This window comes from Cobetia sp. Ld8, assembly GCF_045066615.1.
Classification (GTDB): domain Bacteria; phylum Pseudomonadota; class Gammaproteobacteria; order Pseudomonadales; family Halomonadaceae; genus Cobetia; species Cobetia amphilecti.
Window position 1 is genome coordinate 115,344 of sequence record NZ_JBISHF010000006.1, and the last position, 54,862, is coordinate 170,205.

Below are 54,862 nucleotides of genomic sequence, written 5' to 3' on the forward strand. Positions count from 1 at the left end.
GATCACCAGGTACTTCCAAAGCGGATAGCGGTTGAGCATGGCAGCCCTGTCCTTGGTGGAGCGGGAGAGAAAAGCATGCTGCCGGCACAGGGGCCGGCAGCAGGAGGGATCAGATGGACTTGATGGTGCCCTTCGGCAGGACTGCAGCCACGGCAGATTTCTGCACGTTGACTTCGTTGCCTTCGTTCAGCTCCATGGTGATGAACTGCTCGCTGACCTTGGTGATGCGGCCAACCAGGCCACCACCGATGACGACTTCGTCACCCTTGGCCAGATTGCCGATCAGGTTCTTGTGTTCCTTGGCGCGCTTGGACTGCGGACGCCAGAGCAGGAAATAGAAAATGACCACGAAGCCGACCAGCATGACGATCTGGCCGATGGCGCCGCCGCCGGCGACAGCCGCTTCGGCTTCCGCGTGTGCGGCAGGAATCAGGAATTCCAGCATGTGTATCTCCAGAGGTTACGAGTGAACTGTTGTTATGCAATGAGCGTGATTCAGGCTCTTCTTCACGTCTGGCTCGAGTCGAATATCAAGACGACCGGAGGATTTGGCCCCCGGTCGTCATTCGCCTCGATCAGTCGGCCAGCGGCGGCACCGGCAGGCCGCGCGCGGCATAGAACTGTTCCACGAAGTCCTGCAATGTACCCGCTTCAATTGCACCGCGCAAACCAGCCATCACGGTCTGGTAGTAGCGCAGATTGTGGATGGTGTTGAGCATCGAGCCGAGCATTTCTCCACAGCGATCAAGGTGATGCAGATAGCCGCGCGAGAAATTGGTGCAGGTGTAGCAATCGCAGTCCGGGTCCAGCGGTGAGGTGTCACGCTTGTGGACGGCGTTGCGGATCTTGACGGTGCCCGTCGGCGTGAACAGGTGGCCGTTGCGCGCGTTGCGGGTCGGCATCACGCAATCGAACATGTCGACGCCACGCCGCACGCCCTCGACGAGGTCTTCCGGCTTGCCGACGCCCATCAGATAGCGCGGCTTGTCGTCCGGCATCCACTCGGGGAGGTAGTCGAGAACCTTGATCATCTCGTCCTTGGGCTCGCCCACGGACAGGCCGCCGATGGCGTAGCCGTCGAAATCGATCTTCTTGAGGCCCTCGAGGGATTTCTCGCGCAGGTCCGGGTACATGCCGCCCTGGATGATGCCGAACAGCGCCGACGGCGAGTCGCCATGCGCGTCGTAGGAGCGCTGCGCCCAGCGCAGGGACATCTCCATCGACTTGCGCGCTTCATCATGGGTGGCCGGATACGGCGTGCACTCATCGAAGATCATCACGATGTCGGAGCCCAGCGAGCGCTGCACCGCCATCGATTCTTCCGGGCCCATGAAGACCTTGGAGCCATCGACCGGTGAGCGGAAGTGAACGCCCTGTTCGGTGATCTTGCGCGTCTTGCCCAGCGAGAAGACCTGGAAGCCGCCGGAATCGGTCAGGATCGGCTTGTCCCACTGCGCGAAGTCATGCAGATCGCCATGCGCTTCGATGACTTCCGTACCCGGGCGCAGCCACAGGTGGAAGGTGTTGCCGAGGATGATCTCGGCGCCGATGTCCTTGATGGACTCCGGCGTCATGCCCTTGACGGTGCCGTAGGTGCCCACCGGCATGAAGGCCGGGGTTTCCACGGTGCCGCGCGGGAAAGTCATGCGGCCACGACGTGCACGGCCATCGGTCGCGAGCTTTTCAAAGCTCATGAAGCATTCTTTACGCATGGTGCTCTCTTTGCTTGGCGGCGAAACAGGCCGCAGCTGGTGTGTCGATGCCACTATGCCGCAGCATAGCGCGGGGCGCGTTAACTGCGCATGACACGGCCCTCGGCGAATACCGGGGCCGTGTCAGAAGGAGGTGATTCAGGCGCGTTCCAGCAGCATGGCATCGCCATAGCTGAAGAACTGGTAGCGCTCTTCCACCGCCGCCTGATAGGCCGCCATGGTGTGCTCGTAGCCGGCGAAGGCCGAGACCAGCATCAGCAGGGTCGATTCCGGCAGATGGAAGTTGGTGATCAACAGATCCACTACCTGCCATTCGTAGCCCGGGTAGATGAAGATGTCGGTGTCGCCGGAGTAGGGGGCCAGCTCACCAGCGTGGGCCTTGGCGGCGCTCTCGAGACAGCGCACGCTGGTGGTGCCGACGGCGACCACGCGGCGACCGGCGGCGCGGGCACGGGCGATCTTGTCGCAGGCTTCCTGACCGACCTCGATCCACTCGCTGTGCATGTGGTGCTCGAGAATGCTGTCGACGCGCACCGGCTGGAAGGTGCCGGCGCCCACATGCAGGGTGACGAAGGCGGTCTCGATGCCTTTCTCGGCCATGGCGGCCATGATCGGCTCATCGAAGTGCAGGCCAGCCGTCGGGGCGGCCACGGCGCCATCGCGCTTGGCATAGACCGTCTGGTAGCGCTCGCGATCCGACAGCTCGTCATCCCGAGTGATATAAGGCGGCAGCGGCATGTGGCCGTGCTGGTTGAGTAGCTCGATCATCGGCGTCTCGCCGTGGAAGCGCAGCTCGAACAGCGCCTCCTGACGGCCTTCGACCACGGCCGTGATACCACCTTCGAAGATCAGCTCGGTACCCGGCTTGGGCGACTTGCTGGAGCGGATGTGCGCCAGGCCGCGATGGGCGTCCAGCGGACGCTCCAGCAGCATCTCGATCTTGCCGCCGGAGGCTTTCTGACCATGCAGGCGCGCGGGGATCACGCGGGTGTCGTTGAAGACCACGACATCGCCGGGTTCCAGCTGCTCGAGCAGGTCCGGGAAGCGGCGGTGCACGATCTCGCCGCTCTTTCCATCCAGATGCAGCAGCCGGCAATCGCTGCGCTGCTCTGACGGGTAGCGGGCAATCAGCTCATCCGGCAGGCTGAAATCGTAATCGCTGCGCTGCATCGGGCGCGCGTCGTTAGGTGTGGCAACGCCCGAGGCATCACCGGAATCGATACGTGACATGGCCAACCTGACACTCTGATAACACGAGGCGCGTGGTGCGCTCCGTGGCATGCGTACATGCACAATGGGGAGATGCCGCCCTGAGACACTGGCGCTCTCGTCGCGAGCGCATGACTCCCTTTCTGCGGGTGGGGCAGTCAGGTGCGACACTCTCGAGGCCTTGGCTGTCTGGGCAGACGAAAAAGGTCGCTCATGATACCCAATGCCATCGTCCACGCGAAGACCCGTTTGCGGGCGACACGCCTCAGTCCACTGCGGCGTGGGGTGTGAGGAAGCGCTCCATGTGTCTGATCTGACGCCAAAACTCGTTGACCTTGGCGCAATGTCCCGTATAATTTCGCTCCGTTGCCGGTGTGGCGGAATTGGTAGACGCAGCGGATTCAAAATCCGCCGCTTAATAGGCGTGTCGGTTCGAGTCCGACCACCGGCACCAGCTTTGAAAACAGTCGCTTACGAGCGGCTGTTTGCGTTTCTGGCTCCCTCCTTTTAGTGCTTGGTCGCAGTTTGGTCGCAGCCGGTCGCATTCAACCGCGGCAGCCGCGCTCCGATCTCATCAATGCCCTGTTCGAACATGTGAGAATAACGACTTGTGACGATCAGGCTGGAATGCCCCAGCAGGTCGCGCACCGTGGTCATGCTCTCGCCAGCCTGAGCCAGCATGCTTGCATAGCTATGGCGCAGATCATGAAAGCGCAGGTCCGGTCTGCCCAGCGCTTTGCGAGCGTCTTCCCACGTCTTTCTCAGCCGCGCGTAGGTGGTATCGAAGGGCAGGTCATGCAACCATGGCCGAGCATCTTCTGGAACAGGCACCACCCGGGCCTTGCCGGACTTGGTTTGATCTGGTCGCAGCAGGATGCGACCACCGTGGATGTTCGAAGGCTCAAGTGCGAGCAGTTCGCCCTGGCGCAGTCCCGTCAAGGCTGCCAGGGCGATCACCTTCTTATCCACAGCGCGTGCATCCGGTATCGCTTCCATCAGTAGCGTCAGCTCTGCCGCGTTCAGATAGATATGCCGTTCGTTCTTCGGCGTTTTCTTCCGGATCTTGTCGCCCAGCGGCTGGTTGATCCAACCCCACTCGATATACGCCAGATTGAGCACCCGCTTCACCACCTGCAGGTGGTTGTTGATTGTGCTCTGAGCGCGTCCTGCCTTCCTCAAGTGGCTGGCCATTTCTCTGGCCTTGTCCACTGTCTCTTGTCCGATCAGCACGTCCTCGCCCATGTAGGCTGCCACCGGCCGGATAGCCTTTGCCTGGCTGGCAACGTCGTACTCATCGACCCACCGCTTTACTCCCTCGAGAAACGTGCGCCTCCGCTCGCGGCCCATCCGCTGACCTTGAAACGCCGCTTCGTTTACTGCTGTTTCGCGTGCAGCGGCATACTCCCGCGCTTGCCTTTCGCCTTCTCGAGTCCCGTCAAACGTTGATTGATGTCGCTGACCCTGATGCGTTTCGGTAACGACCCATTTCCCGCGTGCTTCGCGGTATCTGACTGTGATTCCCATCGGTTGCCCTCATGCTCTGGGCTACGCTGGCAGGCACTAGCATATGCCGCCACCGCATCCGGCTCAAAGCGGATAGACTTTCCAAATTTCACGTAGCCAATCTGGTGCTTGTGGGTGTAGACCCAGCTCAGGCTCATGCTCAGTTGGCGGGCTACCGCCTCGGGGGTGAGAAGATTCACTGCCGTTGCCTCCATCAGTCACCTTGATACCGGCCCGAGCCATAGCCCATGGCCTCACGTTCTTGCTCTGCCTGTCGCGCCGCCTGGTATTGCTCCACGGCCTGACGCACGCCGGGCACCTTCATCAGTTGGGCATGTGCTTGTCGCCAGTGATCGCGGCGCCGACTGATCATCACGATCAGGTCTTCCAGTGGCAGCGCCTCACCATCTTCAGCGGCGTACCCGGTGCCATGGCAGTGAGCACAGGGCGAGCGATGGAAGACGCCATGGAATGTGCCGCTGCCACCACACTGCGGGCACGGGCCATGTGCTGGCGGCTCCCACGTTGATTGCGATACCTGACGCATCTGGCCTCCCTGCGGGCACAAAAAAGCCACCTCGTGGGTGGCGGTATAACTCGTGGCGATCTATCGGTTTATCGCTGGCGCTCAATCAGGTTCCAACCCAGCGGGAAGCCATCGTCTCGGGTGAGGTGAGCTGGCGGGTTATCCATCAGGCACTGAGGCGTGGTGGTTGGCCTTACCTGCCCCCAGCAAAGCGGGGTCGTGGCGATGAATCCGTGCTTGCACTTGCGGGCGCTTTCATCCCATCCGTCGCATACCTTATTCATCGCCGTTTCCCTCCGCTTGCTTGCGGTATCCGGCTGCAATCATGCGCTCAACGACCCCTCGCACGTTTGCGAAGTCCCCATCCTCTCCGTCAATGGCGTCCATAGCCTCCGTCGCCGCCTGCTCGCGGTACTCGGCGATCAGTTCGGCTATCCTTTCGCGGCAATGGCCGGCACCCATAGCTTTGTTACCGTAGTCAACACCTGGCCCCACGACCATCTCGTCGCCATCGCCATCTGTCTCTGTGTACTTGTAGGACATTTCCCGCTGGCCGCACTCAATACTCATGCAGACCGACCTAGCCTCTTCCAGCGCCTCGGCCTTCATGCGGGCGTCGCGGTGGGCGAGGGCGCCGCCTTCGTCATATACCAACCCCACTATCTTCTGCACGATTTCGTCTGCTTCACCTTCGTTCGAGGCGAAAGTCAGGCTGTCGGCCAGTGACGCCATCTCGGAGAACTGAGCCGCCAATTCATCACGCTCCGCCTCAACCTTCAGCGCGGCCTCACGAAAGGCGTTCTTCTGCTCCACTGAGATCATCGGCATGTCGCGTAGAGTGGTCATTGCAGCATCTCCCCAATGTGCTTCATCAGCCGCTGCCGCGCTTTCTCTACCTGAGACGGCGTGAGAATGTCAGCGAACATCAATCGCGTAATGGCGTCGGCCTGGTTGTCCCATGCTTCTGATCTGCTGGAGGCGATATCCACACCCTGATCAGCCAGCTGCTGCGTGATGCTTGGGGCCAGCGCGCCCATCTGGATTTCCACTTGCTTGCTCATGCGGCCTCCTTTTCTTCACGCTGGCGGTAATGCTTGATGCCCCAGACAATAGCGTGACAGCACCATAGGTAATGGAATTGGTAGCGGCTATCCGAATATTCCCAGAAGTCCTCTAGCAGTCCTGGTGCCTCGGGGCAGTCAAACTCGCGCACTGCCGCGATGGCCTCATACTCATCGCTACAATTGAGCAGGTTATCCCGTAGGTACTCTTTCACCTCTCCCGTGGTTTCAGGATCGGGCAAAGCGTTACCTTCGAGCCATTCCTTCCATTCCCGGACAACGTTACGATGGTGGGCTTCTGAGTCCCACTCCGTGGTGATCGCACGACTACCCTCAGATCCTGCGCCTGCCTGGATTTTCTCCTGCCAGTAACCAGGACTGATGCCGTGCTCCCCGTCACCAAAGAACTCGAACATGTCTCGGGTGCGGGAGAAAGTGAAGGTGCCCATGTCACCGGCAATGGCCAGATGGCCTGGCCAAGTGATCAGATCGAAGTAGCAATCTCGCGTCTCGGGACGCTGAAACCTGAGGTGTCGGTATAGCCCGTTATCGTTTTGGATCTCCATGACATGCCGAGCGATGTCGCGAGAAAAGCGTTCTGCGATCTCTTGTTCTCTGTTCATGTGTTATCCGTGTCGAATTGTGTCGAACAAGCACGAAAAAGCCCCCTGAGAGGGGGCTTGGACAGCGTGCTTTGATATTCCTGTTAGCTATATCCGCATATCAGCGGATAGCGATCAGTCATCACTTATGGTTGTCAGCCACGTCATAATGAGGGGAACACTAATAACAGTGACTGACATGAGGAGGGTGGCAAGTAGTTCCAATAGCTTACTGCTTTGTCTGTGGGGGGATTGTCGGAGCAATGATATCAGGTGTGGTTAATTACAACTTTTCTCTGATCGGCTAATTTTCAACGGCTGGTGCTTTAGTAACCAACGCCTCTTGCTTGAGCTTCTCGGGGTGGCGGCGCAAGTTTTAGTGTGTGAGGGAGTGGTTCATGACTTCACCTTCCGGTGGCCTGCATCGTAGAGCGCTCCCAACAGGTACTCCTCCGACAGTGCCCCATGCAGCTCGCGCTTATGAGCGTCAGCCGCGGCCTTGGTTATCTGCTTCATGTCCCCAATCGCCTTCTCTCGATCGGAGCGGATGGGGCGGAATTGAAGATCGTTGAACGCTGACACCCACCAGCCGCCATCTTTCGTTTCCCATAGTTCGCGGCAAATACACACGGCAAGCCCGCGATTGAGGTGGACAATCACCTCGACTGCCTTCCCGTCACGTCTGACGTCTTCCTCGCTCACCCGGTCATGAGTAGTTAGCACCAGCTTTACCACCGCACCCACCGGCGGCAGGCCCTCGCCATTCCAGTCGCCTGGATCGACTTCATCTGCTGAGGTGGTTGGAACCGCATCGCTGACTGGCCGCTCGAGATGTTGGACGTGTGCCTGCAACGCCTCTTCCCATTGTTCCCGGGTAATGACAATGCGGCGCTCATGGGCGCCTATCCATGCGTAATGCCATTCGTTGTTGGTCGGGCCCTTGATCCAACCCTCGAGATCACCGTGGCCGTTGTCGGTCGGCAGGTTGCAGTCCGTCTCGGGCCGCGGCCACGGGTGAGGGAGGTGCAGCAGGCTTTCCATCAGTTGATCGCGGGTCATGTCAGTCATCCTTGGTGAGCAGTGTGTCGAGCCAGCCACCGGCGAGCAGGTAAAAGAAAGCCGCCAGGCAAGTGGCGGCAATGAGTAGCGGGTGAATCATGGTGATGCCTGTTTGAGTGAGGCGTAATCGCCCAGTCGTTTGGCTGTTGCCAACAGGCCGGCAGGCCTTCGCCTTAGCGTTTTGACAGCCTCTGCCAAGCTTTGGGGCTTCGCCGGTTTGCGGGATTTGGTGACTGGCTCAAGCAGTAGTATCGGATCATGACGACCCAAGCGCGTCATGCGGGACAAGAGTGTCCCTTCCCCGATACCGAGCCGCTCGGCATGTTCCGCCATCGTCGCGGTGATGCCATCGACAGTGACCCGAGATCGAAGAAAGAGTGTCATGCTGGCCTCCACGAGTGGTTGAGCACACAGGTCAGCCACCAGAAGAGGCTGGCGTGTGAGCACAAAAAGGCCCGCCGGTTGGGGCGGGCAGGATGCGTCGAGAGACACGATGAAAAGGGGAGTACCAAAAGGCCCCATCAGGGACGTGACGGGGAAGCACAGGCACTACAGGGAAAGCATATCGGTAAGCCGTCGCGCTATGTGATGGCTTGCCAATGCACTCTCGGGTGGGCTCTGCCATTGGCAAAGCCCCATACCATTCCCAGTATTTCGACAGCCCTGGGCGGCGTACTCCCAGCGGCCTCTCACGTGTCTAGCGCTACGGGCGGGCTGGGCATGTCTGATTGTTAAAGAGCAGCCGCATTGCCCGGCGGTTCGGGACTCATCAGGCGATACCGGCAGTGCCGATGCCCTCTGATAAGCGCTGTCTCTCCAGCTGTCACACCACTTGCCCAGGTGTCGGGGGTAAGGCCGCTAGCGCAAGGGAGGAACCGGCGCCTTACCTGCGGGTGGTTATGCTCGTAATCCCACTGGCACCACCTGCTGGCCGTGGGGCGAGGTCCGATCAGCGACTGGCAAGCTGCTGACCATGCGTAATCTGAGGGGAGCAGAGGCTGGCGGCATTGCCGTGGAAGTCCGGCCAGCCGCGGCGCTGTGATTCGGCGAAACCGGCCTTGGCGTCTTCCTGCCACATGGCAGTCATCTCGCAGTATTCGGCTTCGCTGGCGGTCAGCTGGCGCGGGCCATCGGTCTGCTGGGTGAGGCTGGCGAGCGTGACCAGACCGCCGACGATGACGGCGAGGGTGATAGCTGAACGATGCTTGCGGGCTGTGTCGGTCATGGGCTGCTCTAATCCACTCAGTGACGATGGCGATGTGCCGTGTCGATGCGAATAATTATGGGTAAGCCCGTATTGATGGTCAAGGGTTTGCCCGTATTTTTTCAGGGAGGAGTATTCCTGCCCATGTCGGAGGCAATAAAAAACCCGCCACGATGGGCGGGTCAGATGGCCTGCGGGAGGTTTAGCGGTCTGCGTTCTCGATGCGGCGCTTGTACGCCTCGGCGGCCTGAGTGTCTGTGCCACCGTGTTCCGCGTAATCGAAGCTACCGGCTGGAATGGGGGCTGGCTCCCGCGTCTTTTGTGGCTGGGGAGGGGCTGGCGGTGGGGTGGAGGATTTCGCCCCGTGCGCGGGCTTGCTGGCGGTCAGAGCGCTATTGCGACCGCAGTGATGACAGATGGTGGCCTGCTTGGGAATCAGTGAGAGGCAGTGCGGGCATTCCTTGTCAGTGGACTTGGCGCCGCGCAGTCGGCGGCGCTTGAGTTTCACCGGGTCGCCCGGCATGGCGATGACGTAGAGCATGCCCATCAATGGCGTGCCGAAGAACCCCACGGCGCCCGACGATAGGACATCCACGCCCTTGTAGTACGCGGCATGCATTACGGCCAGCCAGGGCAACAGAAAGACGGAAAGTGTCAGGAAAACGATTAAGGCAGCAGACATGAGTTCGCCTCCTTGCGAGTCATGTGTAGTGATGATATTTGCTAATACTAGCACTGCTGGCAGACGCTGAAAGCAAAAAAAACCGCCACGATGGGCGGGTCAGATATTGCGTGAGGGGCTTAGTGGTCTACGTTCTCGATGCGGCGCTGAGTGCCTGCGCCGTCATGTTCGTCGTGATTGAAGCTTAGGCTCGGCATGATAGTACTTGAGCTACTTATCTATCCTTTGTTGTTGTATATCTAATAAGATTTTATCTTATGTTACAAGCTTCACCTAGTGTTACTCTCGTAAAGCTTGCGCCTGAGAAAGATATACAAAGAAAACTCAATCGCTATTTTTCATTATTGGTATCTAGCTTTTTTAGTAGTCTAGCTGCATTGTTTATATCGTCTGACCTGCGTTTTATTTTTGCCTCAAAATCGGAAACTTTGTTTATTTCATTAATTGAGTCCATTGTCTTAATGACGACATAGGAAATTAAAAAGCCGTTGATAAAGAATAGTGTAAAAATATAGTTTTGTAACTTAGGCAAGCTAGATGCAAAGAATATCATGGCGGCGGCGATAGCAATAAAAACATGTAGCCCACACCGATATCTTAGAATTGTTGTCTTTTGCTCAACAGCATCATTGACACGTCTAAACTCACTGCGACTCAAGCCACTCATTTTCCCGAGATCTTTAAGGCGATGCATTAACTGTATAGTAATAGTTAATGGGAACAAAAAAATTGCCATAAGTACAGTTGGTATAGCATGATTTTCTTCAGGCAATAAGTCACTTGCGTATCCTAAAGCTAGCGCTCCGAATACACATAAAGTCAGCTTCATTATATGTGCAAGCAGCCTTTTGGCTGAAGATTTTGTGCTCATTATAGTGTCTCGTCACCGGCCTCCAGTTCTTTTGAGCCAATTTTAGAAATTAGCCAGCTACGCATCTCATGAATCAACATGCTTTCATCAATAAGGCCCTTGTCTGAGAATTTTGCATTGATTTTTCCGCTTAATTTTAGCTCATCGCCTTTAATTTCACCACCACCTTTCAACAGGATCTTCACGTCAGACTCTGGGCTATGCCGCATGCTAGTTGCTATAGAGTCAATAACTTTTTGGCCGGATTTGTCAGTTTTATATTTGTATGTAATCTCTAATGCTACATGAATATTTGAGTCATCAAGTGTGTCATCCAGTTTTATTTCGCTCATGAATCCAGGTATCAGTGATTCAATAATCGATGCTGCTTTACCTGTAGGTGTAAACTTGACTTTATTGGCATGAGTTTCTTGGTTGAATGTATTCGTGGAGCTTATAGTGTTGTCTTCTGTTATGGATGTGAGAGGGGCTCCAATTTGGATTGATTTGGCAGGTGATTGTTCTAGTTTTTTAAATACACTTTCGGCAGGTTTATCTCTAAGTACTAACATTGTTGTAGTGGAAAATACTGATGTACATGTGCTTCCAAAAAGCCATGTGAGGTGTGCTTCAAACTCGCGGGAACTTAATGCTTTTGATTGAATTATTGTTACATGATTGTCTAAGATGCAAAAGTAAAGAATAGAGTCAAGAAATTCCCTTTTTCGTTTAATTTTATCTTCTTTTGACTCTTTGTCGGCAGACTCTCCATCAGGAATTTTTTCAGATGAAAGGGCTTCAATAGAATAAAAATCTTGATTATTGTCGATCGTTATATACGGTTGATTCTTACCAGACTCTAGATATACTAGCTGACCGAATGAAACGCCGTTTTGATTAATATATCTGTTTATGAAGATAGAGCTCTTCTCGTCTTCATCTATATTTTGCATTCGGTCTACAGGCTTTTTGGCCGTACCATTTTCTCCAATAGCTTTTTCAAGCAGAGTTTGGAGGTTAAGATTTCCTGTAATAAATGAGCTTTTATAATGTATGGTTTTTTGCTTAGTAGTTTTTGCCATTCTTTTGCTCCCTGCATTCAGTGCCTGTGGTTAATAGGCAAGTAGTAGCATTATCGCTATTATTAAATCCCATCGAGAGTAGTTGGCGTTACCTCTGCCTCTGCCTCTGCCTCTGCCTCTGCCTCTACACAACAAATTGACAGGGAGGGTCGCACCAGTGACACGGGGAGGGTCGCCCCAGTGCTACGGGGAGGGTCGCACCAGTGCTACCCCCAGAACCTACCTATTAGAACCACTCTCTCTGGTTACGCGTGCGCGTGGGGGCGTCAGGCAAAGGTTTCCCACCAGAAGACGCGACCGATGATCTTCGGGGCATCCGGATCTCCCAGGGTGTAGATCTCTTCTGGATACTCGATGTGGTTGTCACTGACCACCCGCATGCGCCCCGGCGGCAAGCGGTAGAGGCGCTTCACGCGTAGCATGCCGCAATGATCCAGCGCGTAGACCTTGCCATCCAGAATCTGTCGGCAGCCCTTGTCGATGCCGATGGGTGAGCCATCCACGATCACTGGCTCCATGGAGTCGCCAGAAACGGTCGCGCATGCCGCAAGTGATGGGTCTACACCAGCCTTCATCAAGCGCGGCAGGCTGAAGCGCATGTACGCCCCGTGGTTCTCGATGACTTGCGTTCGGCCATCGCCAGCCGCCATCTCAACCTCACGAAAATACGGAATCTCTACCTCGTCATCCCGGAGAGGCTCATCGCCGTCCACGATTTCCGTTTCATGGAGCACCAGCTCACTGGCATCGCTTCGGGGAGCGGTCTCTGAATCAAGCATCTCGCCTTTGCCAGTGGTGAGCCATCTCGCACTCACGCCAAGGGCATGAGCGATCTCAGCGGCGTACCCAGTCTTGCGGGACTTGCCCCGCTCTAGGTCGGAAACGCTGGTCTGATCTATGCCCACACGCTCAGCAAGCTGCACCTGGGTGAGCTTGGCGTGTTTTCGGGCGGCTTTAAGGCGGTCTTTGAATTCCATGGGGTGATTATCATGGGCGCGCCCATACCCTTGCAAATGGGTAGTCCCGTATTTATGATTACGGGTATTCCCGTATGGAGCGGCACGATGAAAAACATATTCGAGCGTTTGGTTGATCACTTTGGGACCCAAGCCAAGGCAGCTGATGCGCTTGGGGTCTACCAAGGAACAGTTTCTGGATGGGTTCGCGGAAAACATGGGATGTCTCCAGTTCTGGCGCTCCGTGCAGAGCGGTTGACGATGGGCAAGTTCAAGGCTGAGAAGCTGTGCCCGCCGCTGGTCCACGGATTGCGGAACGCCAACAAGAACACCGCCTGACACCAACAGCATAGCCAGCCGCCCATATCGGCTTAAACGGAACGAACACGGAGAGATTCACCATGGACAGCCATACAGCCCCCGAACGTGACATGGATACCTATCTGGATGCGGTGCATGACGTGGTTTTCGAGTGCTGCCCCAAGGTGCTGGCAAGCGATATCGGCATGTCGGTGAAGTCGCTTTACCGCCGGGTGGCCGAGGACGACCCCATGCCGATGCGACTGATCGACGTGGTGGGGATCTTCTGGAACGTGGATCGCGAGCACCAGTTGCGCCTGATCGCCCCGTTCCTCGATCACCTGGGCATGGTGGCGGTGCCGCGCTGCGAGAAGGGCGAGGTGAGCCGTGGTGACGTGTTCGCGTCAGTGCTGGATGCCCAGCAGGGGCAGGGCGCGATGGCAGCGCTGATTCAGGCGGCGATTGCGGATGGCGAGGTAGACGAGGAAGAGGCGGCGCAGCTTGAGGCACAGCACAAGGCCATTGAGCAGCAGATGAGCACTCTGATGGGCCAGCTGCAGGCGATGCGCAAACCGCTGAAGGTGGTGAGCCGGTAACCGGGCACCAGATACGAAAATCCCCCGAAGGCGTCGAAACCAATCCGGGGGAAGCATCTCACTATGCCAAGGGAGTATGGCATGACGATCAAGACGAGTGAAGCCAAGCAGATGTTGACCAGCTATCGGGGTTGGAGCTGTGAATCCCTCAAGGCCGAGACCTATCGGCTGGCGGTGATGATCGAGAAGCGTGAGCGAGTGGGTGGCGTGATTGATCTGCGTATGAGCATGCAGCACCACCTGGCTGTGGTGGCCCTGCTGGAATGCGGCAAGGGGCAGGGTGAGTCGGCTCAGGCAGATGCCCGCCGCACTCTGTCGATCGACCACCACATGAGCGAGGCAGGACGTTTCGAGCGCCTGTCACTGGGCGTGGCAGCCAAGGGCGATGAGGTATCGGCATGAGCATCACGGCACGAATGAGTTCGGCACGCCTTGAGACAGAGATGTCCCGTGCTGGCCGCAAGGTCGCCAAGCTGAAGGAGCTGCTGCCGGACCAGCCGCGCCTCTCCGGCGAATATCACTCGGCCTACGCCACCTGGCACCAGTGCAATGCGTTGCTGGCGGCCCGCCGCGGTGACAAGGACGGCGATCTGGGCAGCATGCAGTGGCATCAGGCCCGCGCTGCCAAGTATCTGACGCTGGCGGGAGGTGAGGCATGAGTCTGCATGCGATGAGTTGGGCGCGTGAGGTGATGCCCGAGATGCCGGAGTCGATCAAGGCGGGCCCGCGTCTGTTGTTGTTGCTGATGGCCGATTACGCGAACGAGCAGGGCGTGTGCTGGCCGTCCGTCCGTCGCTTGGCGGATGAGATGGCCTGCTCACGCAGCACGGTGCAGCGTTCGATTGAGGCGCTGGTGGTGCATGGATTGATGACGGTAGTGGCGCGCAAGACGCCGACCGGCCGCCAGACCTCGAACTTCTACCGCCTCGCCATGGGCGATGATCAGCAGCAACCGCAAGCCGCCGATGAGCCGTCAACGGAAGAGCTCGAGGCGCTGATGGCGGGTAGCGATGAGGGAGAAGTGCCTGCTGAGCCTGCCACCGCACCTGCCCAAGCCGAGCACCCCATCTTCGCCAACGCTGCCCAGCAGGCTGACAACGGCCAGCCGCAAGCGACTGCCGGCGCCCGTCAGGTGCCGATGACGCTGGACTGGCAGCCGGATGCCAGCCACTGGCAGACAGAGACGGTGCGCCGGGGCGATCCATCCCTGACGTGGGATCAGGGCGAGCTGGCGGACTTCACCGCGCACTTCGCGGATCAGCCGGGCCGGAGGCACTCGCATCATGCCTGGTGCGCCAAGTTCGCGGGCTGGGTGAGTGAGAACCGCAAGCGACAGTCGGCCCGCCAGGCCCGCATCAGTCAGAACACCAACACCTCATCGAACAACACTGCACGCAACGCTGGAGGCACCCATGGAAGCCGTCGCTCAACTGGTCCAATCCGTAACTCGAAACTCTCAGCCGCTGAAGGGCGTGCACTCATTGAGCAGCGCCGCCGTGAGCAAGCCGAAGGCCAGCCGCCGTCCGGCGACGTCATCGATGGCGAGTGGTTGTGATGACCTGCCACGGTTGAGCCAGAAGGCGGTGGATGCGCTGTTCGATCGCTTGGCTCAGTTGCATGGCGCTCATTGGCATCGCCGCTGCCGTGAGATGGGGTGGGGCACTGAAGAGAATGGCCAGTGGGTGAGCTGTGACGTGGAAGGTGAGTGGCTGGCGGCCCTGAGTCATCTGAGCGCCCAGCACCTGCGCTGTGGCTTGCAGGCCGAGAAGGCCCGCACGGCCAAGTCGCTCCAACAGCGTGGCAACGCCTTCCCGCCGGACAGCGCCATGCAGTTCGCCGAGCTATGCCAGATGACACCCGAGGGGCTGGGCCTGCCGGACTTCGATACCGCCTGGCAGGCATTGCAGGACCACGCCTTCACCGGCAAGCCGTACCCGCATGAGGCCATCGCCGCCGCGGGTGAGCACATGGACCTTCATGGCATGGCCTCTGCCAGCTATCAGCGCATGGACAAGCACGAACGGGCCTTCCGCGTGTACTACCAGCAGGTGGTGGAGCGATACGCCCGGGGTGATGACCTCAAGCCGCAAGCGGCCATTGGGCATGACGGCCAACTGTCACCGGCAGAACGTGCCGCCATGGCGGGGGAGGAGAAGGCCCGCAAGGCGGCGGGTGAACTGGCAGGCATCACACCTGCCCAGGCACTGAAGATGATGCGAGGAGGGTTGGCACATGGCGAATCATGAGAATCAGGCAATCACCACGGGTATTGGCAGCAAGCCTACTGGTGCGACTCGTCCGCGCCGCGCGTCGCTGGACAATCCAGCTTGCCAGCTAGGGCGGACGTATCTGGCACTCAGTGAATCGCGCTCGTGGCTGATGCTGCATGAGCTGGCTGCCGAGATCCGCAAGCGCTTCGATCGGTTGGATAGTGAGGCAGCCATCAGTGCCCGCCTGCGAGATCTGCGTCGCCAGCATGGGTTGATCGTGGAGAGCCGCCGGCGTGGAGACAGTGCTGCGCATGAATACCGCCTGATCCGCTTGGCGCCAGCAAGACGTCAGACGGATGTGTTGGGGATATTGCAGTGAGCTATCGCCCCGCCGGCAGCTTCAAGCGCCCGAATCGTTCAGCCCTGCGTCGCTGCTTTGCCTGCGGTAGGCGAGTGTCTGTCCATCAGCTGGCGGCGTGCCTGGGGACGTGTAAGCGCTGCATCGCCCTGGGCGCTCCCCGCTTCAATGCCAATGGTGAGCGACTGAGGGGGCAAGCGTGACAGAGACCACACCCAAGCCCGCTGGCGGTCCACTATCCCGCAAGGCCGCGATGCTATGCCAGGCCGAGGGGTTCCATCGCTATCTGGATCAGGCGCGCCGGGCTCGACACGGCATCGACACCAACGTGCTGCCGGATGGTACGCACAAGGAGGAAGACGCGGTGGACTTCATTCGCACGGCCTGCGGGGTGAAGAGTCGGGCCGAGATCGATCATGAGCCGAGGGCGGCGCACATGCTGCGCCGGATCATCACCAACTATCGCCGCTGGCAATCCAATCAGGTGAGGGCATCGTCATGAGCTGGGCAGCACATCCTTCCGCCAAGGTGGCGGCCCGCAAGTCGCCGAACCGTACCGCCGGCCAAGCCCGCAAGTCGGCGCCACGCATCGACCGTGAAGGGTTGGAGCAGAAGGTGCTGATTCGCTGGCTGTACGCACAGCAGCAGAATGGCATGCAGGTGGGGCAGTTGCTGGGCGGTGTGGTCTACCACGTCCCCAATGGCGGCCAGCGCAACAAGAAGACGGCGGCAGACCTGAAGATGCAAGGCGTACGGGCTGGGGTGAGCGATCTGGTGGTGGCCACGGCCCGCGGCGGTTATCACGGGCTCTACATCGAGTTCAAAGCGGCGCCACCTCACGATGCTGCCCTGGCGAAGTCTCAGCGTGAGTGGCTGGAGAAGATGGAGGCCAATGGCTATCTGGCAGTGCTGGCCAAAGGCGTGGATGAGGCCAAAGCGGTGCTGGTGGCCTATGTGAGCTGGCCCGAGACGGTGGTGGCCGGTGAGCCAGAAGTGATGCCGCATGGCAGTGAGTGGCGCAAGGCAACGGCATAGGGCTCACGGATCAGGAGGGCAGGACATGCAGCGGATCGAGGATATGGGGCTGGCGGAGACCTTCCGCTTGATCGAGAAGCTGCCGGAGGGCGTGAGGCGCCAGCAGGCGTTGGCGCATGCTCTGGATGAGCTGCTCGAGGAAGAGATCGAGTATCGCACCGGGCTGCGCCATCAGAATGCCGGATGGCATCAGGTGTCATCAGTGGGCGGTATGGGGGAAGGGCGTGGTGAGTGCACGGGCCTGGTGGATCACGTCGGCAAGGCGGCAGAGCGTTATCAGCAGGAAAGCCAGTGGCGGACGATGGCGGCAGCGCTGCTGTCACGCCTGAGTGATCGGCAGCGCATGGCGGTACTGCTGGCGGCCTATGCCATTCCGCCGGTGCAGCATTGCCAGTCGCCGCGCATGATGACCCAATCGCAGGCCGTGTCGGCGCAGGTGGCGATTCTGGCGCGGCTGGGGTGGGTGCCCGGGGCAGTGAAGGTGGCAGAGCCCTTCAGTACTGTGAAGTCGTTGCAAAGAGCGGCCACGAGAGCGCGTGAATCTCTACTGCATATGGTGCTTTCTCAGGCCGAGATGGCCGCCTGACTACCATATGTTGCACAAGCGGGGGTTTGAGGGTACGATTCAGCTACTGTGTGATTCTTGTGTCTCTGGATCACCACTCATTTCAAGGCCCTGCCATCTGGCGGGGCTTTTTGGTTTATATCTCGTTGATAGGTAACTTGGCTCTTCTCCCCGATATGGCTCACCCTCACTGATGGGGGCATTCTGAGCAGGGGATAACATGAATCACATAGACGCTGGACTCGTTGAAAGAGCTAAGGCTGACCCTTCGGAGCTTCTAGCTCTAGGGGCTTTGCTGAATAGAGAGCGAAACCGGGATGAGCTAACCTTCTCGGAGCTACTCGAACGCTATAGACACGTAGGACTGACGAGTGACATAGCAGATTCGGCCTGTCACGAGGAGGAGCTTGCGCGCAGGCTGGAGCAAGCGAGAGGTATCAATCGGACTTTTTCCTTTAAGGACGGCCATGCTCGATGACATCATTTGTGTGACTCATGTGGAGATGGCCAAAGGGGGCGATTTCAGGCCTCTTGGCGAGTCTCTATGCATTGTGTGTGACGACATGGGGATAGACTTGGATGTTGTCATTGAGGAATGTGAATTTACACGGCTCACTCACGAGGTTGCTTTGGCAGCGCTGAAGCACGGTCGTTCCCGCAGACAATATTCGTAGTGTGTTCCATGTGTTTTCCGAGCCCTGCCATCCGGCGGGGCTTTTTCGTATCTGCTTACCGGTGATGCCCATGCCTGCACATGCCCCCGCGCACTGGCTCGATGAGGTCGAGCTGGTGGGCTTCGATGCGCCTATTGATCCGGCGGCTGATGACGCCAGCAATCTGGCGGCCTTCCTGGACACCATTGCCTATGCCGAGGGCACGCCGCGCTTCAGCTCGATTGAGGGCTATGACGTGCTGGTGGGCGGCAAGACCTTCGATGGCTTCGGCGATCATCCCCGCCAGTCGGTGTGGCTGAAGTCGTACAACATCCACAGTACGGCGGCGGGCCGGTACCAGTTCCTGGTAGGGACGTGGGATGACCTGGCCAAGCGCTTCCACCTGCCTGACTTCTCGCCGGCCTCTCAGGATGAGGCGGCCAAGCAGTTGATCCGCCAGTGCCGGGCATTGGGGCTGGTGCATGACGGGCGCATCGCTGAGGCCATCCACGCCTGTCGGCGCATCTGGGCGAGTTTGCCGGGGGCAGGGTACGGGCAGCGTGAGCTTGATACCGATGAGCTGCTGGGCGTGTACGTGCGTGCTGGCGGCCACATCGCATAACGATAACGACGAACTACGCAGGGCCTACCGACTCAGGAGGCCATATGCATGACGACGACCACGAGCCCGCCGATATGCCACACCGCGATCCATCGACATGGCAGATGCTGCTGGAGTGGCTACAGCCGTATCAAGCCAACCTCTATGCAGCGGGTCTGTCATTCGTGATCGCACTGCTGCGCGGCCTGCATGCTGGTGGCCGCTTCTACAAGTCATTGCTCGAGGCGACCCTGGTGGGTGGCCTGACATTGGCGCTCAAGCCGCTGCTGGACTGGGGCGGCTTGGATCAGGACATGGCCGTGGCCATCGGGGCTGCGATCGCTTTCCTCGGTGTCGAGTGGCTGCGTGCCAAGTCTGACGCCATCTTCGATAAGGTGCTGGGACGATGGCTGCACTGATCACGACCGCGTGGGCATGGGGCCGCAAGCTGATATCAGGCGTGAAGATCGAGGTCATCCTGATGGCAGTGGTGCTGGGCTGGGGTGCGATGAAGACCTATGAGGCGACCAAGGCCGAGCAGCATGCCAATGATCTCAAGGCTGAGCTATCCACCGAGAAGGCGGTCAACCGCGGGCTCGAGATGATGGCGCTGCACTACGGCAATCAGATGAAGCGATTGTCCGTCGCATTGGAGGCACGCGAAGCCAGCCGCGTCCTGGATAACCGTTCAATCATGGCTGCCAGGGCAGCTGCACGCCGGATGGAGAGAGACGATGCGCCGACTGGGGATTGGGCTGACCGGCCTGTGCCTGACGCTGCTGCTGAGTGGCTGCAGCGCCTTCGAGAGCAAGCCAGTGGTGATGCCCACTGAGTGGCAGTGCACGCCCGAAGTGCCGAGCTACCTGCTCAATCCACTGCCTGCCCCTGATCGGCCAGTGACATCCAACCGCGATCTGCTCAGCCTGCTGGCCGACTATGAGTCACAGCGCCGTCGCTTCAATGCTGACCGCACGGCGACGGCCTCTATCCTCGAGCGCCTGGCCGATGGCCCTGATAGTGCCGAGCAGACGACTGCCGAGTAACACCGCAAGAATTGAAAAGCCCTGCCTTCCGGCGGGGCTTTTTTGTGGGCGCTTCACCCGCGCCCGGCACTTACCAGAGCCTTTCAGGATAGAGCCTGAGGAGCGCCGATGGCTTCATCGGGCCTCTCTGGGTTGGCGACTCCTGGGTGACAGGCTCTATCTCTAAAAGGCTTCTACCGATGACAAACGTTATCCCGTTCGATTACGAAGGACAGTTCATCCGCTTCAACACGGATGGCTGGATCAATGCCACCGACATTGCCAAGCGCTTTGGGAAGGAGCCGAATGATTGGCTGATGCAGCGTGACAGCATCAGGTATCTAGCCGCCCTTTCTAGAGCTCTTGGTAAAGGTGATCTTCTGCAGGAATTCAATATTATCAAGCAGTTAGATGGCATAAGGTCTGCCTCTAAGGCCAAGATGCTGAGGCTGGCAAAGAAGTCAGGTCTAGTGATCACAAAGGCCGGGAGTGAAGGTGGAACGTGGCTGCATCCTAAATTGGCCGTGGTCTTTGCTCGATGGTTGGATGTCGATTTCGCCGTTTGGTGTGACCTACGCATCGATGCGTTAATGCGCGGTGAGCTGAGCGCTATGCAAGAGTTCGAAAAGGCCTGCCGCGCACTGGATGACCAGAATGCCAAGGGGAGCCTTGCCGGTCGCGAGCTGGCCAGCCATCGATGGATTAAGCCGGCGCTGGAGTCTCGCGCTGACTACTGGCGGCAAGAGCTTCAGATGGCGCTGCCCATCGACCCCTGAGTTCTGGATTGCTTGACAAGGCTGACGAGCGGTCAAGGCACCCCCAGCTTGGGGGTTCCTTGGCGCCCAGAAAGACTCATATATCGCCCCGGTCACAGTACGCGATCTCGCCCAGTGCCCCCGTCGCGGATGATATAGAGCTTGTATCCCTTGATATGGGCGAGAGCCTCTGCGTACTCGCGGGCTTCGGCTTCCTGCTTGAATGTCTTGTGCGGCACATCCTCGAGCTCACGACGTACTGCCCAGCCGTCAGTGCAGCGGTAGAGATATAGCTCGAGCATCATGAATGCCTCCTTTGATCGATGCCCCTGCATGTTCGTGTATGCGCAACTCTCAAGGTAGTAGAGGAGAAGGTCTGTGCCTATCAAGCCGCCGCGACCCTGCAAGGCGCCCATGTGTGGTGGCAAGACGACGGCCTCTCACGGGTACTGTGAAGCGCATGCCGATCGTGCCATCAACTGGGGCAAGAGCAAGCGAGGTGGGCAAGGGCGAGGCGGTCGGCCATGGCGGCGACTGCGAAGCGCGATTCTCAAGCGCGATCGCTACCTCTGCCAGCCATGCGAGCGCATGAATCGCATCACGCCAGCCACCGAAGTCGATCACATCGTGGGTAAGGCTCAGGGCGGCACAGATGCTCCTGACAACCTCGAGGCGATCTGCAAGGTCTGCCACCAAGCCAAGACGGCAAGCGAGGCACTGGCGGCCAGATCAGGAGATTTAGGCAGGCCCTGAGAGGGGGGAGGGGGTGCAATCTCTACCACCTTTGGGGGCGGCCACCGTTCCGTTACGTTTCTTTCTCACACCCGCGAAATTGAAAAATCAACTTCGTACCGAGTGTGAGAAAGATCTTTGGTCGTGATTGCAGGAATTAATCAGCCTTTGGGTGGATATGGGTCGTTCCCATGGCTATCTCGATCTCTGATCTTTCCATCTTTCCCCTGTATCAGGAGCTCAACATGGTCCTTACGGGCTAAACCCCTCCCGTAGTCGATTGCGGCTTGTTGCGTTGTGAAAACTTTAGAGGCAGAGGCTGCTCCCTCCCGTTTCACAGCCCAGCCAGATCCATGGACTACAACCCAAACATTCGCAGGCATCTTTTTCCTCCTTGTGTAGTGATCCCTAATTCAACGTGGTTCAAAAGTTCATCAGATGCCAAAAATCTCGGGTCCTTACCACTATTGGATTAGCAACCACGGGGGCGCAGAGTCGCGGATCTCGGCATTTTTTCGGGTTTCTAGCGTCGGCAGCGGCACCGCGCGCAATCCCGCATAGCTATTGACTTTCGAGGTGCCGATGGTGCCGATGCTCCGGCAGTGACGTGATCAGCAGAGGGTGGCCAGCGCATGGCAGACATCAGCGCACTAAAAGAGGCGTACCACTGGAATATCACGCGCATTGCTGACGCCTTCGGATTACACCGCGACACCGTGCGCAAGCGGCTGCGCGCCGCTGGCGTAGTGCCGGCCGGCCAGCGTGGCAGCACAAGCGTCTATGCCCTGGCGGATGTCGGCCCCGCACTCTACTCCGACATGATCGGGGCCACCGGCGGCGATCCCGATGATCTGCCGCCCCAGGATCGCAAGGCGTGGTATCAGTCCGAAACCGAGCGCGTGAAGCTCGAGCAGCAGCTGCGCCTGCTGGTGCCGGTGGAGGATGCGCACCGCGAGATGAGCCGGCTAGCCAAGGCGGTGGCCAGTGGCCTGGATTCGCTGGCCGACATGCTGGAGCGCGACGCCGGCCTGGCTCCCGAGAGCATCCAGCTGGTGGAGCAGGTGACCGACGCGCTGCGCGAACAGATGTACCAGGCAATAATCGCGGATGATGGAGAGAGCGCCGATGACTAGCACCGCCAGTGCCGCCTCTATCCGGCGCGACGTGGCCGAGCTGATCCGGCCGCCTCGCCGCATCCAGCCCAGCGAGTCAGCGGCCGAGGTCATGAAGGTGGTCAGCGGTGATGGCACCGTGCGCGACTGGAGCGCAGACACCACCCCTTACATGCGCGAGCCGCTGGATTGCATGGGATCGCGGCTATATGACGCCGTGATCTTTGTCGGCCCCGCGCGTACCGGCAAGACTAATGCCCTGGTGGATGGTTATGTCGCGTACAAGATCGAGTGCGACCCAGGCGATGGCCTAATCGTGCAGATCAGTGAGGAGAAGGCCCGCGAGTTCAGCAAAAAACGCATCGACCGCATGCTGGTCAACTCGCCTCGCCTGGTCGGCCGCATGAGTCCGCGCGGCCACGACAACAACGTGCATGACAAAACCTTTCGCGCCGGCAACTACCTGGGCATCAAATGGCCGTCCAAAAACGTCCTTGCCTCGAGCGATTATCAGTTCGTACTGATCACCGATTTTGACCGCCTGCCCGATGACGTGGATGGCGAGGGTAGTGCGTTCCTGCTCGCCAGCAAACGCACCCAGACATTTGGCTCAACCGGCATGACGCTGGCCGAGTCCTCGCCAGGGCGCGAGATCACCGATCCCGACTGGCGGCGACCGGATGATGCCCCGCACATGGCACCGCCCACCACCGGCATTCTGGATCTGTTCAACGCCGGCGACCGGCGGCTCTGGTACTGGCAATGCCCCGAGGCGCACTGCCGGCAGTGGTTCCCGCCGGTGATGGACAATTTCTCGCGGCAGGCGGGGTGCGTGTTCTGCCCGCATTGCGGCACCGAGATCGACCCCGCGGCAAAGCGCCGGCTAAACCTGGCCGGCCGCTGGGTGCCCGAGGGTGCCAAGCTCAATGAAGCCGGCGAGATGATCGGCACCCCGCGGCGCTCGCGTATCGCGTCATTCTGGATGGAGGGGCCGGCCGCGGCCTTCCAGTCCTGGGCGTCGCTGAATGAAAAGCTCCGGCGTGCCGAGGAGACTTACCAGCAGACTGACAGCCAGGAAACGCTCAAAGCGGTGATCAACACCGATTGGGGCCGGCCGTATCTGCGCCGGCGCGCAGCCACGCAACGCTCGAGCGAGCGGCTGGCTGATCGCTCCGAGGATTACCAACGCCGCACCGTGCCCCAGGGCGTGCGCTTCCTGACCGCTGCCGTGGATGTGCAGGGCGGCAAGGATCGCCGCTTTGTCGTGCAAATCCAGGGCTGGGGCGCGCACCGCGAGTGCTGGGTGATCGACCGTTTCAACATCAAGGAGGACCGCGGCCCCGACAATGACCAGGAGCCGCGGCCCATCTCGCCGGCCACCCAGCCAGAGGACTGGGATTTGCTGACCCGTGACGTGCTGCTGCGCAGCTACAAGCTCGAGGACGGCAGCGGCCGCCGCATGCCGGTGGCATCCATCGCGGTGGATACCGGCGGCGAGGGCGAGGGCGAGGAGAGCGTGACCAGCCAGGCGTATGACTGGCACCGCCGGCTGCGCCGCGATGGCCTGCAGTCGCGCGCCTTCCTGGTCAAAGGGTCGAGCACGCGCGGCAGCTCGCGGGTGCGCAAAACATGGCCGGACAACACCGGCCGCAAGTCGCGCCAATCCACTGCGCGCGGTGACGTGCCGCTCTACCTGCTGGGCACCGATCTGCTGAAAGACGCCGTTGCCGCGATGATGGACCGCGATAACGCCGGCGCGGGCTACCTGCACACACCCAGCTGGCTGGGGCGCTGGTGGTATGACGAATTGACGTATGAGATCCGCGACCCCGCGAGCGGCAAATGGCGCAAGCCAGGCAAGCGACCCAATGAGGCGTTTGATCTGTGCGTGTACAACCTGGCGCTGTTCATCCTGATGAAAGGCGAGCGCATCGACTGGAGCGCGCCGCCGCCCTGGGCGGCCGCCTGGGATGACAACGCGCTGATCTCGCAGTCGCCAGCTGCCGCACCCGCTGCCACTCAACCCAAGCCACCGGCCGCGCGCAAGCGCCGGCGGGTGGTCAAGTCGCGCCTATAGGGCGTGGCCGGCAACCTTTGGAGCCTACCCCATGGCATATACCGCTGATGATCTCGCCCGCGTTCGCCAGGCGGTGCTCGACCTGGCCACCGGCCAGCGGGTGACATCGTTTCGCACGGCCAACGGCAAAACGCTGAGCTATGCAGATGCCGACATCGACAAGCTGCGCGAGCTGGAGCGCACCATCGCGGCAGACGTGGCCAGTGCCTCGCATATCGGCCGCCGGCTGAGATCCCGCACCCGCTACACCACGACATCTAAGGGGCTGTGATATGGGCGTGATCAGCACCCTCTCGCGGGGCATGCGCCGCGCCGCCTCGCGGCTGGGGATCAAGGCGAGCGCCTATGAAGGGGCCAGCCAGGGACGGCGTATGGCAGGGCGGGGTGTGACCACCACCGGCCCCAATGCCGCCATTGCTCACTCGCTGCCGCTGCTCAAGTCGCGCTCGCGCCATGCGGTACGCAACAACGCATACGCCAGCGGCGCGCGCGAGAGCTACGTGGCCAACCTGGTGGGCACCGGCATCAGACCCCAGTGGTCAGATCCTGAGATCCAGGCGTTATGGGATCGCTGGGCCGGCGAGGCTGACGCCGATGGCCTGGATAGTTTCTATGGCCTGCAGGCGCTGGCGATTGGCAGCCAGTTCGAGGCCGGCGAGGTGCTGGGGCGTTTCCGCTATCGCCGCATCAGCGATGGCCTGAGCGTCCCGCTGCAGATCCAGGTGATCGAGGCTGACCATCTGGACGCCAGCCACTCCACCACCCTCAGCGGCCGCGTGATCAAAATGGGCATCGAGATGGACGGCATCGGCCAGCGCCGCGCCTACCATCTCTGGCGCTACCACCCTGCCGAGAAGCTGACCGCGCAGATCAATACTCGCGTTCCGGTGCCGGCCGATCAGGTGCTGCACCTGTTCCGGCGCACCCGCCCTGGCCAGCTGCGCGGCGTGCCTGAGCTGACCAGCGTGATCGTGCGGCTTTATGAAATCGACGCCATGCAGGATGCCACCCTCGCGCGCCAGAAACTGGCGCAGCTGTTCGGGGCATTCGTCAAGCGCAAGGCCGATGCCGACCCCGAGGATGAAGGGCCATTCTTTGGCACCCATGGCAGCCATGTCGAGGATGGCGAGGGCGGCGAGGGCATAGACGCCTTCGAGCCTGGCGGCATCCACTACCTCGAGGATGGCGAGGAGGTGACATTCTCCGACCCGCCCGACATTGGCAGCAGCTACACCAACTGGCTGCGCACCGAGATGCACGCGGTGGCGCGCGGTGCCGGCCTGACGCATGAGCAGCTGACCGGCGATCTTCAGGGCGTCAACTATTCCTCGATCCGCGCGGGGCTGCTGGAGTTCCGCCGGCGGGCTGAGATGCTGCAGGCCGATCTGGTGATCCACAAGTGGTGCCGGCCTATCGCGGCCAAGTGGCTCGATACCGCCGTCAGCAGCGGGGCGCTGGTCATTCCCGACTACGCACGCCGCCGCGCGGATCTGCTGGCCATCGACTGGATCGCGCCCAAATGGCAGTGGGTGGACCCCGTGAAGGAGGTCACCGCCGATCTGATGGAGGTGCGCGCCGGCTTCAAGCCTCGCGGCGAGGCGGCAGCAGAGCGCGGCTGGTCGCTCGATCAGCTCGACAAAGAGATCGCGCGCGGCAACGTGAGCGCAGATGACCAGGGGCTGGTGCTCGATTCCGACCCGCGGCGCGTGGCAAAGAACGGCACCGCGCAGGCGAACGACCCAGACCCTGACGCCGACCCCGACCAATGAGGAATCACCATGAAATGGTTTGAAGTACAGGCGGCCGCCGATGGCCGCCACGCTGACGTGTGGATCAATGACCAGATCGGTATCGACTGGTGGAGCGGTGACGGCACCACGGCCAGCGCGTTTATCAACGCCATCGCGTCGCTGGGCGATGTCGAGGCACTGACCGTGCATATCAACTCGCCTGGCGGCGACGTGGCCGATGGCATCGCTATCGCCAACTATCTGCGCGGCCATAAGGCCCAGGTGACCACCCGCGTGGAGGGCATCGCCGCCTCTATCGCCGCGACCATCGCCATGGGCGGGGATCGCCGCGAGATGGCCACCGGCTCGCTGCTGATGATCCACGACCCGTGGACCGTCGCCATGGGCAACGCCACCGAGATGCGCAAGCTCGCGGATGATCTCGACACTATCCGCAATGGCATCGTCGAGCTATTCGTCGCGCGTGCCGGCGAGGCGCGCCGCGTCGAGATTCAGGAGGCGATGCGCGCAGAAACCTGGATGACTGGCGAGGACGCCATGGCGCTGGGGCTGATCGACGCCGTGGAGGCTGACATTAAGGCGGCCGCCTCGATTGGCGATTATTCCCGCGCCCTGGCCGCTGCCGGCCGATCTGCCCAGCATCACCTCGAGCAGCAGCGCGCACCGGCGCAGCCGGCACCGGCACCCAGCGCCATGAGCGCCGCCGATGCCCTGGCGCTGGCCTTCGACATCGAGCCGGCCCAGGCCGAGGCCCGCGCCGCTGAGCTGGGCGATCAGATCCTCGCCTGGCGCGACAAGCCGGCCACCTCGCCGGCACCTGACGCCGCTGCCCTGCAGCGCGAGGCTGTCGCGGCTGAGCGCGAGCGCGTGGTCGCCATCATCGACACCTGCACCACCACCGGCCAGCACCAGCTGATGGCCAAGCTGGTCGCCAGCGACATGCAGACCGACACCGCCCGCGAATACGTTTTCGACGTGGCCGCTGCCTCGAGCACCGGCGTGCATTCCAGCCACTCGCCCGAGGGTGGCCAGCGTGCCGGCATCGACACCCAGGGCATCTATGCCCGCCGCCGCGCTCGCAGCGCATCCTAACCGCACCACCTGGAGAGCATCATGACCCCGATTCAACACACCGAGCCGGCCCGTACCGGCGAGCACGTACTGTCCGAGGCTGCCGGCTCTCGCTCGCGCGAGTCCATTGTGGTCGCGTCAGGCATCCATGCGGCCGGCACCGTGCTGGCCATGACCACTGACGGCACTTTTGTGGCGCATGACCCGACTGCCAGCGATGGCACCGAGATCGCTGCTGGCATCCTCTATGGACCGGCAGATGCCCGCGAGGGGCCGGTGCCGGCCGTCGCGCATGTGCGCGATTGCGAGGTGAATGGCACCGGCGTCACCTGGGCGGCCGACATGACCGATGACCAGCTGGGCGCGATGAATGCCGCGCTCATGGAGTCCGGCATCATCCTGCGCGGTGTCGATATGCCGGCGGGCGTGATCCTCGCTGGTGAGCCAGCCGCCGAATAACTGACCCGCACTTACACCGTCTGATGCGCCGCCCACTGGGCGGCGTTGTCGTTTCTAGCGCACGACCCCGACCGTACCCGACATCTCAAGGAGGGCGACATGCCCGCTGATATTTTCTCCTCTGACATCTTCTCTATCGGCAGCCTGACGGCCTCGATCAACGAAGCCGATTATGTGCCGTCTCGCCTGGGCCAGCTGGGCATCTTTGAAGAAACCGGCATTGCCACTACCACCGCCACCGTCGAGCGTGACGGCGATACCCTGGCGCTGGTGCCGGCAGGCGAGCGTGGCGCGCCGGCGGACCCGCTCAAGCGCAACAAGCGCACCGGCGTCACCTTCAATGCCGTTCACTTGCCGGTGACTGACACCATCCTCGCGGATGAAGTGCAGAATGTCCGCGCCTTCGGCAGCGAGGATCAGCTCGAGGGCGTGCAGCAGGTGGTCGATAAGCGCCTGGGCAAGATGGTGCGCCGCATCGACGCCACCCTCGAGTGGCAGCGCATGGGCGCGCTGAAAGGCAAGATCCTGGATGCTGACGGCACCACCGTGATCACGGATCTCTATAGCGCGTTCGGCATCCAGCAAAAGACTGTGAAAATGGCGCTCAACACCGAGAGCACCGACGTGCAGGCCAAGGCGCTGGACGTGACCGAGCACATTGAGGATTCGCTCAAGATGCAGCCTTACACCAGCGGTCATGCATTCTGTGGGCGCAGATTCTGGCGCAAGCTGATCAGCAACCCGAGCGTGCGCGAGGCGTATATCTACCAGAAAAGCGAGAAGCTGCGCGGCGATGGCCGCGACGCCTTCGAGTTCGGTGGCATCACCTGGGAGCGTGCCGTGGGCAATGTCGCCGGCCAGCCCTTTGTCGCCAGCGGCGAGGCTGTCGTGATCCCGATGGGCGTGCCGGATATGTTCCTCGCGCATTACGCGCCGGCCGATTATGCCGATGCGGTGAATACGATTGGCCTGCCGTTCTATTCCAGCACCGAGCGCCTGCCGCACGGCAAAGGTGTCAGCCTCGAGGCCCAGTCCAACCCGATCATTCTCAACACTCGCCCAGGCGCGTGCATCCGTTTGGTCGAGACGGCATAAGCCAATGAGTATCGACGAGATCGAGGCAGCAGCTAACCGGCTGCTGTTCGGTGTCGGCGGCCTCAGCGTGCCCGCCACCGTTACCCCGCGTGGCGGCGCGCCCATTCCCACCAGCATCATCATCGACCGTGACGCCACCATTACTGACGATTTCGGCATCGTGCTGGAATCGCGCTGTGAGATCGGTGTGCTCACTGAGGAGGTGGGGCGGGTGGATCGGGGCACGCTGATCGACACCGGCAAACCCGATGACCGCTGGACGCTGCTCGAGCCAATTGGCGACGACGGATTCGAGCAGCGCTGGACAGCCTCGAGGTACTGACAATGGCAGCGACAAGCCTGGATCTGCGCGACCTCGAGGGCGTCGCTGACGCCTACCGCTTGGCACCCAAGGCGGCGGCCAAGGCGGCGCAGCTCGCGCTCAATTCTGCCGCGCGGCGTGCCCGCACTCTGGGCAGCGCCGCGATACGCCAGCAGGTGGCGCTATCTGCCGGCTATGTGAATGACAATCTCAAGGTGCGCACCTTCGCCACCTCGACGGATCTCACGACGCGGATTGCGGCCAATCCACGCTCGGTGCTGCTGACACGCTACGGGGCCAAGATCCGTACCGTGAAGGCCAAGGGCCGGCGCGGGCTGACTGGCGATCCCGCTCGCGGGATTCAAGCGGGGCGCAAGGCGGCTGGCACCAAGGGCGTCAAGATCAAGACTGGCGGCGGCACCAAGCGGCTCGCCGGTGCGTTCTGGGTGCGACTGGCCGGATCAGGCCAGTGGGCACCCGTGGTGCGTACTGGCGATGGCCGCAATGACTATCGCGTGTTGTATGGGCCAAGCGTGCTGCAGGTGTGGTCTGACGTGCGCAGCACTGTCGCGCCCCAAGCCGTGCAGCATGCCGCTGATGAGTTCATCAGGCAGTTTGATCGCCTGAGCTGACCCTGCCCCATTCTCTGAGAGGTCACCATGCCCGACTCGCTGGCAGCGCCTGAGCTGCCTATCACGACACAAGCCATGCACGCGCTGCAGGCCAGGCTGGCCAGCATCACGCGCGCCAATGGCTACCACACCGATCTCGGCCTGAGCATCTGGCGGGGATTCTGGATTCTGGCGATGAATGCTCGCCAGCTTGTGCCGATTCTGGCGCTGCAGTCTGACACCGAGCGCCCCAGCAGCACGCGGCAAGATCGCGCCATTCTCAGCGTCGATGCACGCCTGGTGCTGGTGGTCGATGCGTTGCCACGCACTGAGGGAGATGCGACCGCTGGCGAGACGGCAATCGAGGCAGGGCTGGCCGATCTGCGCCGGTGCCTGCTGATGGACCAGGGTGATGATCTGACGCGCGTGCTCAAGCACAACGGCCTGGCCTTGGGCGCGGCCGAGTACGCACTGGCTGAGGATTCCCGCTACGCCCTGGCATCCATGCCAGTGACCATGGAGTGCGTCGAGCACTACACCTGACCGCGAATCACTGCACGACACCTACCACCCCGCATATCTGGAGAGCCACAACATGGCCACGAAGACTTATAGCTATCTCGGCAAAGGCATGGTTTACCTGCGCAACCGCTCAAGCGGTGGCGGCCTCAAGCAAGTGGGCAACTGTTCCGCCCTCGAGTTCTCTGTCGAGACGGACACCCTGACCCAATCCGACTACACCCAGGCCGGTGGCGGCAACGCTAACGAGATCCAGCGCGTCAGCAGCGTGGGCGCGAGCATCACCATGCTGGAGCTGCGCCCCGAAAACGTGGCGATGGCGCTGCGCGGCACGCGCTCCGAGGTGCAGAGCGCCCCCGTCACTGATGAGCGTCACACCGCCTACCCTGGCACCCTGCTGGCGCTCAGCAAAACGCCTGACCGCACCGAGAGCATCACCGTCACCATCGACCCCGATGGCGCGGGTGATGTGGCCATCGAGGATGTCGATTATGAGATCACCGGTGCGGGCGTCTACGTGACCGAGGGCGGTGCTATCTCTGAGGGCACCGTGGTAGCCATCGACTACACCAGCGCAGCGGCTGACGTGATCGAGGCCATGACCGGCAGCGGCGACGAATACGAATTGGTGTTCGATGGATTGAACGAAGCCGAGAGCGACCGTCCCGTGACCGTCACCGCGCACCGCGTCAAGTTCAGCCCGACCACTGGCCTGGCGCTGATCGGTGACGACTTTGGCGAGCTGGCACTCGATGGCAGCCTGCTGGTCGATTCCGGCAAGATCGGTGCCGGCGTGTCGCGCTATTTCAAGGTAGCCATGGCGCGCTAAGCATCACCGCACTACCACCCCAGCGGCTCAGCTGCTGGGGCTTATTCCAGGCGGCTGGAGATCCGGCCGCCCCTGAGTTATCCACACCCGCCCCCGAGCGGGTGTTTTTCTGCCTGGAGATGCCGCCATGGCTCTGACAGATCGCGCCGTCGAGCTGGTGCTCAAGGCCAAAAACCTGATTTCTCCGAGCACTGAGGCGGCCGCCGATAGTGTCAGCGACTTATCGGCCAATGCCGAGGAGCTACGCGGCAACCTGGACCAGCTCGAGGATCAGCGCGCCCTGGTGCGCGCCTTCCAGCAGGCCACCACTGCCACCGGCAAGGCGCAAAAGGAGTGGGACAAAGCCACCGACAAGGTGCGCGCGCTCGAGCAGGAGATCGAGGCCAGCGGCCAGGCCAGCATCGCCCAGCAGAACCGCCTCAACGAAGCGCGTGCCGTTGCCGCTCGCGCCGGCGCAGCGTATGAGCAGCAGGCAGCGCAAGCCGCCCAGCTGGGGCAGAGCCTGACTGACGCCGGCATCAACACTGGCAATCTCTCCGAGGAGCAGCTGCGCCTGGCGCGCGAGGCCCGCGAGGCCCAGAACGCGCTCAATGGCTTGGGCAGCTCAGCCGCCCAGGCAGGCGACCAAGCCGAGGAGGGCAGCACGGGGCTGCGGCGTGCCCGTCAGGCGCTCAACGATTGGAGCAAAGCGGCCGCCGGCGCGGCTGTCGCAGGCGGCGCATTGGTCGCTGGCTTTGCCGCTCGCATGACCTCAGAGCAGGCGGATCTGGCGCGCGAGCTGGATAACGTCAGCAAGCGCACCGGCGTGGGTATCGTTGCCCTGCAAAAATACCGCTACGCCTTCGAGCGCGCGGGGCTGGATGCCGACGAGGCTGGCGACATCTTCCAGGATGTGGCCGACAAGATCGGGGACGCCTTCGAGAATGGTGGCGGCGATGCCATGGATGCGCTCGAGGGGCTGGGCATCGAGGCTAAGGAGCTGATCAATCTCGCCCCTGATCAGATGTTCCTGCGCCTGGCCGACGCGATGCAGGATCTGCCCCAGGCGAGCCAGATCAATTTCCTCGAGGGGCTGGCGAGCAACGCCTCGCGCCTGCAGCCGCTGCTGGAAAACAACGCGGCACTGTTGCGCCAGCTAGGTGATCAGGCCAGCGAGATGGGTCTGATCATGTCGCCCGAGCAGATCGCCAACCTGCTCAAGACTGAGGAGGCGATCAACGGGGTGCAGACCCGCCTGCAGGGGATTGCCACTCAACTGTTTTCCAAGCTCTCGCCGGCGGTGGAAGGTGCCGCCGATGCCTTCGATGACGCGCTGAAAGACAACCCCAAGCTAGTCGATGAGCTGGCCACCGCGATCAGTGGGCTGATCAAGATCGGCACTGACTGGGTGCGCAGCTTTATCGACAACCGCGATCAGATCGCGGATTCGATGCAGTCGCTGGTCGATGTCGGCCAGATGATGGGCAATGGCCTGGTGGCGGCGTTTCGTCTGGTGCAGTCAGCCGCTGCCGGCGTGACCGCCGGTGTCGCGTCGCTGAGCACCGGCATCCTGCAGCTCAACGCCAAGTCGCTCGAGCTGCTGAATAAAGTAGGCATTGCATCTGATAAGGAGGTCGCCAACGCCCAGGCCAAGGCCAAGGCGGCAGAGCAGACGCTCTATGATCTCAACAAGGATGCCGAGCGCTACTTTGATCAGGCCATGGAGGCCGGCAAGGCTGCGGCAAACGCCTTCGACAATTCGACCGAGGCGGTGGAGGAGCAGGCCAAGGCGACCGGCATTACCGCTGATCAGCTCGACAAGCTGGCCGATGGTGCCGATGTGGTCGATGGCAAGATGCTGTCACTGGCCGAGACTCAACGCCGGCAGGCTGACGCCACTCGCGCCCAGGGCAAGGCAGCGGCCCAGGCAGCCGAGGATCTGGGAACCTCGCTGGAGGAGCTGAGCAGCGGCATCATGGATGGCGAGGCTGAGGCGATAGATGCCTTTGACCGGCTCGCCAATAACGGCCAGGTCAGTGCCGATCAGGTCGCTGCCGCCTTCGAGAAGGCCCAGGGCGCGATCAGCTCAGATGAAGGGCTGGCCGCGTTTCGTGCGCTGCTCGAGGAGCTGGTCGAGTCCGGTGTCGCTGGGGCGGATCTGCTCGAGAAGCATCTCAAGGCCACCGGCAAGGCAGCTGCTGACGCTCTGGGGCTGTCGCTGCAGGATCTGACCACCGGCATCAGCAAGGCCGAGACGGACGTGATCGAGGCATTCGACACGCTGGCGCGCCAGGGCAATCTGACCGGCGAGCAGCTGCGCACCGCGTTCGGTGAGGCGCTATCGCAGCTCGAGGGTGACGAAGCGCTCGACGCGATCCGCGAGAAGCTGGCCGGCCTGGTGTCGGATGGCGTGACTGGGGCCGGTACGCTGCGCGGCGTCTGGACCGAGTACAAGGCCAGCATTGACGACACCACCAGCGCGCTCGAGGAGCAGCGCGCCCAGGAGGCTGCCACCCAGGCCGAGGCGATCAAGAACCTGCGCGTGATCCAGAACGCACGCCAGGCAGCCCAGGCCGAGGACGAAGCCGCCACCCAGTCGGCCGTCAGCAACGTGGAGGCCCGCGCCAACGCCATCGGCGGTGGCCTGGCTGCCATCTATAACAAGGCGGCCAACGCCACCCAGGCGCTGAGCGCTCGCGCGGGCACCGCCTTTAAGTCAGCCATGACCGGCAGCAGCGGCGTCACCGGAACCGTGGATCTGCTGCGCGAAAAGATCGCGGATCTCGAGGAATCCGTGGGGAACGCCTTCACCGTGTGGAAGACGCGGGCTGATCCCATGGGCGTGCAAAAGTACATGGCCAAGGTGGCGGCCAATAGCGGGCTAGTCGAGCTGCAGTTCCGCAAGCAGCAGCTTGCGGCCACTGAGCTGGTCGAGGCGCTGGGCAAGGTATCCAGCAGCGACCCAGGTGCCGGCCTGCGCAACCTGGCGGCCGACTCCGGCCAGGCTGTCAGCGCCACCCAACTGCTGAGGATTTCGAGCGAGGATCTGCGCCGGCAATTCGATCTGCTCGATGATGCCTCGCTGTCGAGCCTAGAGGGTGCCATTCAGTCGGTGCGCAGTCAGGTGGACTCGCTCTCTGACAGCGTGAGCGACACGCTGGCGAGCCTGCGCTCTGAGCTGGCCAGCCTGCAGGGTGACAGTGCCCAGGTGGAGGCGTTGCGCTACCAGGAGCAGCAGCTCGAGCTGCAGCAGACGCTGGACAAGGCCCGCGCCCTGGGCGATGCCCAGACCATCAGCCAGGCCCAGGAGGCGCTGAGGCTGGCCGAGCAGGCCCACGACCTACGCCTCGCGGACATCCAGGCCCAGAGCGAGCAGGAACGCCAGGAGGCTCTGCAGGCTGAGGCGGATCTGCAGCGTCAGGTGCAGGCCGGCGAGGCCACCCAGCGCGAGAACAATGCGGCCGCCCAAGGTCGCACCACCCAGCTGACCACCTCGCTGCAGGCCCAGCGCCGCGTCGCGGTGGATCTCAATATCGGCAATCAGCAGGTGACGCTAAACGGGGTGGACGAGAGCGAGGCTGACGCCCTGCTCGATACCCTCTCGCGCGCCTCGCGCACCGCTGCCCGCTGATACCGCATCACCCCATAACCGAGAGAGACACCCATGCCGGTGACACTAGAGGGCATCGCCCTGCCTGATGATATTCAGTGGACTGATGAGATGGTCAGCCACGGGGTGGGGCAAGTGCAGACCCCGACACTGACCGGCGCGCTGGTGGTCGAGGAGAGCGCCCAGGCGGCCGGCAGATCCATCACGCTGGCCAGCGGTGGCGGTGCCTGGGTGACGCGCTCCACCGTGCTGGCGCTATCCGAGCTGGCCGCCACGCCGCGCCCTGCTGACACCCCGTTGGTGCTGGTGTGGGGTGATGGCCGGACCTTCGATTGCGTGTTCGATCACGCCGCCGGCGAGGCAGTGTCAGCGTCTGAGGTGCTGCGCCTTGCGGCCGGCAGCCAGGATGCCGATCACCCCTACACCATCACCCTGCGCCTGATCACCGTCTGACACCCCATCACCTTGCTGGAGCCAGCCCAATGGCCGACGAAACAATCCATAGCGGCGACATCCGCATCCTGCAATCCGAGCGCATGACCGACAACGCCGATGGCGGTGGCCGGCTGACTGGCCGCCCCGTGACCGATGGCGCGAGCAATGACATCTTTGATGACATCTCTGACCTCGATCGTGCAGCGGGGCGCACCTCGCTGCGCAAGGTCGGGGCCGGTGTGCTGACCGACAACACCGCCCAATATTTCGGCGCGCACGCGATCATTGACCAGGTGCCGGCTGATCCTAATGTCAGCGTGGTGATGTTCGATACCGGCTCGCCATCTGATGAGCGTGCCGAGTCCCGCGATTATGTCGAGAGCTATGTGACCGCCGGCGCGACCTCGCGCATGACGCTGCTGGGCGATCAGCTAGCCGGCCAGCGCAGCATCATCACTTTCCAGATGCCAGAGGCCACGCTGCCCGATCTGGGCGATGTGCTGGCGCTGATGACCGAGCAGGGCGATGCCGCCGGCGAGGTCCAATATGTGCGCATCAGTGAGATAGATCACGAGATCCGAACGTTTGAGTATGAGAACGGCAGCAACGTGCAGACGTTCGAGCGCCGCGTGCTGACGCTGGGGCTATCCACCGCGCTGCGCCAGCGCGTCTATGGCGTGCAGCCCAAGCCTGGCACCCTCGACCCTGACACCGTGATTCGCGAGGGGCAGAGCACTGATGCCGCCCGTTACTATGGCGTCAGCACCCTGACCCAGCCGGCCACCTTCGGGGCCAATAGCGTCACCGTGGCCAGCACCTATGCGCCGCTTGTGCCGGCGACCACCACCGAGCAGGCGGTGACCGATGTGCAGGTGGGCGGCACGGCCACCATCAGCGTCAGCAGCGGTGGCTCGACCTTCGAGGTGGCGCAGATCGCCAGCACCACCCAGATCGCTATCGAGCTGAATAATCGTGGCTTCACCTATGTCAGCCGCCTGGACCCGCTGCCGGCACCTGGCAGCGTGGTGATCGCTTATCGCTCGCTGGGCAAGTGGTATGAATTGCGCGATTCAGACGCGAATGGCGATCTGAGCGGCAGCGGGGCGGGGCGCGTGGACTACGCCACCGGATCTGTCAGCGTGACGCTGGGCGGCCTGCCTGATGTCGGCAGTTCGGTGCTGTTCAGCTGGGGCACGCCGGCCCACTATGAGGACCGCGCCGGCCAGGCCACCATCGACAAGCCCTGGATGACGTTCGTGCTCGATCACGCCGGCGTGATGCCTGGCAGCGTTACCGTGCGCTGGATCTCTGGCGGCAGCGAGCAGACGGCCACCGATGATGGCCTGGGGAGCCTCAGCGGCGCAGCCACCGGCCGCGTGGTCTATGGCTATGCCGACGGCAGTGGCGCGCCCCAGCCTGGCGAGGCTTATGTCGAGTTCAATGGCGACGCCTTCCCAGATGCCAGCACCCAGGTCGAGATCGAGTATGACTATGGGGCACCGAAAACCGAGCAATTCCTGCCGTCTGCCAACGGGGCCGGCCTGGTCAGTCTCAGCATCAGCGATGCGCCGGTGCGCCCTGGTAGCGTGGCCATCACCTGGGCAGTGGTTCGCACCTGGTCGAGCAGCGAGAGCGAGTCGCGCAGCAGCCCGCGCACCGGCACCTGGGAGACTGTCGAGCAGAATGGCGGCGAGGCCGATGTCACCTACACCATCACCGATGATGGCCGTGGCGGCTTCAATGGTGGATGGGAGGGCAGCATCGACTACGCCACCGGCGCGGTGACCTTCGAGGTCGAGAAGATCCGCGAGGTCAGCGAGTGGGATGATGGCGACGCCACGCACCGCGAGTGGGGCAGCAAAGAAAAGCGCGACGTTTTCGAGAATGGTTCGAGCGTCTGGCTGACCAGCCAGCTGGACAGCGCCGCCCCGACCACCCACACCATCACCCAGGATCTCGCCCCGCTCGATGTCGAGCTGATGCCCCTGCTGCAAGATAGCGTCGTGCCAGGCACCCTCAGTTTCATCTTCCGAGGCGATACGTTCATCGACCGCCAGGGCAGCCTCTATCGCAGCGTCACCAGCAACGGGGCCGGCGTTCTCGCGGGCACCATCGACTATGGCACCGGCGATGCCCGCATCACCGACTGGCCGAGCGGCACCAGCGCCACTATCACCGTCAAAACGCTGGTGAGCACCTTCGGCACCTGGACGCTCGATGAGGCGTTTTTCCGCACGCCAGGCTCGCCGCTGCAGGTGGGCGGCCTGCTGATCCAGGCCACGACGCTCGACGGCCGCTCGATCACCGGCCAGGCGGCACTCTCTGGCGAGATCGAGGGTGACGAGATGGCAGGCTCTGCCAGCTTCGAGACGGGGGTGGTGCGCGTCACCTTCGGCAAGCTGGTCAGCAATGACAGCCTGAGCGCTGCCGAGCGCGCCGAATCCTGGTATGACGCCACCGCCGTGGATGACGCCGGCATGATCTGGCGGCCCACCCAGGTGATCCCGAGCACCGCGCGTTTCAATGCCGTCATTCTGACCACGCTGCCGCTCGAGGCTGAGCTGATCGGCATCGACCCCGTGCGCCTGCCCAGCGATGGCCGCGTGCCCATCTATCGCGCCGGCGGCGTGGTGGTGGTGCATCACACCGGCCGCGCCCCGTTCCCGCTGGGGATCGGTGGCGGAACCACGCTGGATGTCGGCCGCTCGCGGCTGGCCAGTCTGGTGGTGGAGGACGCCACCGGCGAGGAGGTGCCAGCCACCCAGTACAGTGCAGACCTCGACGCCGGCACCGTGCAGCTCGCCGCGCCTGACACGGCCACCCACCCCGAACCCTGGTACGCCCTGCACCGCGTCGAGGACATGCTGCTAGTGGGTGACGTGGATCTGTCGGGGGCGCTGACCCTCAAGGGCAATTTGAGCCACGACTACCCCGCCGGCGATACGCTGGTCAGCGCCGCGATGGTGGCCGGCGACCTGCAATCGCGCGTGGCTGATTTCTTCGATCTCTCGAGCTGGGATCGAGACTGGAGCAAAGACGACAACGATGGCGCAGATGGCACCCTGGCCGAGTACAACGTGACCACCTACCCGCCGATCATCACCAATCGCGGGGCCATCACTGAGGATTGGGCGCTGATCTTCACCAGCTCGAGCACGTTCCGCATCATCGGCCGCACCGTGGGCGAGATCGGCGTGGGAAGTATCAATGAGGACACGTCGCCTACCAACCCGAATCAGGGCGTACCCTATTGGACGCTCAAGGCGGGCGGCTTCGGGGCCGGCTGGGTGAATGGCAACGTGATCCGCTTCTCGACCATCGGCGCATCCTTCCCGATGTGGCTGGCGCGCGTGATCCTGCAAGGGCCAGCCAGCGGGCAGCAAGATAGCTTTAGGCTGCAGATCCGTGGCAACGCCAACGCCTGACCGTAGACGGCAGGCGCAACCCTCTACCCCTATTCCTATTCCTCAACCGCCCAGCCACTCGCTGGGCGGCCTTGTTTCTGGAGACGTTCAAGATGGCCGATTATCCGGTGAAGTGGTTCAGCAATGACATGGGTGGCGCGCCGGTGCTGGGTGATACCGCCGCAGGTGATTTCATCGCGCTGCTCAAGGCGTGCTTGGTGACGGGCTTCAATGTGACGCCGGTGGCAAGCGCCACCTATGAGGCCGAGAGCGGCGAGGTGCTGGTCACGCTGACCACTGGGCACGGCTTCAAAGCCTGGCAGGTGATCGAGGTCAGTGGCGCAGACCAGGAGAGCTACAACGGCCAGCACCGCGTGACGAGTATCGGCAGCGACTGGGTGCGCTATGTGCCCGACGCCGCGCCCAGTGTCTCGCCAGCCACCGGCACCACTATCGAGATCAAGGCGGCTCCGGTGGGCGGCTGGGATGTTGTTGCTGAGGATGTCGATAATCATCGTATTGCGTTCAAGCGGACAGACCCGAGAGCCACTAGCCATGTGCTGGTCATTGAGAACAATGGCAACGAGGGGCAATACCCTAGCGGCGGTGAGCATCTGGCTATGATGCGGGTGTGCGATTCTTTTACTGACTTCGACACCTTTGAGGAGGCTTGCACCAATTACTGGCCAGCGAGCCATAAGTGGTCGAATAAAGATGAATGGCACTTTGTGGGGGATTCAATGCTGTTTTATTGGATTGACCGATATGCCAATTCTTCAAAAATGTCAGTTTTTACTGCTGGCCAAATAGAATCATTGATGCCTGGTGATGCGTCTGGCTTTGTGTTGAATGGTATTGGCAGTGGTAGCGCTCATGAGTGGCGATCTAATGATGTTTATTATACCGACTTTGGGAGCTTCAATTATGGATCATTCCGCAAGATTGCGCGCAGTTATTCACAACTTCCTGGCAGTGTGTCTTGGCAGACAGTGGGGATTGGCTCAGCCTTCGGGGATTTAGCATCCTATCCGAATCCTCAAGATAACGGCTTTTATGTTGCTACTGGTAAAATACTGGTAACGGAAAGCGGTGGGATTCGTGGCTTTATGCCTGGCGTGCTGCAGCCGCTGCAGACTTCCTCTGTCTATCATTCCAAGATTGTGGATAACGTGCCTAACCTAGAGGGCGTGCCGTTATTGTTCCTTCTCGTCACTAAGCAGCAGGCATATGGCACTGATGAGGTGCTAGTGGCTTGGCGTCTTGATGGCTGGGATAAATAACAGGAGAGGGCAATGGCCATACTTGCGCATTATAAGATGAGCGGCAATGCAGCTGATAGCTACGCGAACAATAGCGGCGTTGCGTTTGGCGTGGAATGGGTTTCTAGCCCATTGTTTGGGACAGATGGGGAGGGGATATTCAAAGACGCGGGGGCAAGGCTAGAGGCTGGCGTGCAGTATTCTGGCGGGGATAGCGCCGGCGTCTCTATCTGGTTTAGAGCGCAGTCAGGGAGTTCTGTGCTTTTCAGTCAGCATGATGGCCAGCGTGGTCTGATGCTCGAGGTGACGCCGGCCGGCGGTCTGCGCATGACTGTTGGCGATGTTGTTGGCGAGGAGGTGCCGATCTGGCGCGGTGGTTATCATCATGCAGTGCTGTCGTATGGTGACGGGGCGGCCGTGCTCTATCTTGATGGCCTCGAGGTGGCCACCCTCGAGTCGCCTACCGAATGGCCTGATCTCTCTGCCTTTATCAAAGGAGGCGCGCCGGCAGGTGATACTGACTCTTTGCGTGTGGCGGGGGTCGCCTTCTTTGATCAGGCATTGACCCTCAATAATGCAAGGGCTTTGAATCTGTTTGTCGATGAGATTGAGCTAGAGGTCGAGGTATCCACGGGCGTGCCAGTGGGAGTCTATACCGGCGGCTCAAATGACAAGGTAGAGGCTGTTCTGCCCAGCGTGACGGCTCCGCTGACGCTGGAGGCGTTATTCAAGGTTACCGGCGAAAAGTCATATATGGGTTTGAGTTATGGCAATGGGCAGAATATATATTTCGGGATGGGGGTTAGTGATAAGCGATACCCCATCTTGATAGAAAGGCTGGGGAGTAATTTCGATAATGTTCAAGGTGAAGAAGGCTCACTGTTCCTTAATGATGTCGTTAGAATATCCGCCACAATAGATGAAAATGGGAATACCCAGCTATACTGCAATGGTGAATTGGTAGGAGTGGGCAGCACCTCGCACGATATTTCTGGCAGGAATACACTTTCAATGGGCGCTTTAGGGGAATACGATAATCAATTTTCAGGCGCTGATGTCAGGGTATGGAGCACGGTAAGAACCGCAAGTGAAATACAATCTGATATGATGCGCGTAGCAGATCAAAATGACCCTAATTTGATTGCTAATTATCTCTTTGATGAGCAGGCGGGGGGTTATGCGGCCAACTCCTCTAGCAGTTCTGCCCCGCGCGCTGATTTTATTAACTCTCCCGAATGGATTGCAATATTCGAGATCCAGAGTGGCGGCTGGGTTTCGAGCTTTCCCTATCCTGCCATGCACTCGATGCAGGCTCTCCCGCCTGGGAATCTGAATCGCTATAGCCGCCCCAACCCTGGCGCGATACAAGTCAGCGGGATGACATCCGTGCTATCCGGTGCGCCGTGCATTGCGGTGGGCAGCTTCGATCAGATCGACGGCAGCGGTGGCAATGGCACGCCGACTGGCGGCGTCTCAGATCCCGCCCGCATGGGCGTCATTGCCGGCACCGTGCTGGACATCCAGGCCCAGCCCGTCAGCCGGCGCGTGCGGGTGCATGAGCGCGCCACTGGCCGCATCGTGCGCGAGACGTGGAGCGATGCCGATGGCAAATACCGCTTTACGGACCTCGACCCGCGCATCGCGTTCTACGTGATGGCCTTCGATCACACCCTGCAGCAAAACGCTGTCGTGTCAGACAATGTGCATTCTGAGGTGGAGGACAGCCGGTGATCAGCTTCTCGACAAGCGTAAAAGATGCGCGCCTGGCGGCCATCGCCGGTGCGATAGATGCCGGTGATTCGCCGGCGTCATTCGTTGTGTACTCCGGCACCCGCCCATCACCTGGTGCTGCCGTCACCGATCAGGTGGCACTGGCCACGCTGGAGGTGCCCCAGCCATTCGCCGCCGATCTCTCTGGTGGCGTCCTGACGGGGGCAGCCTTTGAGGAGGTGATGGCCGACGCTGATGGCGAGGCCACCTGGTCGCGCCTGGTCGATGGCGCGGGTGCGTGGGTGATGGATCTGGATGTCGGCATCGAGGGATCTGGTGCTGACGTGACCATCAGCTCGACGACGATTTATCGCGGGATACTGACGCGGATCAGCCGCATGGTATTCGCTGAGGGCTAGGGGGGCACCGTGAGAGAGATCAGGCTGCAGTTTGTCCAAGGGCTAGCGCCCTGGAGCGCGCGCGCCCTCGAGCTGCGCCTGGGTGGTGATCCTGGTTTGTTGCTGCTGTTCGCCGGTGACTATGTACCGCCGGCGGGTGGCAATGTCGTGCTTGGCTTCGGCGGTGCCACTGAGGCGGTGGAGCTGCCGCGCGAGCTGGTGCTCGATGCCCAGCTGACGCCGCCATCAGTCGATGCTCGACTCGCCCAGGGTAGCGCCATCGAGATCGCGGCCAGTCTGGTGATGCCGGCAGCCACCGTGCGGGCGCAGCTCGAGCTGATCCAGTCGCTCAGTCTGGAGGCGACCACGCCGCCGGTGACGGCAGAGATCCGCGTCGAGCATGGTGTCAGCCTTTCGCTGGTGGCCACGCTGGGTGCGCCGGCGGTGGTCGATGTCGCGCTGACCCGCGAGATCAATGTCTTTCGAGGGCCATCAGATAGTGCCGGTGCCCGCTTCGAGAACGCGGTCCCGCTCGAGGCCCAGGGCAGCACCAGCTGGGAGCAGCCTGCTCGCCCCTATGGTGCCACCGCGTCAGGCTTCGAGCAGGGCGCACCGCTTGCGGCCAGCCAGGGTGGCCAGTGGTCTGCCCGCCCCCGCACCGACGCCACCAGTGGCTCGCGGTGGGAGCAGGCCGAGCGCATCCTGGGCACCCTCAGTGGCAGCCAGTGGCTGCAGCTGCCGCGCGTCCGCCGCGCCTCGCGGCCGGTATGGGAACAGGGGCAGGGCATCGCGGCTGCTCGCTCCAGCGGCTACCAGCACCCACCCCGCAATGATGCCCGCCGGCGCTCGCGCTATGAGGAGGCCCGCACCCTCGAGCCGGTGACGATGGATGTGCCCTATCAGCAAGGGCGCACCACTGGCGACGACTGGCGCGTGCCCTGGGAGCAGGCCCGCCGGCCACCGCCTGGCCTCGACCTGCCGCCAGATCGGCCTGAGCCGCCGGTGCTCGAGCCGGTGGAGGGTGGCACGACCCTGCAATTCTGCCACGCCATGCCGAGCGCCCCGTGGGTGCTGCAGTTCGGTCTGACGTGTGAGATTCCCACCCCGACCATTCCCGTCAAAAGGCTCTATATCGTGCAAAACTCCGCGCGCCTGGTGCGCCTCTCCGATGGCCTGGAGCTGCCGGCCACCCAGATGACGCTCAGCATCGACGCTGACAGCTGGGCATGGTCATTCTCTGCCGGCCTGGCAGGGCGTGACGCTCAAGCGCTGGTGACCGGCACCGATGGCCAGCCGGTGGAGGTGATGGCCGAGATCAACGGGCAGCAGTGGCGGTGCCTGGTGGATGGCTGGCGACGCTCTGAGAGCTGGCAGAGCCATAGCGTGACCATCAGCGGCCGCTCGCTTGCGGCGTACCTGGGCGCGCCCTACGCCACCGCGCGCAGCTACACCGAGGACAGCCAGGCCACTGCCTCTCAGCTCGCCCGCGCTGAGCTGCCAGAGGGCTGGTCACTGGATTGGCGCATGACTGACTGGGTGGTGCCCGCCGGCGCGTGGAGCTATGACAGCCTCGCGCCCATCGACGCCATCTCGCGGATCGCTCAGGCGGCCGGCGGCTATGTGCAGGCCCATCAGCAGGATCAGACCATCATTGTCGCGCCCCGCTTCGAGGCAGCGCCCTGGCGCTGGGCTGAGAGCGAGGTCGATCTGGCGGTGCCCCGCGACATCATCACCCAGCTGGGCAGCGATCAGCAGCCAGGTGATGCCCGCAATGCCGTGTGGCTGCATGGTGATACCGGCGGCATTCAGGCCCAGATCATCCGGCAGGGCACCGCCGGCGATCAGCTGGCACCCACCGTGGTGGATGCGCTGATCACCGATCAGGCACCGGCGCAGTCGCGCGGGATCGCTGAGCTGGCCGCTACCCTGCGCCAGAGCACCGAGAGCCTGCAGATGCCCCTGGCGGCCTCTCTGGGCGGCCTGCTGCTGCCTGGCATGATGATCGAGTGCGATGGCTGGCGTGGTGTCTCGCGGGGCGTGAGCGTCAGCGCAAGCCTGCAGGGGCGTGCCCTGAGTGTGCGCCAGTCTATCGAGCTGCAGAGATTCCATCTGTGATGGCGTCGTGTGGTATCAGTTCAATCAAAGGAGGGAGATAGCATGGCCAATCCATATCGCCGCCTGCTGGCGTTGCTGCCGACCACGCCGCGCCAGGTAGGCGAGGTGATCAGCGTCAGCGGCTCGCGCGTTCGCGTGGATCTGGTAGGGGGTGGGGTGCGCACCTGCCAGGGCGATGCCCAGGTGGGTGGCATGGTCTACGTGGAGGGGGACCAGATCACTGGCGTGGCTCCGAGCCTGCCGGTGGTGGTGGTCGAGGTGTGATAGGCTGTTACAAATCTCCCCGTTGCCCATATTGCAACAGATACCCCTTGCATTTATCCTTGCCATCCCCCAAGACTATGGGGGTAGAACACGCATCATTGATGCAAGGGGAAAGACATGGCTACCAGCAATTTTGTGCAAACATCTAATTTTGCGAGGCCTATTTTTGCTTCGACTAAATTAGTGGCTGCAGTAGCATCTGCTCTAGCGTTCTTCGTTCCGGTTGCCCAAGCTGCTGTTGAGCAGCCTAAGCAGGCTCATCATGTAGAAGCTTCTAGTGCGAAGCACCTTCGTGAGCATATTAGTCAAGCGCTGCATAAAGCCAAGCAGTGTGCAGATATTTTTGAGCGTGCCTGTGTGAAAATTTCTAATGCTCCAGCTGGTGGTGTAGCAGAGCATCAAAATTTTGCCGCTATAGCTCATGTGCTTCGTGGTTATGAAGCACAGTTAGATGAAGCTATTGCAGGATTGGAGAAAGCTACGGCAGAGCAATATGGATTAATTCAGCTGCGTAGAGCTGTTGCTCGAGCACGTTCTAAGGCAGCTACTGCTGAGCTGCTTGCTAAGCAGACGACTATCATCCCTCAATCGGTTGATATGTTGTCGGATAGTGCTGCACTTAGTGCTCTGGCTGATCATATGACATCAGGGATTGGTGCACGTTTACATGGTGAAGAAGCAAATAGAAGTTGAGCTGCACCCTGAGACGCAATCATTATTCGAAGAAGTTGAGTCGTCCTTTCCAGGTTTAATACAAAACTTGGTGGGCGACTTTCGTGCGTGGCTAGAATCTGACTTGGAATACTGGCCAAGGCGTTTTGGTAAAGTTAGCTACTACAATCAACCACCATCTGTTCGTTCCGCTTCTTTATTACATGTGCACATATGCATGCCTCCAAGAGAGGGTTTTTCGGACAGAATTCCTGTTTCAGATCGGAAATGTAAAGTCGGTGAGCCAGAACGCGATGCAGCCCTAGTTTACGTACAGGGAGAGTTCCACGAGGAGCGATATTGCATCTTGGCTTTGCTGTATCCCAATGCGCATGAGAAAGCCCAAGAAGAAAAGACCATTCTCGGGCTAGCCAGTCTGGCAAGAAATTTTCGAGACGAAAACTAGGCCTAGATTGGAGTGTCGAAACATATCTAGTAAGAATGATTTGGTCGCAGTTTGGTCGCAGGCTGCGACCAAAAGGTGGGTGCAGTGTGAATCATGTAATGCTGCAAGTTATTGATTTACCTCGAAAGGCCCGCTGCCAGCGTGACCCGAGATCTATCAAAAACGGATTCAAAATCCGCCGCTTAATAGGCGTGTCGGTTCGAGTCCGACCACCGGCACCAGAATTGAAAAAGTCGCTTTCGAGCGGCTTTTTGCGTTTCTGGCTCCCACCGATTCTTCTTCCTTGTGGTTCTTCGCTCTCTGTCTGTCTCTACCCCTGTCCCGAATACCAGTCCTTGCTTATTCCTTCACGCTTCGCCTGTCATGGCGCTGGCGATGGCAGCTGCTTGTCTGTGCTCTGTACGTGACGGCAGGGGCCCAGACACAGGAAAGCCCCGAACGAATGTCGGGGCTTTCCTGTGTCTCGTGCATCCAGACGGCGGCTCACGCCTGATGTGGAACGCTCGTTACGCGTCGATAGAGGCTGTTGCTGGCGAGGGAGGGGTCGAGGAGTGCGATGCGGGTGTTCTGGATCGCGAGTTCCTGGCGCAGGGTAAACCACATGCCGACGTATTCATGGCAATCCTGGCAGTGCACCAGGTGGTCGGCCGATGGGGTGTGGTACTGATACTCCATCTTCAGGCCGGAGCATGCCGGACAACACAGTGCGGCTTGAGCTTTCCCTTCCATGTCTCCTCTCCTTCTCAGCAATTGACTGAATCTGGTGAGGTGCAGCGTAGTGGTCTCTTTCCTTGAGTTCGCAAACCTGCCGGTCATCAAGGCCCATGAGTCAATCGCTCAGGCTCATGGATCTTGCTGGCCGGGAAGTGAAGCTTCCATGCTTGCGCGTCATCCTCTGACAGGGCCTGTCCCTGGCTGCACTTCCTGTGCACTTGGCCCGTCACTACGCTGAACCTGCCGCTCTTCCTGAGCAGCGATCGGGCGCTACTGACCCGCAAGAATCTTGTACACCTTTCAGAAACTGACTGAATTCGGTGTCATTCAGCGTAGTGCTCTCTTTCCCTGAGCTCGCAGGCTTGCCAGTCATGAAGATTCGTAAACCTACCCGCTCAGGCTTACGAATCTTCCTGGCTAAGGAGCGAAGTCCCCAAGCCTGCGCGTCATCCTTTGACAGGGCCTGTCCCTGGCTGCACTTCCTGTGCACTTGGCCTGTCACTACGCTGAACCTGCCGCTCTTCCTGAGCAGCGGTAGAGACGTTACTGGTTATCATAAACTTGTACAATGTCTAATTTGTTGCACAAGTTTTCAAATGTGTAAATTTCTGTACTTTATTATGTTCTCATATAAATCCATGCACGACGGCCGCCTTCGAGGGCGGACTGTCCAGCCCGTGTGACACCCATCGTGAGGGGCATGTCCAGGTCGTCCATATGGCCTGCTGCCGCATCAGCATGGTGCTTGATACACTCGATCGCGCCTGCCCGAAGACTTGGTGGGAGTCGTATGTGCCCGATGCTCTCATCCCTTGAGCAACGCCGGATGGGGAGGGCGGGCCCCATCGCGAGCGCCGGGCTACTGTCAGGTGATCCCCCAGGTGTATGTCCGAGGCCGGCGCAGTGTCGCTTTCACCAATTGACTGGAACATGGAATGACCTTCATGCATTGGATGCCGCTGAATCTGTGGTTGTCACTGGTTGCGCTATGCGCGATGGGGGCGATGTCGCCCGGACCGAGTCTGGCGATGGTGCTGCGCCATACCCTGGGTGGCGGCAGGAGTGCGGGGGTCGCCGCCGGTATCAGTCATGCGCTGGGAGTCGGGTTGTACGCCGCGCTGACTGCCTGGGGGCTCGGCGCCTTGATCGTTCATTATCCGGGCGTCTTCCAGGCGATCATGCTGCTGGGGGCAGCCTATCTGGCCTGGTTGGGGGTCAAGGCGCTGCGAGCAGGCCGTGGTGGAGCGCTGGAGGCGCAGGCCGTCACGACGTCCCGTTCCATGGCGATACGCGATGGCTTCATGGTGGCGCTGGCCAACCCCAAGTTGATCCTGTTCTTCGTGGCGCTGCTCAGTCAGTTGATCACGCCGGAGATGAGCGAGATGGGCAAGTGGCTGGTCGTCGTGACGGCCATGGGCATCGACGGGCTCTGGTATGTGCTGGTGGCACTGGTGCTGTCGCACTCGCGGGTGCTGCCCTGGTTGCAGGCGCGCGCGATGTGGATCAACCGTCTGACGGGCGTGGTGTTGCTGGGGCTGGCGTTGCGGGTGGTCTGGGGGCTTTGAGACAGCCTGTCAGCCCGGTGAGAATCTGGTGATTCGGTATCTGATAGAAAACGGCCCTGGCACCTTGTGTCAGGGCCGTTTTGCATGCGCGTTTCGCGGGTTGAGGCGTTTGTAGATAGAGGTGTTTGTCGATAGAGGCGTATGCACCGATGGCGTTACTCACTGAGCGACATCATCTCGGCGTAGTCCTTGATCGAGACCTCAAGGCTCGTGTCAGGTCTCGCCAGGAAATGCAGTGTCAGTGGCAGCCTGTCGCCCGCAATGAGTGGCTGCGTCAGCCCGATCAGCATCAGATGGGGGCCTCCGCCGGGAGCCATCGTCAGCGGCGCGTCTGAGGAAATCGCCAGTTGCTCGATTCTGTGCATCTGCATGCGCTCTTGCGTGAGTTGTATGCTGTGCAATTCGACCGTGGCGGCCATCGGCGTGCTAGCGCCTGTCAGCATGGCATCGCCCTTTGCGATCGAGAGTGTCAGGTAGGCGGCCCCGGTCGTGGCACCCGGTGGCGTCGGTAGCGCAAAGGCTTGCTCGACATGGGGGGTGGCGGTTGGGGGCTCCTGAGCCGAGGCGTGAATGGTGGCAAGGGAGAGCAGGGCTAGCATCGCCAGCCATCTGCTGGCGATGGTGGCGATGGTGCGAAGGGCGGTCAGGCCAGCCGATATCTGTCCGGCGCGTCGCGGCGCGCCATGTCCCTGGCGAGGTTGCCTCATGCTGTGCGCATCTCCTATCTGGGTGTGTAAAGAGAATGACCATGGGAGCGATCCATGATGCCAGTGTGGTGTTTTCTGACGTCGATGGCCTCTAGTGTAGAGGCTAGTGCAGAGGCTATTGCAGAGAGTTCTGTTTTAGGTGGTTTGCACGAATGTGAGCGTCACCTGTTGCCCGGGTGTGAAGGCAGGTGTCCGGGCCGCAGTTGAAGGCAGCTTCGTCGCATTCTGCTACCGTGGGACGCATTGGTCGATGCCATCCGGCGGTGTTGGTCGTCGCGGATGGCTATCGAAGTGATTCAAGGACAGGCAAGGAACAGGGAACGGTGATCCAGGACGAAATCATTCAGCTGGTCGATGCGCAGAATCGCCCTTGTGGCACGGCACCGCGTCGCTTGATGCGACGCTACCGCTATTGGCACCGTGCCACCTATGCCTTCGTGCTCAATGGCCGCGGTGAGCTGTGCATCCAGAAGCGTACCCTGAGCAAGGAAGTGTTCCCCGGCTATTTCGATCTCGCCAGTGGGGGGGTTGTCGGGGCCGGTGAGGCCGTGCAGGTGGCTGCCCGTCGCGAGCTGGAGGAAGAAATTGGCGTGCGCGGTGCGCCGCTCAAGCATTGTTTCGATTTCTGCTACACCGACGCGACCAACCATGTCTTCGGCAGTGCATATCTGGTGCATTACGATGGCCCGCTGACGCTGCAGGCTGAAGAAGTGGCAGATGCCTTCTGGGTCACGCCGGCCGATGCGCTTGCGTTGCATCCTTCAACGCCTGATAGCCGTATGGCCCTTGAGCGCCTGATTCGTGAAGGCTTTCTGAGTGAGAGCCTGAGCCAATGATCTTCGCTTTTCCTTGTCGAGCCTGCGCAGCAACGCCGCTGGCCCTGCGTCATCTGGCGTGTGCTGCCCATCGTGATGGCCGCATCTCCTCCTCCCCACTTTGTTCTGGAGTCTTTGCATGAATGCCAAGGTATCGCCACAGCAGCTGGAAGAGGTGGAAGCCGCATTGTCGACGGTGCTGGCGGGCAAGCCGCGCCAGATCCGTCTGGCGCTCTGTTGTCTACTGTGTCGTGGTCATGTCCTGATCGAGGACTTGCCGGGGCTGGGCAAGACGACGCTCGCCCAGGGGCTGGCGCGTCTGATCGGAGCCGACATGCAGCGGGTGCAGTTCACCAGCGATCTATTGCCCGCTGACATTCTCGGCGTGTCGGTGTTCGACCCGCGTGAGGGCAACTTCCGCTTCCATCCCGGCCCGGTGTTCCACTCGCTGGTGCTGGCGGATGAGATCAACCGTGCCACGCCCAAGACGCAGAGCGCGTTGCTGGAGGCGATGGAAGAGCGTCAGGTCACGGTGGAGGGCGAGACCCGTCGCCTGCCAGAACCGTTCTTCGTGATCGCGACCCAGAATCCGCTCCAGCAATCCGGCACCTTCCCGCTGCCGGAGTCCCAGCTGGACCGCTTCCTGATGCGGCTGTCATTGGGCTACCCGGAACCCGCAGCCGAGCGCGAGATTCTCAAGGGCAATGCCGGGCGACAGCATATCGAGGCGCTGCGACCCTTGTTGCCCGTCTCGGTGCTCAAGGAGTGGCAGGCCGCCGTGGATCGTGTGCGTCTGTCTGATCCGCTGCTGGATTATCTGCAGGCGCTGGTGGCGGCGACGCGCAGCTCACCGGAAGTGGCCTATGGTCTCTCGACGCGCGGGGTGCTGGCGTTGGCCAGTGCTGCGCGTGGCTGGGCGCTGCTGGCAGGACGTGACTATGTGCTGCCGGAGGATGTGCAAGCGGTCTGGGCGCCCGTCGTGGGGCACCGCCTCAGCGAAGGCAGTGTTGCCGAAGGTGAGGCCGTGGCACGCCATCTGCTTGGGCAGGTGGCGGTGGTGCCTGCATGACCCAGGTGGCGAAGCCCGGCGCATGGACGCGCGTGAAAGCCCGCATGCTGCGCAAGATGTCGATTGGCGGAGGCGAGGCGCTTCATCATGCGCGCTTGATGATCTTGCCGACGCCCTTCGGGCTGTTCTGGGCGGTGCTGGTGATCCTGCTGCTGCTGTTGGGGATCAATTACGAGAACTCGCTGGCGCATGGCCTGTCCTTCTGGCTGTTCGCCGTGGCAGTGGTCAGCATCTTTCGCAGCTGGCGCAATCTGGCGGGCGTGCGAGTGCAGCTGATCGCCGATGGCGAGGCGTTTGCGGGCAATACGTTGCGTGTCATGGTGCGCCTCACCGGTCGGGCTCGCTCGCATGCCATCGATGTTCGGCTGGGAGAGGCGCGCCAGCGACTCGAGATCCATGACGGCGAAGGCAGTGCGCCGCTGGAGCTGGCGGCCTTTCAGCGTGGCCAGTTCTCATTGCCGACGCTGACGCTGGAGTCGCGCTGGCCGTTGGGACTGGTGCGTCTGTGGGCCTGGGTCGCGATCGATACGCCGGTTCTCGTCTATCCACAGCCAGAGCTTCCCTCCACCCCGCAGGGCAGTCGTCGTACGCTCGAGCAGATAGAGCAGGGCGATTTCGCCGGGCTGCGCCGCTATGTACCGGGCGACGCGCCAGCGCATATCGCCTGGAAGCACTGGGGGCGCAGTGGGGAGCTGGTCACCAAGCGCTTCGAGACGCCTGCGCGTCCCTCGCTGTGGCTGGATTACGAGGCCTGTCGTGGCGACATGGAGCAGCGGCTCTCGGAGCTCACGGCACGCGTGCTGGCGGCGGAAGGCGCCCAGGCGACCTATGGTCTGCGACTGCCGGGCCAGACATTGGCCATCGCCAGTGGCGGGGCGCATCGTCGTCGAGTGCTTGAGGCGCTGACGCTGTTCGGCGGCGAGCGGAAGTTGCCATGGTCCGCCCAGCTGGTGGCCAGTGAGGCCGCCGAGCGAGCCGGCGCGAGTCGTCCCTTGAGTCAGGAGGGCAGTGCATGAGCCTGTCGACAGCCAGCGCTTCCCCGGGACGCGCCTCCCTGGGCCGCTCTTCAAAGGACGAGCTCTCCAGAAGCGCGTCCTCTACCTCCTCCGGTGCCAGACGGCGCTGGTGGCAGCGCAAACCGCTGACGCCTGATCAGGCGCTGGGCTGGCTTGAGCTGCGCCACCTGTTCATCGGCCAGTGTCTGGTGCTGGCGTTGCATGTGCTGTGGATGCCGGTATGGCTTGCCCTGCCGGCCTTGCTGGCGGCGTTGTGGCGCTTTCAGCAACTCCGGGCGCGAGTTCCGCGCGCTGGCATCCTGTTGCGGCTGGCGGCGGTGGCAATGGTCGCGGCGGGCCTGTTTCTCGAATACGGCCAGATGCTGCGCCTGGAGGCGATGATCGGCCTGCTGGTCGGCATCTATCTGCTCAAGCTGCTGGAGACGGACAGCCTGCGCGATGGTCGCGTGGTTTGCGGGCTGGGCTTCGTGGTGCTGGCGGCGGCCTTCCTGCATGACCAGGGGCCCTTGATGGCGGCGGCTTCGGTCATGGCTGCGGCGTGGCTGGTCGGCGGACTGGTATTGATCGCCGGTGCACGCGAGCGTCGTGAGGCCATGCGGGAGACGGCCTGGCTGATGGGGTTGTCCCTGCCGCTGATGCTGGGCTTGTTCGTGCTCTTTCCCCGCTTGCCGCCGCTGTGGAACGTGCCGCAGCTCAACGAGGCCACCACGGGGCTTACCGACAGTGTTTCTCCCGGCGATATCGCCGCCCTGGGTCGCAGTGATGCCCTGGCGTTTCGGGCGCGTTTCGACAACGGACTGCCTGCGGCCTCCCAGCGCTACTGGCGTGTGTATACCCTGAGCCTGTTTGATGGCGTGCGCTGGTCGCGTGCCACGCCGGAGCGTCTTCAAGAGGCGCTGGGCGGGCCGGCTGAACGCTACGTTCAGCGCGGGGCGCGCATCGATGGGGAAGTCGCCCGTCACCGCTATGAGCTGCTGCTGGAGCCGGACCCGCGGCCCTGGCGGCCGAGTCTCGGCGCGCCACTGGCGACCAGTCGTGAGGCCCGTTACCTGATCGACGGCACCCTTGAGGGGCTGGCGTCACTCAATACCCGCGAGCTGCTGGAGATGTCTTCCTCCGGCGCGCCACCGACAACGGCTCCGCAATGGATGCAGCGCCTTGATCAGCTGTTGCCCGATGATGGCAACCCGCGTGCCCGTGAGTTCGCTCGCGATCTGATGCGGGAGTCGGGGGGAGATCCTCAGGTCTTCCTGCAGCGCCTTTTCCAGTATTTCAATCGCCAGCCTTTCCACTACACCCTGACGCCACCGCGCCTCGAGGGGCTCAGCCGTGTCGATGATTTCCTGTTCGACAGCTTGCGGGGCTATTGCACCCATTACGCCTCTACCAGCGTTTTTCTGGCGCGCGCTGCCGGGCTGCCGGCGCGTATGGTCGCGGGTTATCTGGGCGGTGAGGCACAAAGCGATGGCATCGGTGGGCCGCAGGAATTGAGCATTCGCCAGTATGACGCTCACGCCTGGGTCGAGGTGTTCTTTGCTGGCCGCTGGCATCGATTTGATCCCACCGCGGCGGTGGCTCCCGAGCGAATCTCGCAGGGGGCGCTGAGCCTGCAGGGGCAGCCGGGCTTCATGGCTGATGCTGGCTTGCGCGCCTTCACGCTGAATAATTCATTGCTCAGTGATCTGAGACGGCAGTGGGAGCGTTTCGAGTATCGTTGGCAGCGCAGTGTGGTGGGGTTCCGCCTCGATGAGCAGCGTAATCTCTGGAAACGCCTGTTTGGCGACTTCCGCTGGGAGTGGCTTGTCTGGGGTGTGCTCGGGCTGCTGGCCAGTGTGGTGCTGGCAGGTGTGGCACTGGTGTTGTGGTCGGGCCGTGAGGTGTCAGCGCACGCAGGTGTGCGAGCCTACCGCAAATTGGTGAAGCGGCTGGAGCGTACGGGCCATGGCCCCTATATGGGTGAGGCGCCCGGCAGTCACTTGCGCCGTATCGCTCAGCTGCAGCCGCAGAATGTAAAAATATTGTTACATTTGGCGGGTTTGATTGAACAATGGCTCTACAACGATGCTACGGTATTAGTGGGCTCTCATGATCAATCACCATCCTTGCGTAGTATCCGGCGCCAGTGGTCTGTTCATGCTCGCAAGATTCGCTAAAGCGCAATGACGACCTTGATGAGTGTAAGTTACTGATTTAAAGAGGCTTTTGGGAGTCAGATACCCCATGCTCATGGCGCGATGGCACTACTGAAAATTGCTAGGTTGCAGTAAGTGATGTTGTGTATCAAAATGTAACCATCCGTTCTTGTCGATCATGCCATTGCCCCTTTGCAGCATGATGCAGCACCTTTCCCCAGCAGGAGTATGTCCCCATGGTCCAGGTCATCCGCACAGAAGGCACAGTACTTGTTGTTTCCTCCACCAACGAGGCACAGCGTGTCGTCAATGGAATGACGCTTGAACCGACAGCCACTCTGGTCGCACCGCAGGGAGCGATCGTGGTGCTGGAAGACGGCACCCAGCTTGTGGTGCCGCAGGGGGCGCCGATCGGCGTTGAGGTGTTGCTGGCTGAGTCGCGTGGGGAAGCGCCTGTTGACCCGGCAGTGGAAGCGTTGCGCGAAGCGATCGCCCGTGGCGAAGACCCGACCGCGATACAGGAAGCTCCCGCAGCCGGTGAGAATGGCGGCGCGCCGGGCAGCAGTCGTAGTGGTTTCCTGGATGCCTCTGGGGTGGGGCGCGAAGGGCGTGTCGAACGGACCTCCTATGAATATGAGGGCGGTTTTACCGACCCGGAATTCAATGATGAGGACGAAGATGGCCTGGGGCTGGATCTTGATCCGACACTGCCGACAGAGGTCGTGCTGTCCTTGTCGGTCGATGCCCCCGCGCTGACCTCCGACACCACACCGACCATCGTCGGCACCACCGATGCCGAAGACGGCAGCACGGTCACCCTGGTCATCACCGACAGTGAAGGCAATGAGCAGACCGTCACCGCGACTGTCGAGAACGGCACCTACACGGTTGACGCCGAGACGCCGCTGAGCGAAGGCGAGTACAGCGTCGAAGCCTCGGTCACCGATCCGGCCGGCAATACCGCGACCAGCAATGACGTGGGCGAGATCGACCTGTCCGCTCCGGCACTGACTGTCGATGCCCCCGCGCTGACCTCCGACACCACACCGACCATCGTCGGCACCACTGATGCCGAAGACGGCAGCACGGTCACGCTCGTCATCACCGACAGCGACGGCAATGAACAGACCGTCACTGCAACGGTGGAAGATGGCACCTATAGCGTCGATGCCGAGACACCACTGAGCGAAGGCGAGTACAGCGTCGAGGCCTCGGTGGTTGATTCCCAGGGCAATGCTGCCACCAGCAATGACGTGGGCGAGATCGACGTGACCGCGCCGACTCTGACCGTCGATGCTCCCGCGCTGACCTCTGACACCACACCGACCATCGTCGGCACTACCGATGCCGAAGATGGCAGCACTGTCACGCTCGTCATCACCGACAGTGAAGGCAACGAGCAGACCGTCACCGCCACCGTCGAGAACGGCACCTACACGGTTGACGCCGAGACGC

The 54,862-nt window shown here is 61.4% G+C and carries 63 protein-coding genes and 2 tRNA genes (2 of these 65 only partly in view); 45 read left to right on the forward strand and 20 right to left on the reverse strand.

The window, feature by feature from the left end:
• The 4 genes from secD to queA all read right to left on the reverse strand — a co-directional run.
• A protein-coding gene (gene secD, locus ACJJV2_RS02255) for a protein translocase subunit SecD (RefSeq protein WP_054556870.1) crosses the window boundary here: on the reverse strand, positions 1–39 show its beginning. Its footprint begins 1,812 nt before the window's first position; the window shows 39 of its 1,851 coding nt (coding positions 1–39); it begins with the start codon at positions 37–39; its stop codon lies off the left edge, out of view.
• 70 nt (positions 40–109) lie between these two features.
• Positions 110–445, reverse strand: coding sequence for a preprotein translocase subunit YajC (yajC, locus tag ACJJV2_RS02260; protein ID WP_043333819.1), 336 nt, complete (start codon positions 443–445; stop codon positions 110–112).
• 130 nt (positions 446–575) lie between these two features.
• Positions 576–1,712 (reverse strand): tRNA guanosine(34) transglycosylase Tgt, encoded by a 1,137-nt coding sequence (gene tgt / locus ACJJV2_RS02265; RefSeq protein WP_200017636.1) that lies wholly within the window; start codon positions 1,710–1,712, stop codon positions 576–578.
• 138 nt (positions 1,713–1,850) lie between these two features.
• Positions 1,851–2,882: a tRNA preQ1(34) S-adenosylmethionine ribosyltransferase-isomerase QueA gene (gene queA, locus ACJJV2_RS02270; protein ID WP_107336757.1), complete on the reverse strand. Its 1,032-nt coding sequence runs from the start codon at positions 2,880–2,882 to the stop codon at positions 1,851–1,853.
• 407 nt (positions 2,883–3,289) lie between these two features.
• On the opposite strand from queA, the gene ACJJV2_RS02275 reads away from it, so the two are divergent.
• Positions 3,290–3,375: transfer RNA gene (locus ACJJV2_RS02275), tRNA-Leu, on the forward strand.
• A 53-nt stretch (positions 3,376–3,428) separates the two neighbouring features.
• Here ACJJV2_RS02275 and ACJJV2_RS02280 read toward each other — a convergent pair.
• The 12 genes from ACJJV2_RS02280 to ACJJV2_RS02335 form a co-directional block, all read right to left on the reverse strand.
• Positions 3,429–4,445, reverse strand: coding sequence for a site-specific integrase (locus ACJJV2_RS02280; protein ID WP_348472154.1), 1,017 nt, complete (start codon positions 4,443–4,445; stop codon positions 3,429–3,431).
• A gap of 193 nt (positions 4,446–4,638) precedes the next feature.
• Positions 4,639–4,971 carry a hypothetical protein gene (locus ACJJV2_RS02285; protein WP_405278006.1) on the reverse strand — a complete coding sequence of 111 codons (333 nt, stop codon included), beginning with the start codon at positions 4,969–4,971 and terminating at the stop codon, positions 4,639–4,641.
• A gap of 255 nt (positions 4,972–5,226) precedes the next feature.
• Positions 5,227–5,796, reverse strand: a complete 570-nt coding sequence (locus ACJJV2_RS02290) for a hypothetical protein (RefSeq protein WP_405278008.1) — start codon at positions 5,794–5,796, stop codon at positions 5,227–5,229.
• Positions 5,793–6,011, reverse strand: a complete 219-nt coding sequence (locus ACJJV2_RS02295; RefSeq protein ID WP_405278010.1) for a hypothetical protein — start codon at positions 6,009–6,011, stop codon at positions 5,793–5,795. Before ACJJV2_RS02295 ends, ACJJV2_RS02290 begins: the two co-directional genes overlap by 4 nt.
• Positions 6,008–6,634 (reverse strand): hypothetical protein, encoded by a 627-nt coding sequence (locus ACJJV2_RS02300; protein WP_405278012.1) that lies wholly within the window; start codon positions 6,632–6,634, stop codon positions 6,008–6,010. The genes ACJJV2_RS02295 and ACJJV2_RS02300 overlap by 4 nt, the downstream gene beginning before the upstream one ends.
• 375 nt (positions 6,635–7,009) lie before the next feature.
• Entirely contained in the window at positions 7,010–7,672 is a 663-nt protein-coding gene (locus ACJJV2_RS02305) for a hypothetical protein (RefSeq protein WP_405278014.1), read from the reverse strand.
• 96 nt (positions 7,673–7,768) lie between these two features.
• The gene (locus ACJJV2_RS02310; protein ID WP_348472164.1) at positions 7,769–8,056 is read right to left on the reverse strand and encodes a hypothetical protein; all 288 of its coding nucleotides are present in this window, start codon (positions 8,054–8,056) and stop codon (positions 7,769–7,771) included.
• A gap of 565 nt (positions 8,057–8,621) precedes the next feature.
• A complete protein-coding gene (locus ACJJV2_RS02315) occupies positions 8,622–8,897 on the reverse strand; it encodes a hypothetical protein (protein ID WP_176676543.1) in 276 nt (91 codons plus the stop codon).
• A 181-nt stretch (positions 8,898–9,078) separates the two neighbouring features.
• The gene (locus ACJJV2_RS02320) at positions 9,079–9,558 is read right to left on the reverse strand and encodes a hypothetical protein (RefSeq protein WP_348472167.1); all 480 of its coding nucleotides are present in this window, start codon (positions 9,556–9,558) and stop codon (positions 9,079–9,081) included.
• 331 nt (positions 9,559–9,889) lie between these two features.
• Positions 9,890–10,429, reverse strand: coding sequence for a hypothetical protein (locus ACJJV2_RS02325; RefSeq protein WP_348472171.1), 540 nt, complete (start codon positions 10,427–10,429; stop codon positions 9,890–9,892).
• Positions 10,429–11,490, reverse strand: coding sequence for a hypothetical protein (locus ACJJV2_RS02330; RefSeq protein ID WP_348472173.1), 1,062 nt, complete (start codon positions 11,488–11,490; stop codon positions 10,429–10,431). The genes ACJJV2_RS02325 and ACJJV2_RS02330 overlap by 1 nt, the downstream gene beginning before the upstream one ends.
• 266 nt (positions 11,491–11,756) lie before the next feature.
• Positions 11,757–12,467, reverse strand: a complete 711-nt coding sequence (locus ACJJV2_RS02335) for a helix-turn-helix transcriptional regulator (protein WP_175089164.1) — start codon at positions 12,465–12,467, stop codon at positions 11,757–11,759.
• 87 nt (positions 12,468–12,554) lie between these two features.
• Here ACJJV2_RS02335 and ACJJV2_RS02340 point away from each other — a divergent pair, with 87 nt between their 5' ends.
• The 15 genes from ACJJV2_RS02340 (at position 12,555) to ACJJV2_RS02410 (ending at position 20,562) form a co-directional block, all read left to right on the forward strand.
• Complete coding sequence (locus ACJJV2_RS02340) at positions 12,555–12,785, forward strand: Cro/CI family transcriptional regulator (protein WP_175089165.1); 231 nt, start codon at positions 12,555–12,557, stop codon at positions 12,783–12,785.
• A gap of 62 nt (positions 12,786–12,847) precedes the next feature.
• On the forward strand, positions 12,848–13,342 hold the full coding sequence (locus ACJJV2_RS02345; RefSeq protein ID WP_175089166.1) for a phage regulatory CII family protein: 495 nt from the start codon (positions 12,848–12,850) through the stop codon (positions 13,340–13,342).
• Between the two features lie 81 nt (positions 13,343–13,423).
• Positions 13,424–13,744: a hypothetical protein gene (locus ACJJV2_RS02350; RefSeq protein WP_348472176.1), complete on the forward strand. Its 321-nt coding sequence runs from the start codon at positions 13,424–13,426 to the stop codon at positions 13,742–13,744.
• Between the two features lie 41 nt (positions 13,745–13,785).
• Complete coding sequence (locus ACJJV2_RS02355) at positions 13,786–14,001, forward strand: hypothetical protein (protein ID WP_213115254.1); 216 nt, start codon at positions 13,786–13,788, stop codon at positions 13,999–14,001.
• Positions 13,998–14,897 (forward strand): DnaT-like ssDNA-binding domain-containing protein, encoded by a 900-nt coding sequence (locus ACJJV2_RS02360; protein ID WP_405278019.1) that lies wholly within the window; start codon positions 13,998–14,000, stop codon positions 14,895–14,897. Before ACJJV2_RS02355 ends, ACJJV2_RS02360 begins: the two co-directional genes overlap by 4 nt.
• Complete coding sequence (locus tag ACJJV2_RS02365) at positions 14,839–15,588, forward strand: replication protein P (RefSeq protein WP_405278021.1); 750 nt, start codon at positions 14,839–14,841, stop codon at positions 15,586–15,588. Before ACJJV2_RS02360 ends, ACJJV2_RS02365 begins: the two co-directional genes overlap by 59 nt.
• Positions 15,575–15,931 carry a hypothetical protein gene (locus ACJJV2_RS02370; protein WP_348472182.1) on the forward strand — a complete coding sequence of 119 codons (357 nt, stop codon included), beginning with the start codon at positions 15,575–15,577 and terminating at the stop codon, positions 15,929–15,931. The genes ACJJV2_RS02365 and ACJJV2_RS02370 overlap by 14 nt, the downstream gene beginning before the upstream one ends.
• Positions 15,932–16,109: 178 nt before the next feature.
• Entirely contained in the window at positions 16,110–16,412 is a 303-nt protein-coding gene (locus ACJJV2_RS02375; RefSeq protein ID WP_248380725.1) for a hypothetical protein, read from the forward strand.
• Positions 16,409–16,945, forward strand: coding sequence for a VRR-NUC domain-containing protein (locus ACJJV2_RS02380; protein WP_405278024.1), 537 nt, complete (start codon positions 16,409–16,411; stop codon positions 16,943–16,945). Before ACJJV2_RS02375 ends, ACJJV2_RS02380 begins: the two co-directional genes overlap by 4 nt.
• Before the next feature lie 25 nt (positions 16,946–16,970).
• Positions 16,971–17,531, forward strand: coding sequence for a hypothetical protein (locus ACJJV2_RS02385; RefSeq protein WP_215824083.1), 561 nt, complete (start codon positions 16,971–16,973; stop codon positions 17,529–17,531).
• Between the two features lie 723 nt (positions 17,532–18,254).
• Complete coding sequence (locus ACJJV2_RS02390) at positions 18,255–18,785, forward strand: glycoside hydrolase family 104 protein (RefSeq protein ID WP_405278026.1); 531 nt, start codon at positions 18,255–18,257, stop codon at positions 18,783–18,785.
• A 44-nt stretch (positions 18,786–18,829) separates the two neighbouring features.
• Positions 18,830–19,183: a phage holin, lambda family gene (locus ACJJV2_RS02395; protein ID WP_131431534.1), complete on the forward strand. Its 354-nt coding sequence runs from the start codon at positions 18,830–18,832 to the stop codon at positions 19,181–19,183.
• Complete coding sequence (locus ACJJV2_RS02400; protein WP_405278029.1) at positions 19,171–19,596, forward strand: hypothetical protein; 426 nt, start codon at positions 19,171–19,173, stop codon at positions 19,594–19,596. Before ACJJV2_RS02395 ends, ACJJV2_RS02400 begins: the two co-directional genes overlap by 13 nt.
• On the forward strand, positions 19,586–19,807 hold the full coding sequence (locus ACJJV2_RS02405) for a hypothetical protein (protein WP_405278031.1): 222 nt from the start codon (positions 19,586–19,588) through the stop codon (positions 19,805–19,807). Before ACJJV2_RS02400 ends, ACJJV2_RS02405 begins: the two co-directional genes overlap by 11 nt.
• Before the next feature lie 179 nt (positions 19,808–19,986).
• On the forward strand, positions 19,987–20,562 hold the full coding sequence (locus ACJJV2_RS02410; RefSeq protein ID WP_405278033.1) for a KilA-N domain-containing protein: 576 nt from the start codon (positions 19,987–19,989) through the stop codon (positions 20,560–20,562).
• Positions 20,563–20,654: 92 nt separating this feature from the next.
• Here ACJJV2_RS02410 and ACJJV2_RS02415 read toward each other — a convergent pair whose 3' ends face one another.
• Positions 20,655–20,846, reverse strand: a complete 192-nt coding sequence (locus ACJJV2_RS02415) for a DUF2188 domain-containing protein (RefSeq protein ID WP_405278035.1) — start codon at positions 20,844–20,846, stop codon at positions 20,655–20,657.
• A 109-nt stretch (positions 20,847–20,955) separates the two neighbouring features.
• Here ACJJV2_RS02415 and ACJJV2_RS02420 point away from each other — a divergent pair, with 109 nt between their 5' ends.
• Complete coding sequence (locus tag ACJJV2_RS02420; RefSeq protein ID WP_405278647.1) at positions 20,956–21,294, forward strand: HNH endonuclease; 339 nt, start codon at positions 20,956–20,958, stop codon at positions 21,292–21,294.
• A 140-nt stretch (positions 21,295–21,434) separates the two neighbouring features.
• Here the strand turns inward: ACJJV2_RS02420 and ACJJV2_RS02425 are convergent, their stop codons facing one another.
• On the reverse strand, positions 21,435–21,656 hold the full coding sequence (locus ACJJV2_RS02425) for a DUF2188 domain-containing protein (RefSeq protein ID WP_405278037.1): 222 nt from the start codon (positions 21,654–21,656) through the stop codon (positions 21,435–21,437).
• A 249-nt stretch (positions 21,657–21,905) separates the two neighbouring features.
• Here ACJJV2_RS02425 and ACJJV2_RS02430 point away from each other — a divergent pair, with 249 nt between their 5' ends.
• The 22 genes from ACJJV2_RS02430 to ACJJV2_RS02535 all read left to right on the forward strand — a co-directional run bounded on the left by ACJJV2_RS02430 (position 21,906) and on the right by ACJJV2_RS02535 (position 45,610).
• Positions 21,906–22,406, forward strand: coding sequence for a DUF1441 family protein (locus tag ACJJV2_RS02430; RefSeq protein ID WP_405278039.1), 501 nt, complete (start codon positions 21,906–21,908; stop codon positions 22,404–22,406).
• Positions 22,399–24,462: a phage terminase large subunit family protein gene (locus tag ACJJV2_RS02435; RefSeq protein WP_405278041.1), complete on the forward strand. Its 2,064-nt coding sequence runs from the start codon at positions 22,399–22,401 to the stop codon at positions 24,460–24,462. The genes ACJJV2_RS02430 and ACJJV2_RS02435 overlap by 8 nt, the downstream gene beginning before the upstream one ends.
• Before the next feature lie 31 nt (positions 24,463–24,493).
• Positions 24,494–24,733 (forward strand): phage tail protein, encoded by a 240-nt coding sequence (locus tag ACJJV2_RS02440; RefSeq protein ID WP_144726147.1) that lies wholly within the window; start codon positions 24,494–24,496, stop codon positions 24,731–24,733.
• A 1-nt stretch (position 24,734) separates the two neighbouring features.
• Entirely contained in the window at positions 24,735–26,231 is a 1,497-nt protein-coding gene (locus ACJJV2_RS02445; RefSeq protein WP_284727681.1) for a phage portal protein, read from the forward strand.
• Between the two features lie 9 nt (positions 26,232–26,240).
• Positions 26,241–27,305: a head maturation protease, ClpP-related gene (locus ACJJV2_RS02450; protein ID WP_405278044.1), complete on the forward strand. Its 1,065-nt coding sequence runs from the start codon at positions 26,241–26,243 to the stop codon at positions 27,303–27,305.
• A gap of 21 nt (positions 27,306–27,326) precedes the next feature.
• Complete coding sequence (locus ACJJV2_RS02455; RefSeq protein WP_213114940.1) at positions 27,327–27,743, forward strand: head decoration protein; 417 nt, start codon at positions 27,327–27,329, stop codon at positions 27,741–27,743.
• A gap of 99 nt (positions 27,744–27,842) precedes the next feature.
• Positions 27,843–28,838 (forward strand): major capsid protein, encoded by a 996-nt coding sequence (locus ACJJV2_RS02460; RefSeq protein WP_405278046.1) that lies wholly within the window; start codon positions 27,843–27,845, stop codon positions 28,836–28,838.
• A 4-nt stretch (positions 28,839–28,842) separates the two neighbouring features.
• Positions 28,843–29,160 (forward strand): hypothetical protein, encoded by a 318-nt coding sequence (locus ACJJV2_RS02465; RefSeq protein WP_405278048.1) that lies wholly within the window; start codon positions 28,843–28,845, stop codon positions 29,158–29,160.
• A gap of 2 nt (positions 29,161–29,162) precedes the next feature.
• On the forward strand, positions 29,163–29,771 hold the full coding sequence (locus ACJJV2_RS02470) for a phage tail protein (RefSeq protein WP_405278050.1): 609 nt from the start codon (positions 29,163–29,165) through the stop codon (positions 29,769–29,771).
• A gap of 27 nt (positions 29,772–29,798) precedes the next feature.
• The gene (locus ACJJV2_RS02475; protein ID WP_405278052.1) at positions 29,799–30,293 is read left to right on the forward strand and encodes a hypothetical protein; all 495 of its coding nucleotides are present in this window, start codon (positions 29,799–29,801) and stop codon (positions 30,291–30,293) included.
• Positions 30,294–30,345: 52 nt separating this feature from the next.
• Complete coding sequence (locus ACJJV2_RS02480; protein WP_213114945.1) at positions 30,346–31,098, forward strand: hypothetical protein; 753 nt, start codon at positions 30,346–30,348, stop codon at positions 31,096–31,098.
• Positions 31,099–31,225: 127 nt separating this feature from the next.
• Entirely contained in the window at positions 31,226–34,708 is a 3,483-nt protein-coding gene (locus ACJJV2_RS02485) for a hypothetical protein (protein ID WP_405278054.1), read from the forward strand.
• 33 nt (positions 34,709–34,741) lie between these two features.
• Positions 34,742–35,140, forward strand: a complete 399-nt coding sequence (locus ACJJV2_RS02490; RefSeq protein ID WP_213114947.1) for a hypothetical protein — start codon at positions 34,742–34,744, stop codon at positions 35,138–35,140.
• 29 nt (positions 35,141–35,169) lie between these two features.
• Complete coding sequence (locus tag ACJJV2_RS02495) at positions 35,170–38,547, forward strand: hypothetical protein (protein WP_405278056.1); 3,378 nt, start codon at positions 35,170–35,172, stop codon at positions 38,545–38,547.
• Between the two features lie 92 nt (positions 38,548–38,639).
• Positions 38,640–39,806 (forward strand): hypothetical protein, encoded by a 1,167-nt coding sequence (locus ACJJV2_RS02500; protein WP_405278058.1) that lies wholly within the window; start codon positions 38,640–38,642, stop codon positions 39,804–39,806.
• Positions 39,807–39,818: 12 nt separating this feature from the next.
• A complete protein-coding gene (locus ACJJV2_RS02505; protein WP_405278060.1) occupies positions 39,819–41,516 on the forward strand; it encodes a LamG-like jellyroll fold domain-containing protein in 1,698 nt (565 codons plus the stop codon).
• The gene (locus ACJJV2_RS02510) at positions 41,513–41,914 is read left to right on the forward strand and encodes a hypothetical protein (RefSeq protein WP_348472225.1); all 402 of its coding nucleotides are present in this window, start codon (positions 41,513–41,515) and stop codon (positions 41,912–41,914) included. The genes ACJJV2_RS02505 and ACJJV2_RS02510 overlap by 4 nt, the downstream gene beginning before the upstream one ends.
• Positions 41,915–41,923: 9 nt before the next feature.
• Positions 41,924–44,008: a hypothetical protein gene (locus ACJJV2_RS02515; protein WP_405278062.1), complete on the forward strand. Its 2,085-nt coding sequence runs from the start codon at positions 41,924–41,926 to the stop codon at positions 44,006–44,008.
• 42 nt (positions 44,009–44,050) lie between these two features.
• Entirely contained in the window at positions 44,051–44,272 is a 222-nt protein-coding gene (locus ACJJV2_RS02520) for a hypothetical protein (protein WP_043336619.1), read from the forward strand.
• A 117-nt stretch (positions 44,273–44,389) separates the two neighbouring features.
• Entirely contained in the window at positions 44,390–44,965 is a 576-nt protein-coding gene (locus tag ACJJV2_RS02525; RefSeq protein ID WP_405278064.1) for a hypothetical protein, read from the forward strand.
• Positions 44,940–45,389, forward strand: a complete 450-nt coding sequence (locus tag ACJJV2_RS02530; RefSeq protein WP_405278066.1) for a type II toxin-antitoxin system YafO family toxin — start codon at positions 44,940–44,942, stop codon at positions 45,387–45,389. Before ACJJV2_RS02525 ends, ACJJV2_RS02530 begins: the two co-directional genes overlap by 26 nt.
• A gap of 135 nt (positions 45,390–45,524) precedes the next feature.
• Positions 45,525–45,610: transfer RNA gene (locus ACJJV2_RS02535), tRNA-OTHER, on the forward strand.
• 262 nt (positions 45,611–45,872) lie between these two features.
• On the opposite strand, the gene ACJJV2_RS02540 is transcribed toward ACJJV2_RS02535, so the two are convergent.
• Positions 45,873–46,118, reverse strand: coding sequence for a hypothetical protein (locus tag ACJJV2_RS02540; RefSeq protein WP_225347261.1), 246 nt, complete (start codon positions 46,116–46,118; stop codon positions 45,873–45,875).
• Positions 46,119–47,056: 938 nt separating this feature from the next.
• On the opposite strand from ACJJV2_RS02540, the gene ACJJV2_RS02545 reads away from it, so the two are divergent.
• Entirely contained in the window at positions 47,057–47,668 is a 612-nt protein-coding gene (locus ACJJV2_RS02545) for a LysE family translocator (RefSeq protein WP_043337252.1), read from the forward strand.
• A gap of 155 nt (positions 47,669–47,823) precedes the next feature.
• Here ACJJV2_RS02545 and ACJJV2_RS02550 read toward each other — a convergent pair whose 3' ends face one another.
• Positions 47,824–48,375: a copper chaperone PCu(A)C gene (locus ACJJV2_RS02550; protein WP_405278068.1), complete on the reverse strand. Its 552-nt coding sequence runs from the start codon at positions 48,373–48,375 to the stop codon at positions 47,824–47,826.
• A 323-nt stretch (positions 48,376–48,698) separates the two neighbouring features.
• Between ACJJV2_RS02550 and ACJJV2_RS02555 the strand changes: the two genes are divergently transcribed.
• The 5 genes from ACJJV2_RS02555 to ACJJV2_RS02575 all read left to right on the forward strand — a co-directional run.
• Positions 48,699–49,211, forward strand: a complete 513-nt coding sequence (locus ACJJV2_RS02555) for an NUDIX hydrolase (protein WP_405278070.1) — start codon at positions 48,699–48,701, stop codon at positions 49,209–49,211.
• 118 nt (positions 49,212–49,329) lie between these two features.
• On the forward strand, positions 49,330–50,259 hold the full coding sequence (locus tag ACJJV2_RS02560; RefSeq protein WP_054556876.1) for a MoxR family ATPase: 930 nt from the start codon (positions 49,330–49,332) through the stop codon (positions 50,257–50,259).
• Positions 50,256–51,275 (forward strand): DUF58 domain-containing protein, encoded by a 1,020-nt coding sequence (locus ACJJV2_RS02565; protein ID WP_405278072.1) that lies wholly within the window; start codon positions 50,256–50,258, stop codon positions 51,273–51,275. Before ACJJV2_RS02560 ends, ACJJV2_RS02565 begins: the two co-directional genes overlap by 4 nt.
• The gene (locus tag ACJJV2_RS02570) at positions 51,272–53,428 is read left to right on the forward strand and encodes a transglutaminaseTgpA domain-containing protein (protein ID WP_405278074.1); all 2,157 of its coding nucleotides are present in this window, start codon (positions 51,272–51,274) and stop codon (positions 53,426–53,428) included. Before ACJJV2_RS02565 ends, ACJJV2_RS02570 begins: the two co-directional genes overlap by 4 nt.
• Before the next feature lie 215 nt (positions 53,429–53,643).
• Positions 53,644–54,862: the 5' portion of an Ig-like domain-containing protein gene (locus ACJJV2_RS02575; RefSeq protein WP_405278076.1), read on the forward strand. 3,260 nt of this gene lie beyond the right edge of the window; the window shows 1,219 of its 4,479 coding nt (coding positions 1–1,219); it begins with the start codon at positions 53,644–53,646; its stop codon lies beyond the right edge, outside the window.

Bases quoted from the DNA above. Each gene is read 5' to 3' on its own strand.
- ACJJV2_RS02305 (WP_405278014.1), bottom strand. From the start codon at position 7,672: ATGACCCGCGATCAACTGATGGAAAGCCTGCTGCACCTCCCTCACCCG.
- ACJJV2_RS02405 (WP_405278031.1), top strand. From the start codon at position 19,586: ATGCCCACTGAGTGGCAGTGCACGCCCGAAGTGCCGAGCTACCTGCTC.
- ACJJV2_RS02355 (WP_213115254.1), top strand. From the start codon at position 13,786: ATGTCCCGTGCTGGCCGCAAGGTCGCCAAGCTGAAGGAGCTGCTGCCG.
- ACJJV2_RS02320 (WP_348472167.1), bottom strand. From the start codon at position 9,558: ATGTCTGCTGCCTTAATCGTTTTCCTGACACTTTCCGTCTTTCTGTTG.
- queA (WP_107336757.1), bottom strand. From the start codon at position 2,882: ATGCAGCGCAGCGATTACGATTTCAGCCTGCCGGATGAGCTGATTGCC.
- ACJJV2_RS02290 (WP_405278008.1), bottom strand. From the start codon at position 5,796: ATGACCACTCTACGCGACATGCCGATGATCTCAGTGGAGCAGAAGAAC.
- ACJJV2_RS02475 (WP_405278052.1), top strand. From the start codon at position 29,799: ATGCCCGACTCGCTGGCAGCGCCTGAGCTGCCTATCACGACACAAGCC.
- ACJJV2_RS02460 (WP_405278046.1), top strand. From the start codon at position 27,843: ATGCCCGCTGATATTTTCTCCTCTGACATCTTCTCTATCGGCAGCCTG.
- ACJJV2_RS02465 (WP_405278048.1), top strand. From the start codon at position 28,843: ATGAGTATCGACGAGATCGAGGCAGCAGCTAACCGGCTGCTGTTCGGT.
- ACJJV2_RS02485 (WP_405278054.1), top strand. From the start codon at position 31,226: ATGGCTCTGACAGATCGCGCCGTCGAGCTGGTGCTCAAGGCCAAAAAC.
- ACJJV2_RS02420 (WP_405278647.1), top strand. From the start codon at position 20,956: ATGTGTGGTGGCAAGACGACGGCCTCTCACGGGTACTGTGAAGCGCAT.
- ACJJV2_RS02300 (WP_405278012.1), bottom strand. From the start codon at position 6,634: ATGAACAGAGAACAAGAGATCGCAGAACGCTTTTCTCGCGACATCGCT.
- yajC (WP_043333819.1), bottom strand. From the start codon at position 445: ATGCTGGAATTCCTGATTCCTGCCGCACACGCGGAAGCCGAAGCGGCT.
- ACJJV2_RS02415 (WP_405278035.1), bottom strand. From the start codon at position 20,846: ATGATGCTCGAGCTATATCTCTACCGCTGCACTGACGGCTGGGCAGTA.
- ACJJV2_RS02440 (WP_144726147.1), top strand. From the start codon at position 24,494: ATGGCATATACCGCTGATGATCTCGCCCGCGTTCGCCAGGCGGTGCTC.
- ACJJV2_RS02435 (WP_405278041.1), top strand. From the start codon at position 22,399: ATGACTAGCACCGCCAGTGCCGCCTCTATCCGGCGCGACGTGGCCGAG.
- ACJJV2_RS02325 (WP_348472171.1), bottom strand. From the start codon at position 10,429: ATGAGCACAAAATCTTCAGCCAAAAGGCTGCTTGCACATATAATGAAG.
- ACJJV2_RS02520 (WP_043336619.1), top strand. From the start codon at position 44,051: ATGGCCAATCCATATCGCCGCCTGCTGGCGTTGCTGCCGACCACGCCG.
- ACJJV2_RS02360 (WP_405278019.1), top strand. From the start codon at position 13,998: ATGAGTCTGCATGCGATGAGTTGGGCGCGTGAGGTGATGCCCGAGATG.
- ACJJV2_RS02445 (WP_284727681.1), top strand. From the start codon at position 24,735: ATGGGCGTGATCAGCACCCTCTCGCGGGGCATGCGCCGCGCCGCCTCG.
- ACJJV2_RS02570 (WP_405278074.1), top strand. From the start codon at position 51,272: ATGAGCCTGTCGACAGCCAGCGCTTCCCCGGGACGCGCCTCCCTGGGC.
- ACJJV2_RS02280 (WP_348472154.1), bottom strand. From the start codon at position 4,445: ATGGGAATCACAGTCAGATACCGCGAAGCACGCGGGAAATGGGTCGTT.
- ACJJV2_RS02350 (WP_348472176.1), top strand. From the start codon at position 13,424: ATGACGATCAAGACGAGTGAAGCCAAGCAGATGTTGACCAGCTATCGG.
- ACJJV2_RS02505 (WP_405278060.1), top strand. From the start codon at position 39,819: ATGGCCATACTTGCGCATTATAAGATGAGCGGCAATGCAGCTGATAGC.
- ACJJV2_RS02450 (WP_405278044.1), top strand. From the start codon at position 26,241: ATGAAATGGTTTGAAGTACAGGCGGCCGCCGATGGCCGCCACGCTGAC.
- ACJJV2_RS02310 (WP_348472164.1), bottom strand. From the start codon at position 8,056: ATGACACTCTTTCTTCGATCTCGGGTCACTGTCGATGGCATCACCGCG.
- ACJJV2_RS02500 (WP_405278058.1), top strand. From the start codon at position 38,640: ATGGCCGATTATCCGGTGAAGTGGTTCAGCAATGACATGGGTGGCGCG.
- ACJJV2_RS02285 (WP_405278006.1), bottom strand. From the start codon at position 4,971: ATGCGTCAGGTATCGCAATCAACGTGGGAGCCGCCAGCACATGGCCCG.
- ACJJV2_RS02380 (WP_405278024.1), top strand. From the start codon at position 16,409: ATGAGCTGGGCAGCACATCCTTCCGCCAAGGTGGCGGCCCGCAAGTCG.
- ACJJV2_RS02495 (WP_405278056.1), top strand. From the start codon at position 35,170: ATGGCCGACGAAACAATCCATAGCGGCGACATCCGCATCCTGCAATCC.
- ACJJV2_RS02315 (WP_176676543.1), bottom strand. From the start codon at position 8,897: ATGACCGACACAGCCCGCAAGCATCGTTCAGCTATCACCCTCGCCGTC.
- ACJJV2_RS02480 (WP_213114945.1), top strand. From the start codon at position 30,346: ATGGCCACGAAGACTTATAGCTATCTCGGCAAAGGCATGGTTTACCTG.
- ACJJV2_RS02455 (WP_213114940.1), top strand. From the start codon at position 27,327: ATGACCCCGATTCAACACACCGAGCCGGCCCGTACCGGCGAGCACGTA.
- ACJJV2_RS02295 (WP_405278010.1), bottom strand. From the start codon at position 6,011: ATGAGCAAGCAAGTGGAAATCCAGATGGGCGCGCTGGCCCCAAGCATC.
- tgt (WP_200017636.1), bottom strand. From the start codon at position 1,712: ATGCGTAAAGAATGCTTCATGAGCTTTGAAAAGCTCGCGACCGATGGC.
- ACJJV2_RS02545 (WP_043337252.1), top strand. From the start codon at position 47,057: ATGCCGCTGAATCTGTGGTTGTCACTGGTTGCGCTATGCGCGATGGGG.
- ACJJV2_RS02540 (WP_225347261.1), bottom strand. From the start codon at position 46,118: ATGGAAGGGAAAGCTCAAGCCGCACTGTGTTGTCCGGCATGCTCCGGC.
- ACJJV2_RS02400 (WP_405278029.1), top strand. From the start codon at position 19,171: ATGGCTGCACTGATCACGACCGCGTGGGCATGGGGCCGCAAGCTGATA.
- ACJJV2_RS02370 (WP_348472182.1), top strand. From the start codon at position 15,575: ATGGCGAATCATGAGAATCAGGCAATCACCACGGGTATTGGCAGCAAG.
- ACJJV2_RS02410 (WP_405278033.1), top strand. From the start codon at position 19,987: ATGACAAACGTTATCCCGTTCGATTACGAAGGACAGTTCATCCGCTTC.
- ACJJV2_RS02470 (WP_405278050.1), top strand. From the start codon at position 29,163: ATGGCAGCGACAAGCCTGGATCTGCGCGACCTCGAGGGCGTCGCTGAC.
- ACJJV2_RS02395 (WP_131431534.1), top strand. From the start codon at position 18,830: ATGCATGACGACGACCACGAGCCCGCCGATATGCCACACCGCGATCCA.
- ACJJV2_RS02490 (WP_213114947.1), top strand. From the start codon at position 34,742: ATGCCGGTGACACTAGAGGGCATCGCCCTGCCTGATGATATTCAGTGG.
- ACJJV2_RS02425 (WP_405278037.1), bottom strand. From the start codon at position 21,656: ATGCCTGCGAATGTTTGGGTTGTAGTCCATGGATCTGGCTGGGCTGTG.
- ACJJV2_RS02330 (WP_348472173.1), bottom strand. From the start codon at position 11,490: ATGGCAAAAACTACTAAGCAAAAAACCATACATTATAAAAGCTCATTT.
- ACJJV2_RS02390 (WP_405278026.1), top strand. From the start codon at position 18,255: ATGCCTGCACATGCCCCCGCGCACTGGCTCGATGAGGTCGAGCTGGTG.
- ACJJV2_RS02530 (WP_405278066.1), top strand. From the start codon at position 44,940: ATGGTGAAGAAGCAAATAGAAGTTGAGCTGCACCCTGAGACGCAATCA.
- ACJJV2_RS02550 (WP_405278068.1), bottom strand. From the start codon at position 48,375: ATGAGGCAACCTCGCCAGGGACATGGCGCGCCGCGACGCGCCGGACAG.
- ACJJV2_RS02525 (WP_405278064.1), top strand. From the start codon at position 44,390: ATGGCTACCAGCAATTTTGTGCAAACATCTAATTTTGCGAGGCCTATT.
- ACJJV2_RS02430 (WP_405278039.1), top strand. From the start codon at position 21,906: ATGGCAGACATCAGCGCACTAAAAGAGGCGTACCACTGGAATATCACG.
- ACJJV2_RS02560 (WP_054556876.1), top strand. From the start codon at position 49,330: ATGAATGCCAAGGTATCGCCACAGCAGCTGGAAGAGGTGGAAGCCGCA.
- ACJJV2_RS02345 (WP_175089166.1), top strand. From the start codon at position 12,848: ATGGACAGCCATACAGCCCCCGAACGTGACATGGATACCTATCTGGAT.
- ACJJV2_RS02340 (WP_175089165.1), top strand. From the start codon at position 12,555: ATGAAAAACATATTCGAGCGTTTGGTTGATCACTTTGGGACCCAAGCC.
- ACJJV2_RS02565 (WP_405278072.1), top strand. From the start codon at position 50,256: ATGACCCAGGTGGCGAAGCCCGGCGCATGGACGCGCGTGAAAGCCCGC.
- ACJJV2_RS02385 (WP_215824083.1), top strand. From the start codon at position 16,971: ATGCAGCGGATCGAGGATATGGGGCTGGCGGAGACCTTCCGCTTGATC.
- ACJJV2_RS02335 (WP_175089164.1), bottom strand. From the start codon at position 12,467: ATGGAATTCAAAGACCGCCTTAAAGCCGCCCGAAAACACGCCAAGCTC.